The sequence below is a fragment of the Gemmobacter aquatilis genome, assembly GCF_900110025.1.
Taxonomy (GTDB): domain Bacteria; phylum Pseudomonadota; class Alphaproteobacteria; order Rhodobacterales; family Rhodobacteraceae; genus Gemmobacter; species Gemmobacter aquatilis.
In genome coordinates this window covers 1-56,012 of the sequence record NZ_FOCE01000005.1, presented here as the reverse complement: position 1 = coordinate 56,012, position 56,012 = coordinate 1, and the positions used below count along the sequence as shown (strand labels likewise).

53 protein-coding genes are annotated in these 56,012 nt (G+C 65.0%); 32 read left to right on the top strand and 21 right to left on the bottom strand.

The window, feature by feature from the left end; translation table 11 throughout:
* The first annotated feature begins 67 nt into the window (after positions 1–67).
* The 6 genes from BMX43_RS10220 (at position 68) to BMX43_RS10195 (ending at position 7,779) form a co-directional block, all read left to right on the top strand.
* A complete protein-coding gene (locus BMX43_RS10220) occupies positions 68–1,192 on the top strand; it encodes an FIST N-terminal domain-containing protein (protein ID WP_091301002.1) in 1,125 nt (374 codons plus the stop codon).
* 3 nt (positions 1,193–1,195) lie between these two features.
* Entirely contained in the window at positions 1,196–3,415 is a 2,220-nt protein-coding gene (locus tag BMX43_RS10215) for a PAS-domain containing protein (protein ID WP_091301000.1), read from the top strand.
* Positions 3,416–3,494: 79 nt separating this feature from the next.
* Complete coding sequence (locus BMX43_RS10210; protein WP_091300998.1) at positions 3,495–4,025, top strand: SRPBCC family protein; 531 nt, start codon at positions 3,495–3,497, stop codon at positions 4,023–4,025.
* Positions 4,026–4,063: 38 nt separating this feature from the next.
* A complete protein-coding gene (locus tag BMX43_RS10205; protein WP_091300996.1) occupies positions 4,064–4,549 on the top strand; it encodes a (2Fe-2S)-binding protein in 486 nt (161 codons plus the stop codon).
* A 58-nt stretch (positions 4,550–4,607) separates the two neighbouring features.
* Positions 4,608–6,980: a xanthine dehydrogenase family protein molybdopterin-binding subunit gene (locus BMX43_RS10200; protein WP_091300994.1), complete on the top strand. Its 2,373-nt coding sequence runs from the start codon at positions 4,608–4,610 to the stop codon at positions 6,978–6,980.
* Between the two features lie 10 nt (positions 6,981–6,990).
* Positions 6,991–7,779: an FAD binding domain-containing protein gene (locus BMX43_RS10195; protein ID WP_091300992.1), complete on the top strand. Its 789-nt coding sequence runs from the start codon at positions 6,991–6,993 to the stop codon at positions 7,777–7,779.
* A 60-nt stretch (positions 7,780–7,839) separates the two neighbouring features.
* Here the strand turns inward: BMX43_RS10195 and BMX43_RS10190 are convergent, their stop codons facing one another.
* From BMX43_RS10190 to BMX43_RS10180, 3 genes are read right to left on the bottom strand one after another with little or no spacing between them, the layout of a single operon-like run.
* Entirely contained in the window at positions 7,840–8,838 is a 999-nt protein-coding gene (locus tag BMX43_RS10190) for a glucokinase (protein ID WP_091300990.1), read from the bottom strand.
* Positions 8,839–8,884: 46 nt separating this feature from the next.
* Positions 8,885–10,201: a GH1 family beta-glucosidase gene (locus tag BMX43_RS10185; protein WP_091300988.1), complete on the bottom strand. Its 1,317-nt coding sequence runs from the start codon at positions 10,199–10,201 to the stop codon at positions 8,885–8,887.
* Positions 10,202–10,204: 3 nt separating this feature from the next.
* Positions 10,205–11,230, bottom strand: coding sequence for a LacI family DNA-binding transcriptional regulator (locus BMX43_RS10180; protein WP_091300987.1), 1,026 nt, complete (start codon positions 11,228–11,230; stop codon positions 10,205–10,207).
* Between the two features lie 267 nt (positions 11,231–11,497).
* On the opposite strand from BMX43_RS10180, the gene BMX43_RS10175 reads away from it, so the two are divergent.
* The 6 genes from BMX43_RS10175 to BMX43_RS10150 all read left to right on the top strand — a co-directional run bounded on the left by BMX43_RS10175 (position 11,498) and on the right by BMX43_RS10150 (position 18,720).
* Complete coding sequence (locus tag BMX43_RS10175; RefSeq protein ID WP_091300985.1) at positions 11,498–12,850, top strand: ABC transporter substrate-binding protein; 1,353 nt, start codon at positions 11,498–11,500, stop codon at positions 12,848–12,850.
* A gap of 70 nt (positions 12,851–12,920) precedes the next feature.
* Entirely contained in the window at positions 12,921–13,913 is a 993-nt protein-coding gene (locus BMX43_RS10170; RefSeq protein ID WP_091300983.1) for a carbohydrate ABC transporter permease, read from the top strand.
* On the top strand, positions 13,913–15,040 hold the full coding sequence (locus tag BMX43_RS10165) for a carbohydrate ABC transporter permease (protein ID WP_091300981.1): 1,128 nt from the start codon (positions 13,913–13,915) through the stop codon (positions 15,038–15,040). The genes BMX43_RS10170 and BMX43_RS10165 overlap by 1 nt, the downstream gene beginning before the upstream one ends.
* 9 nt (positions 15,041–15,049) lie before the next feature.
* The gene (locus tag BMX43_RS10160) at positions 15,050–16,669 is read left to right on the top strand and encodes an alpha-amylase family glycosyl hydrolase (RefSeq protein ID WP_091300980.1); all 1,620 of its coding nucleotides are present in this window, start codon (positions 15,050–15,052) and stop codon (positions 16,667–16,669) included.
* A 12-nt stretch (positions 16,670–16,681) separates the two neighbouring features.
* Positions 16,682–17,767, top strand: coding sequence for an ABC transporter ATP-binding protein (locus BMX43_RS10155; RefSeq protein ID WP_091300978.1), 1,086 nt, complete (start codon positions 16,682–16,684; stop codon positions 17,765–17,767).
* 134 nt (positions 17,768–17,901) lie between these two features.
* Complete coding sequence (locus tag BMX43_RS10150) at positions 17,902–18,720, top strand: GNAT family N-acetyltransferase (protein ID WP_091300977.1); 819 nt, start codon at positions 17,902–17,904, stop codon at positions 18,718–18,720.
* On the opposite strand, the gene speB is transcribed toward BMX43_RS10150, so the two are convergent.
* A complete protein-coding gene (speB, locus tag BMX43_RS10145) occupies positions 18,700–19,668 on the bottom strand; it encodes an agmatinase (RefSeq protein WP_091300975.1) in 969 nt (322 codons plus the stop codon). The two genes, BMX43_RS10150 and speB, sit on opposite strands and share 21 nt — an antisense overlap.
* A gap of 151 nt (positions 19,669–19,819) precedes the next feature.
* Between speB and BMX43_RS10140 the strand changes: the two genes are divergently transcribed.
* Positions 19,820–20,821 carry a TDT family transporter gene (locus tag BMX43_RS10140; protein ID WP_091300973.1) on the top strand — a complete coding sequence of 334 codons (1,002 nt, stop codon included), beginning with the start codon at positions 19,820–19,822 and terminating at the stop codon, positions 20,819–20,821.
* Positions 20,822–20,899: 78 nt separating this feature from the next.
* Here the strand turns inward: BMX43_RS10140 and BMX43_RS10135 are convergent, their stop codons facing one another.
* Entirely contained in the window at positions 20,900–21,595 is a 696-nt protein-coding gene (locus BMX43_RS10135) for a type 1 glutamine amidotransferase (RefSeq protein WP_091300971.1), read from the bottom strand.
* Between the two features lie 153 nt (positions 21,596–21,748).
* On the opposite strand from BMX43_RS10135, the gene guaB reads away from it, so the two are divergent.
* From guaB to BMX43_RS10115, 4 genes are all read left to right on the top strand, one after another.
* The gene (guaB, locus tag BMX43_RS10130) at positions 21,749–23,197 is read left to right on the top strand and encodes an IMP dehydrogenase (RefSeq protein ID WP_091300969.1); all 1,449 of its coding nucleotides are present in this window, start codon (positions 21,749–21,751) and stop codon (positions 23,195–23,197) included.
* Entirely contained in the window at positions 23,197–23,934 is a 738-nt protein-coding gene (locus BMX43_RS10125) for an SDR family NAD(P)-dependent oxidoreductase (protein WP_091300966.1), read from the top strand. Before guaB ends, BMX43_RS10125 begins: the two co-directional genes overlap by 1 nt.
* A 24-nt stretch (positions 23,935–23,958) precedes the next feature.
* The gene (locus tag BMX43_RS10120; protein WP_091300964.1) at positions 23,959–25,119 is read left to right on the top strand and encodes an RsmB/NOP family class I SAM-dependent RNA methyltransferase; all 1,161 of its coding nucleotides are present in this window, start codon (positions 23,959–23,961) and stop codon (positions 25,117–25,119) included.
* A gap of 141 nt (positions 25,120–25,260) precedes the next feature.
* On the top strand, positions 25,261–27,555 hold the full coding sequence (locus BMX43_RS10115; RefSeq protein ID WP_091301445.1) for a hybrid sensor histidine kinase/response regulator: 2,295 nt from the start codon (positions 25,261–25,263) through the stop codon (positions 27,553–27,555).
* A 48-nt stretch (positions 27,556–27,603) separates the two neighbouring features.
* Here BMX43_RS10115 and BMX43_RS10110 read toward each other — a convergent pair whose 3' ends face one another.
* The gene (locus BMX43_RS10110; RefSeq protein ID WP_091300962.1) at positions 27,604–28,203 is read right to left on the bottom strand and encodes a hypothetical protein; all 600 of its coding nucleotides are present in this window, start codon (positions 28,201–28,203) and stop codon (positions 27,604–27,606) included.
* 202 nt (positions 28,204–28,405) lie between these two features.
* Here BMX43_RS10110 and recA point away from each other — a divergent pair, with 202 nt between their 5' ends.
* The 3 genes from recA to BMX43_RS10095 all read left to right on the top strand — a co-directional run bounded on the left by recA (position 28,406) and on the right by BMX43_RS10095 (position 32,593).
* Positions 28,406–29,476, top strand: a complete 1,071-nt coding sequence (gene recA / locus BMX43_RS10105; protein WP_091300960.1) for a recombinase RecA — start codon at positions 28,406–28,408, stop codon at positions 29,474–29,476.
* A 162-nt stretch (positions 29,477–29,638) separates the two neighbouring features.
* Complete coding sequence (gene alaS, locus BMX43_RS10100; RefSeq protein WP_091300958.1) at positions 29,639–32,299, top strand: alanine--tRNA ligase; 2,661 nt, start codon at positions 29,639–29,641, stop codon at positions 32,297–32,299.
* Between the two features lie 3 nt (positions 32,300–32,302).
* Complete coding sequence (locus BMX43_RS10095) at positions 32,303–32,593, top strand: DUF1330 domain-containing protein (RefSeq protein WP_091300956.1); 291 nt, start codon at positions 32,303–32,305, stop codon at positions 32,591–32,593.
* 49 nt (positions 32,594–32,642) lie between these two features.
* Here the strand turns inward: BMX43_RS10095 and BMX43_RS10090 are convergent, their stop codons facing one another.
* Positions 32,643–33,101 (bottom strand): Lrp/AsnC family transcriptional regulator, encoded by a 459-nt coding sequence (locus BMX43_RS10090; RefSeq protein ID WP_091301443.1) that lies wholly within the window; start codon positions 33,099–33,101, stop codon positions 32,643–32,645.
* A 170-nt stretch (positions 33,102–33,271) separates the two neighbouring features.
* Here BMX43_RS10090 and BMX43_RS10085 point away from each other — a divergent pair, with 170 nt between their 5' ends.
* Positions 33,272–34,066, top strand: a complete 795-nt coding sequence (locus tag BMX43_RS10085; RefSeq protein ID WP_091301441.1) for a class II glutamine amidotransferase — start codon at positions 33,272–33,274, stop codon at positions 34,064–34,066.
* A 117-nt stretch (positions 34,067–34,183) separates the two neighbouring features.
* Here the strand turns inward: BMX43_RS10085 and typA are convergent, their stop codons facing one another.
* From typA to BMX43_RS10070, 3 genes are all read right to left on the bottom strand, one after another.
* Positions 34,184–36,001 carry a translational GTPase TypA gene (gene typA / locus BMX43_RS10080; protein ID WP_091301440.1) on the bottom strand — a complete coding sequence of 606 codons (1,818 nt, stop codon included), beginning with the start codon at positions 35,999–36,001 and terminating at the stop codon, positions 34,184–34,186.
* 109 nt (positions 36,002–36,110) lie between these two features.
* Positions 36,111–36,725 (bottom strand): YitT family protein, encoded by a 615-nt coding sequence (locus BMX43_RS10075; RefSeq protein WP_091300954.1) that lies wholly within the window; start codon positions 36,723–36,725, stop codon positions 36,111–36,113.
* A gap of 75 nt (positions 36,726–36,800) precedes the next feature.
* Positions 36,801–37,403: a YitT family protein gene (locus BMX43_RS10070; RefSeq protein WP_091300951.1), complete on the bottom strand. Its 603-nt coding sequence runs from the start codon at positions 37,401–37,403 to the stop codon at positions 36,801–36,803.
* Between the two features lie 388 nt (positions 37,404–37,791).
* Here BMX43_RS10070 and BMX43_RS19490 point away from each other — a divergent pair, with 388 nt between their 5' ends.
* The gene (locus BMX43_RS19490) at positions 37,792–38,001 is read left to right on the top strand and encodes a hypothetical protein (RefSeq protein ID WP_139201560.1); all 210 of its coding nucleotides are present in this window, start codon (positions 37,792–37,794) and stop codon (positions 37,999–38,001) included.
* Between the two features lie 53 nt (positions 38,002–38,054).
* Here the strand turns inward: BMX43_RS19490 and BMX43_RS10060 are convergent, their stop codons facing one another.
* The 4 genes from BMX43_RS10060 to BMX43_RS10045 all read right to left on the bottom strand — a co-directional run bounded on the left by BMX43_RS10060 (position 38,055) and on the right by BMX43_RS10045 (position 41,429).
* Complete coding sequence (locus BMX43_RS10060) at positions 38,055–39,269, bottom strand: NADP-dependent isocitrate dehydrogenase (RefSeq protein ID WP_091300948.1); 1,215 nt, start codon at positions 39,267–39,269, stop codon at positions 38,055–38,057.
* Between the two features lie 100 nt (positions 39,270–39,369).
* Positions 39,370–40,542, bottom strand: a complete 1,173-nt coding sequence (locus BMX43_RS10055; protein ID WP_091300946.1) for an HD domain-containing protein — start codon at positions 40,540–40,542, stop codon at positions 39,370–39,372.
* Positions 40,535–40,768: a hypothetical protein gene (locus BMX43_RS10050; protein WP_091300945.1), complete on the bottom strand. Its 234-nt coding sequence runs from the start codon at positions 40,766–40,768 to the stop codon at positions 40,535–40,537. The genes BMX43_RS10055 and BMX43_RS10050 overlap by 8 nt, the downstream gene beginning before the upstream one ends.
* 1 nt (position 40,769) lies before the next feature.
* On the bottom strand, positions 40,770–41,429 hold the full coding sequence (locus tag BMX43_RS10045) for an alpha/beta hydrolase (RefSeq protein ID WP_091301438.1): 660 nt from the start codon (positions 41,427–41,429) through the stop codon (positions 40,770–40,772).
* A 141-nt stretch (positions 41,430–41,570) separates the two neighbouring features.
* On the opposite strand from BMX43_RS10045, the gene iscR reads away from it, so the two are divergent.
* From iscR to BMX43_RS10030, 3 genes are read left to right on the top strand one after another with little or no spacing between them, the layout of a single operon-like run.
* Positions 41,571–42,032 carry a Fe-S cluster assembly transcriptional regulator IscR gene (iscR, locus tag BMX43_RS10040; protein WP_091300943.1) on the top strand — a complete coding sequence of 154 codons (462 nt, stop codon included), beginning with the start codon at positions 41,571–41,573 and terminating at the stop codon, positions 42,030–42,032.
* Entirely contained in the window at positions 42,032–43,657 is a 1,626-nt protein-coding gene (cimA, locus tag BMX43_RS10035; protein WP_091300941.1) for a citramalate synthase, read from the top strand. The genes iscR and cimA overlap by 1 nt, the downstream gene beginning before the upstream one ends.
* On the top strand, positions 43,654–44,409 hold the full coding sequence (locus BMX43_RS10030) for a phytoene/squalene synthase family protein (protein WP_091300939.1): 756 nt from the start codon (positions 43,654–43,656) through the stop codon (positions 44,407–44,409). The genes cimA and BMX43_RS10030 overlap by 4 nt, the downstream gene beginning before the upstream one ends.
* A gap of 169 nt (positions 44,410–44,578) precedes the next feature.
* Here BMX43_RS10030 and BMX43_RS10025 read toward each other — a convergent pair whose 3' ends face one another.
* Both BMX43_RS10025 and BMX43_RS10020 read right to left on the bottom strand, forming a co-directional pair.
* Complete coding sequence (locus tag BMX43_RS10025) at positions 44,579–45,241, bottom strand: alpha/beta hydrolase (RefSeq protein WP_091300937.1); 663 nt, start codon at positions 45,239–45,241, stop codon at positions 44,579–44,581.
* Entirely contained in the window at positions 45,238–45,867 is a 630-nt protein-coding gene (locus tag BMX43_RS10020; protein ID WP_091300936.1) for a DNA-3-methyladenine glycosylase family protein, read from the bottom strand. Before BMX43_RS10020 ends, BMX43_RS10025 begins: the two co-directional genes overlap by 4 nt.
* Positions 45,868–45,944: 77 nt before the next feature.
* Between BMX43_RS10020 and BMX43_RS10015 the strand changes: the two genes are divergently transcribed.
* From BMX43_RS10015 to pgi, 6 genes are all read left to right on the top strand, one after another.
* The gene (locus BMX43_RS10015; protein WP_091300933.1) at positions 45,945–47,165 is read left to right on the top strand and encodes an MFS transporter; all 1,221 of its coding nucleotides are present in this window, start codon (positions 45,945–45,947) and stop codon (positions 47,163–47,165) included.
* A gap of 179 nt (positions 47,166–47,344) precedes the next feature.
* Positions 47,345–47,929, top strand: a complete 585-nt coding sequence (locus BMX43_RS10010; RefSeq protein ID WP_091300932.1) for an HNH endonuclease — start codon at positions 47,345–47,347, stop codon at positions 47,927–47,929.
* Between the two features lie 86 nt (positions 47,930–48,015).
* Positions 48,016–48,711 carry an MgtC/SapB family protein gene (locus BMX43_RS10005; protein WP_091300930.1) on the top strand — a complete coding sequence of 232 codons (696 nt, stop codon included), beginning with the start codon at positions 48,016–48,018 and terminating at the stop codon, positions 48,709–48,711.
* A 131-nt stretch (positions 48,712–48,842) separates the two neighbouring features.
* Positions 48,843–50,297 carry a glucose-6-phosphate dehydrogenase gene (gene zwf / locus BMX43_RS10000; protein ID WP_091300928.1) on the top strand — a complete coding sequence of 485 codons (1,455 nt, stop codon included), beginning with the start codon at positions 48,843–48,845 and terminating at the stop codon, positions 50,295–50,297.
* Positions 50,294–50,965, top strand: a complete 672-nt coding sequence (gene pgl / locus BMX43_RS09995; RefSeq protein ID WP_091300926.1) for a 6-phosphogluconolactonase — start codon at positions 50,294–50,296, stop codon at positions 50,963–50,965. The genes zwf and pgl overlap by 4 nt, the downstream gene beginning before the upstream one ends.
* A gap of 19 nt (positions 50,966–50,984) precedes the next feature.
* Entirely contained in the window at positions 50,985–52,586 is a 1,602-nt protein-coding gene (pgi, locus tag BMX43_RS09990; protein WP_091300924.1) for a glucose-6-phosphate isomerase, read from the top strand.
* 92 nt (positions 52,587–52,678) lie between these two features.
* Here pgi and BMX43_RS09985 read toward each other — a convergent pair whose 3' ends face one another.
* Positions 52,679–53,032 (bottom strand): RidA family protein, encoded by a 354-nt coding sequence (locus BMX43_RS09985; RefSeq protein ID WP_091300922.1) that lies wholly within the window; start codon positions 53,030–53,032, stop codon positions 52,679–52,681.
* Between the two features lie 296 nt (positions 53,033–53,328).
* Between BMX43_RS09985 and BMX43_RS09980 the strand changes: the two genes are divergently transcribed.
* Positions 53,329–53,910 carry a CHAP domain-containing protein gene (locus BMX43_RS09980; RefSeq protein ID WP_245749443.1) on the top strand — a complete coding sequence of 194 codons (582 nt, stop codon included), beginning with the start codon at positions 53,329–53,331 and terminating at the stop codon, positions 53,908–53,910.
* 153 nt (positions 53,911–54,063) lie between these two features.
* On the opposite strand, the gene BMX43_RS09975 is transcribed toward BMX43_RS09980, so the two are convergent.
* The 4 genes from BMX43_RS09975 to BMX43_RS09960 form a co-directional block, all read right to left on the bottom strand.
* Entirely contained in the window at positions 54,064–55,134 is a 1,071-nt protein-coding gene (locus BMX43_RS09975; RefSeq protein WP_091300921.1) for a tyrosine-type recombinase/integrase, read from the bottom strand.
* Positions 55,023–55,289 (bottom strand): helix-turn-helix domain-containing protein, encoded by a 267-nt coding sequence (locus BMX43_RS20495; protein WP_175482078.1) that lies wholly within the window; start codon positions 55,287–55,289, stop codon positions 55,023–55,025. Before BMX43_RS20495 ends, BMX43_RS09975 begins: the two co-directional genes overlap by 112 nt.
* 50 nt (positions 55,290–55,339) lie before the next feature.
* Complete coding sequence (locus tag BMX43_RS09965) at positions 55,340–55,675, bottom strand: thermonuclease family protein (protein WP_175482077.1); 336 nt, start codon at positions 55,673–55,675, stop codon at positions 55,340–55,342.
* A gap of 74 nt (positions 55,676–55,749) precedes the next feature.
* Positions 55,750–56,012: ATP-binding protein (locus tag BMX43_RS09960; protein WP_175482076.1), on the bottom strand; the 263-nt coding region annotated here is incomplete at its 5' end.

Sequence of the window (56,012 nt, the reverse complement as noted above, 5' to 3'; positions counted from 1 at the left end):
GGCGGGGTGGCAAGCGGCGCTGCCTCCGGCGGGAGTATTTGCGCCAGGGTGAGGAGGGGCGCGGGCAATGAGTGACGGCCCGGTGATCGTGACGGCCCATGTCGGCGCGCGTGAGGCGCTGCCGGGCGCGCGGCTGGCTGCGGCGCTGGGGCCGGGGCCGTTTGCCTGCATCTTCCTGTTCATCTCGCCCGAGGCCGATCTGCGCTCGCTTCTGGCCGAAAGCGCCTTTTCCGCCCCGGTGATCGGCTGCACCACGGCGGGCGAGTTGTCGGATGAGGGCTATTCCGAAGGCGGAATCGTGGCCTTGGGGTTGCCCGAACGCTATTTTGCAACCGATCTGCTGCTGGTCGAAGATCTGGCCGCGATTGACCGCGAAGACATCATCGGGCGCCTGATCCGCTCGCGTCAGGGGCTGATGGCGGCGCGTCCGGGGTGGGAGCATGAGTTTGCCTTTCTCATGGTCGATGGGTTGTCGATCCGCGAAGACGAGTTGACGGCGGCGCTGGCGGCAGGCCTTGGCCCGGTGCCGTTGTTTGGCGGCTCGGCCGCAGATGGCACGCGGTTCCGGGAAACCTTCGTGATCCATGGGGGCAGGGCGCTGCGCAATGCCGCCGTTCTGGCCATGGTGCGGTCGCGCTGCCGGGCGCGTGTGTTCAACATAGATCACCTGACGCCGACCGATCTGCGCATGGTCGTCACCTCGGCCGATCCGGCCAACCGCATCGTACGCCAGATCAATGGCGAGCCTGCCGCGCAGGAATATGCGCGGCTTCTGGGCAAGGATCCGGGGCAGCTCGATACCTTCACCTTCGCCGCCCATCCGGTGGTGGTGCGCATCGGCGGGCGCCACCATGTGCGCGCCATTCAGCGTGTGGCGCCCAATGGCGATCTGATCTTCTTCTCGGCCATCGACGAGGGGCTGGTGCTGACGCTTGCCGAACCGCAGGACATGGTCACCCATCTGGAACAGGAGCTGGCCCAGCTGTCGCGCAATGCCGCGCCCGAGGCGATCCTCGCCTGTGATTGCATCCTGCGCCGGATGGAGGCGCTGGAAAAGCAGAAGACCGGCGCCGTCTCGGCTATCCTGCGGGCGAATCGCGTGGTGGGTTTTTCCACCTATGGGGAGCAGCTCAATTCCATGCATGTGAACCAGACGATGACAGGCGTTGCCATCTATCCGCCGGGGGTCTGACCGATGCCCGATCTGAACGCGCGCAACCTGCTCAACCCTGCCGATCCGCCGGAACGTCAGCGCGAAAAGCTGCTGGTGATTGCCGAGGCGCTGATGCGGCGGGTGGAACAGGCCACCGATGACGGCGGCGCCGCCTATGCGCAGTTTCAGCGCGCCGCGATGCTGGAAGATCAGGTGTCCGCCCGCACCCGCGATCTGGAACGCGCGCTGGATCTGCTGAACCAGTCCAACGCCCGGCTGGGCGAGGCCAACCGCGAGACCGAGGCCGCGCGACAGAACCTCGCCGATGCCATCGAGACGGTTCAGGAGGGGTTTGCCTTATTTGGCCCCGATGATGTGCTGGTGATGTGCAATTCGCGCTTCGGGATGCACATGCTCGATCTGCGCGACCATCTGAAACCCGGGCTGCCCTTTGATGAATATGTCGAACGGGTCAGCCGGTCGCGCTATCTGGCGCTGCCCGAAGGCGAGACACCGCAGGACTGGGCGGTGAAGCGGCGCAGGCGGCATCAGGACCGGCACGTCATCTTCAACGTCCGCCTGATCTGGGATCGCTGGCTGCAAATCTCGGAACACCGCACGGGCAATGGCGGCACGGTGATCATCCAGACCGACGTGACCGACATCATAAGGCTGGAGCGCGAGGCGCGCGGCCGGATGCTGGACGATCAGGCCCGCATCATCCGCGCCACGCTGGACCATATCAGCCAGGGCGTCTGCATTTTTGATGCCGAACGGCGGCTGGTCGGCTGGAACCAGCGGCTTGGCGCGCTGCTGGCCATTCCGATGCAGCGTTTCCGCATGGGGGTGGGCTTCGGCACGCTGATGGAGCGGCTGGAACATGAGGTGCGCTTCGGCGAGGGCATGACGGCGCAGCGCTTTGCCGATTGGGTGATGGGCGGGCCGGGGCGCCCCGCGCTCAGCTTCGAATTGCAGCATGGCACGCTGATCCTGCAAGCCCATGCGCAGGAAATGCCCGATGGCGGTTTCGTGGTCAGCTTCACCGACATTACCGCCGAACGCGCCGCCCGTGCCGCCCTGTCTGCCGTGAACGAGACGCTGGAAGCCCGGGTGATGGAGCGCACGCTGGAACTGGCCGATGCGCTGGCCGATGCCGAACGCGCCAATGCCAGCCGCGCGCGGTTTGTGGCCGCGGCCAGCCACGACCTGCTGCAACCGCTGTCGGCCGCCAAGCTGTTCATCGGCTCGATCGAGGCCGAGGCGCTGGAGCCTTTCGCGCATGAGGCGGTGACCAAGGCACAGAACGCGCTGGATTCGGTGGAAGGCATCCTTGCCGCGCTGCTCGATATTTCCAAACTGGAAAGCGGGCGGCTGGCGGTGTCGCCGGTGCCGGTGCGGCTGGACCGTATCCTGAACCCGCTGCGCGAGGAATTTGCGGCGCTGGCGGCGGCCAAGGGGCTGCGGCTGACGGTGATGCCCTGTTCCGCCGTGGTGTTTTCCGATCCGGCCTATCTGCGCCGCATCCTGCAGAACCTGATCGGCAATGCCGTGCGCTATACCGCGCAGGGCCGGGTGCTGGTGGGCGCGCGGCGCCATGGCGGCATGATCCGGCTGGAGGTGCGCGATACCGGCCCCGGCATTGCCGAAGAAGATCAGGACGCGATCTTCCGCGAGTTTCACCGGCTGGATGCGCCCGCCTCGGCCTCTGAAGGGATGGGTCTGGGCCTCGCCATCGTCGAACGTGCCTGCGCCGCCTTGGGCCATCCGCTGGGCCTGCAATCCGAGGTCGGGCGCGGCAGCTGCTTCATGCTGCAGCTCAACCGTGCCGAGGGCTTGACCGAGGCCGCAGCCCCCGCCCCGCGCCGCGATCTGCCCGAACCGCAGGGCACCCAGGACCGCATCGCCTTTCTGGTGGAAAACGAACCCGACCTGCGCCGCGCCATGACGCTCTTGCTGGAAAAATGGGGCGTCAGCGTGCTGGATGCCGCCAATGGCGAAGAAGCCGCCGCGCTGATCGAGGAAATCGGCATCCTGCCCGATGTCTTCCTCGTTGATCAGCAATTGGGCGAGGGCATGTCGGGGCTGGAGTTCATCGCCCTGATCCGCGCCCGCCATGGGTTTCTGCCCGCCTGTCTGATCACCGCGCAGCGCACGCCGCAGCTTGCCGCCGCCTGTGTCGAGGCCGGGGTGAAGCAGTTTCTCAAACCGATCGACGCCCGCGCGCTGGAAGCCTGGCTGGCCGCGTTGCCAGCTGCGGCCTGATTTTCTACGACCAAGGTTCCATAGCGGCTTGCGAAGGAACCTTGGTAGCGTTCACATAAAACGATGGGGAGGGATTTCGATGCAACTCACCGATCAGCGCGACATCAAGGCGCCACCCGCAACCGTCTGGGCTGCGATCCTTGACCCTGACATGCTCAAAGCTGCCGTGCCCGGATGCGAAAGCGTGGTCGGCAGCGTCGAGGACGGGTTCGAGGCGGTCGTGGTGCAGAAAGTCGGCCCGGTCAAGGCGCGGTTCACTGGCATGGTGAAACTGTCCGACATCGTGCCGGGCGAAAGCCTGACGATTTCGGGCGAGGGCAAGGGTGGGCCTGCGGGCTTTGCCAAGGGCGGCGCCAAGGTGCGGTTCGAGGCGATCCCCGAAGGCACCCGCCTGAGCTACGAGGTGGAGGCCAATGTCGGCGGCAAGCTGGCGCAACTGGGCAGCCGCATCATCGACGGGTTTGCCAAGAAGATGGCCGACGAGTTTTTCGAGCGGTTCCAGCAGGCTGTGGAGGGCCCGCAGGAACCGGATACCCCACCCGAGCCGGTCGCCGAGGGAGAAGCGGCGCCGGAACAGAAAAAGGGCTGGATCAAACGTCTGCTGGGCTGACCGCGGCCCGGACCCAAGCATAAGCCAGGGAGGAAAGAATGGCGAAAGTCTCGATGACGGTGAACGGCAAGGCCGTTTCCGGGGAAGTGGAGGGGCGGACGCTGCTCTCCACCTTCCTGCGCGAAGGGTTGGGGCTCACCGGCACCCATATCGGCTGCGACACCTCGCAATGTGGCGCCTGCACCGTGCATGTGGATGGTAAGCAGGTGAAAAGCTGCGCCATGTTCGCAGCCGAAGCTGATGGGGCCGAGGTGCGCACCATCGAAGGCATGGCCAATGCCGATGGCTCTCTGTCGGTGATCCAGCAGGCGTTTCAGGATCACCACGGGCTGCAATGCGGTTTCTGCACGCCGGGCATGGTGATGGCTGCGGCCTCGCTGCTGGCCGACAATCCGAAACCTACCGAAGCCGAAGTGCGCCACCATCTGGAAGGCAATATGTGCCGCTGCACGGGCTACCACAACATCGTCAAGGCGGTGCTGGCGGCATCTGGTCAGGACGCAGGCCAGATCGCAGCGGAATAACAAGCGCAAACAGGGTTTTGCGGTGCAAAGTTAAAGCACTGTATCAAGGGAGGATACTATGCCGAAAGACGGTGGCATCGGCGCCAGCACCAAGCGGCGCGAAGATGTGCGGTTCCTGACCGGAAAGGGCCGCTACACGGACGACATCAACATCCGCGGTCAGGCCTATGCCTGGTTCATCCGCTCGGATGTGGCTCATGGCAAGATCAACAGCATTGATTCCAGCGCCGCCGAGGCGATGCCGGGCGTGGTGAAAGTGTTCACCGCCGCCGATTTCGCGGGCGTGGGCGGTATTCCCTGCGGCTGGCAGGTGACGGATCGGTTTGGCAAGGTGATGCAGGAACCCAAGCACCCGGTCCTGGCCGATGGCAAGGTGCGCCATGTCGGGGATCCCATCGCGGTGGTGGTGGCCGAAACGCTGGAACAGGCACGCGACGCCGCCGAGGCGGTGGAGATCGACATCACCGAACTGCCTGCGGTGGTCAACATGAAGGCGGCTTTGCTGCCCGACTCTCCGAAAGTGCATGAGGAGCTGACCTCAAACCTCTGCTATGACTGGGGTTTTGTTGAAGAGAACAAGGCGGCGGTGGACGAGGCGTTTGAAAAGGCCGCCCATGTCACCACGCTGGAACTGGTGAACAACCGTCTCGTCGCCAACCCGATGGAGCCGCGCGTGGCGGTGGGCGATTTTGAATCGCATAGCGGCCAGCACACGCTCTACACCACCTCGCAGAACCCGCATGTGATCCGCCTGCTGATGGGCGCCTTCGTGCTGGGCATCCCGGAACACAAGCTGCGCGTCGTGGCCCCCGATGTGGGTGGCGGCTTTGGGTCGAAGATCTACCACTATGCTGAAGAGGCCTTCGTCACTTTCGCCGCCAAGGCCTTGAATCGCCCGGTGAAGTGGACCTCCAGCCGGTCCGAGGCGTTTCTGTCCGACGCGCAGGGCCGCGACCATGTGACCAAGATCCAGCTGGCGCTGGACGCCGACAACAACTTCACCGCGCTGCGCACCGATACTTATGCGAATATGGGCGCTTATCTGTCCACCTTCGCGCCCTCGATCCCGACATGGCTGCATGGCACGCTGATGGCGGGCAATTACCGCACGCCGTTGATCTATGTGAATGTGAAGGCGGTGTTCACCAACACCATTCCGGTTGATGCCTATCGCGGCGCGGGCCGCCCCGAGGCCACGTTCCAACTGGAACGGCTGGTGGACAAGGCTGCGCGCGAACTCGGCGTCTCGCCGATCGAACTGCGCCGCCAGAACTTCATCAAACCCGATCAGTTCCCCTACCAGACCCCGGTCGCCGTGGTTTATGACACCGGCAATTACCACGCCACGCTGGACCGGGTGCTGGAAATCTCCAACTACGCCGGGTTCGAGGCGCGGGCGGCGGAATCGAAGGCGCGCGGCAAGCTGCGCGGCTTTGGCCTTGCGCATTACATCGAGGCCTGCGGCATCGCGCCCTCCAACCTCGTGGGGCAACTCGGCGCGCGCGCCGGTCTGTACGAATCCGCCTCGGTGCGGGTGAATGCCACCGGCTCGATCACCGTGTTCACCGGCAGCCACAGCCACGGCCAGGGCCACGAGACCAGCTTTGCCCAGGTGGTGGCCGAAATGATCGGCATCGACGCCGGCCAGATCGACATCGTGCATGGCGACACCTCCAATACGCCGATGGGCATGGGCACCTATGGCTCGCGCTCGCTGGCGGTCGGCGGCTCCGCCATCGTTAAGGCCACCAACAAGATCATCAACAAGGCCAAGAAGATCGCCGCCCATCTTCTCGAAGCCTCTGAAGGGGATATCGAGCTGAAGGACGGCAAGTTCACCGTCGCGGGCACCGACAAGTCGGTGGATTGGGTCGGCGTGACGCTGGCGGCCTATGTGCCCCACAACTACCCGCTGGAAAGCATGGAGCCGGGGCTGGAGGAAACCGCCTTCTACGATCCGTCGAACTTCACCTATCCCTCGGGCGGCTATGCCTGCGAGGTGGAGGTCTGCCCCGAAACCGGCAAGGTCACCATCTGCGCCTTCTCGGCGGCTGATGATTTCGGCAATATCGTCAATCCGATGATCGTCGAAGGTCAGGTGCAGGGCGGGCTGGCGCAGGGCATCGGGCAGGCGCTGATGGAAAACTGCGCCTATGACGAAAACGGGCAGCTTCTGTCGGGCTCGTTCATGGATTACGCGATGCCCCGCGCCGATGACTTCCCGATGTTCACCGTCGATCACAGTTGCAACACGCCCTGCACCCATAACCCGCTGGGCGTGAAAGGTTGCGGCGAGGCGGGCGCCATCGGCTCTCCGCCCGCCGTGGTCAATGCGGTGATCGACGCGCTGCACCGCGCCGGCCGCACCGACATCGCCCATATCGACATGCCGCTGACGCCTTCGCGCGTCTGGTCGGCGATGAACGCGTAAGGAGGACAGGATGCACAATTTCGAACTCGTCAAACCCTCCACCATCGCCGAGGCGGTGGCTGCCTTGGGGCAGGAGGGCGCGCAAGCGCTCTCCGGTGGCCAGACCCTGATCCCGACGATGAAGCAGCGCCTGAACATGCCCGACATGCTGGTCAGCCTGACCGGCATCGCCGAGATGAAAGGGGTGTGCAAAGGCGATGGCGGCCTGCATATCGGCGCCGCCACGCAACATGCCGTTGTGGCGAAAGAGGCCGCTGCGGCCTATCCGGCGCTGGCAAAACTGGCGGGCGGCATCGGCGATCCGGCGGTGCGCAATCGCGGCACCATCGGCGGCAGCCTTGCCAATAACGACCCGTCCGCCTGCTACCCCGCCGCCGCTCTGGCTTCGGGGGCGACCATCGTCACCAACCAGCGCAGCATCGCCGCAGATGACTATTTCCAGGGCATGTTCGCCACCGCGCTGGAAGAAGGCGAAATCATCACCGAGATCCGCTTCCCGATCCCGGAAAAGGCCGCCTATCTGAAGTTCGAACAACCCGCCTCGCGCTTTGCCCTGACCGGCGTCTTCGTGGCGAAATACCCCTCGGGCGTGCGCGTCGCGGTCACCGGCGCCTCGAATGACGGGGTGTTCCGCTGGGCCGAGGCGGAAGCGGCGCTCAGCGCCAATTTCGCCCCCTCGGCGCTCGAAAGCCTCAGCCTGTCGGGCGAGGGCATGATCGCCGATCTGCATGGCAGCGGGGATTACCGCGCCCACCTTGCCAAAGTGCTGACCAAACGCGCCGTGCTCGCCGCGTCCTGATTTCATCTTGGCAAAAATATCCCCGCCGGAGGCAAGGCCCGCTACATAGCGGGCCTTTTCTTATCCCTTGCCGCCATTCACCAGATAGACCGCACAGCCGGTCAGCGCCGCATAGTCATCAGCCACCACCGTCACCGCAAATTCGCTTTGCAGCAGCGGAATCCGGCGCGGCTTGCGGAACCCCGCTTCCAGTCCGAAACTTGCGAAATGTGGCGCCATGGCCAGCGACATGCCGCCGATCAGGTAGATCCCGCCATAGGGCAGGTGGATCAGCGCCAGATCACCCAGCGTCTGCGCCAGAATCCGGGTGTAAAGCCGGGCCGCGTGTCCCGCCGTTGCCTCGCCCGCCGCCAGATTGGCCAGCACTTCCGCCGATGCCGCCGTGCTGCCAAGCCCGGCCTCGGCTGCGGCAAAGGCGTGCAGATTGGCAAGGCCACGCCCCGAAAGCGCCTCTTCCACCCCGGCATGGGCCACTTCGCCGCGCAGGTCCAGCAGCGCCTCCAGAAAGCGCACCAGCCGCAGATCCTCGTCCGATTGCGCGGGCAGGTTCACATGGCCACATTCCGAAGGCGGCACCACCCGGCCCCAAGGCGTGTTGTGCACCGGCGCCGCATTGACTCCGGTGCCCAAGCCCACCACCAGCATCGAGCCGCCGTCTTCCATCGGCCCTTCGACCACACGGCGCAGGTTTTCCGGCGCGATATAGCCCAGGGCCTGCCCCTGCGCCTGCAGATCGTTTAGAATCGCCACCTGCGCCGCCCCTGTGGCCCGCGACACCCGATCCGCATCGATCACCCAGGGGCTGTCGTCGCTGTCGCGCAGATTGGTCATCACGATGGCGCCATGGCGCAGCGGCCCCGCCGCCGCGACGCAGGCCCCGGCCAGCGCGCCCACCGCCTCTTCGGCCATGTAGCGCGCCAGAACCTCGTCGATCCCGTTGTAATCGGCATTGCGAAAGCGCCGGATGCTGGCCTCGCGGATCGCCTTGCCATCGGCCAGCGCCACGCGCGTATTGGTGCCGCCGATATCCGCCACCAGCGCGGGAAGGGTGTCACTCATCAGGTCCTCCAGATGCGTAAGCGGTGCCGGGCCAGAGCAACCAGTTTCAGTTCCGCGCCAAGGCGCGTTTCAGCGCGTGATAGGACGCTTTCGGGGTTCTTGCAAAGGTCTTGAAGTCCACATGCACCAGACCGAAGCGTTTCTCGTATCCCTCTGCCCATTCGTAATTGTCGAGCAGCGACCAGTAGAAGAAGCCGCGCAGATTGCAGCCCGCCGCAATTGCCCGCTGCGCCGCCGCGAAATGCTGCGCGACAAAGCGGATGCGGGCTTCGTCGTCAACGCCGGGCACATCGGCATGGGCCATGCCGTTTTCGGTTACATAGATCGGCAGATCGCCCACATGGTCGCGCGCCAGCCGGGTCAGGAACCCCTCCAGCCCCTCGGGATAGACTTCCCAACCCATCTGGGTTTTCGCCAGCGGCCCCGGCACCTCGCGCGTGGCGGGCCAAGGGGCGCCGGGGGCGGCGGCATGGATGTGGCGGGTGTAGTAATTCACCCCCAGCCAGTCGAGCTTCTGCCCGATCAGCCCCATATCCGCCTCCCATCCCGTGGGCATATGCGGCGCAAGCCCGGCCAGCGCCTCGGCGGGGTAGGTGCCGCAGGTGATGCCTTCGATGAACCAGCGGTTGAAGATCGCATCCTGCACCGCCGCCGCCGCCTGATCCGCAGGGGCCTCCGAGGCCGGGGTGGCATGGTCGAAATTCAGCACGATCCCAAGGTTTTTCTGCCCAAGGCCGCGCAACCGCTCCACCGCCGCGCCATGGGCCAGCAGGATATGGTGCATCGCCCGCGCCGCCGCCCGGATGTCGCGCAAGCCCGGCGCATGGGCGCCCAGAAAATGCGATAGCCAGGCCACGCACCACGGCTCGTTCACCGTGGCGGTGCTGACCACCCGGTCGCCGATCCGGCGCGCGATCACCTCGGCGAAATCGGCGAACCGCAGGGCGACATCGCGGTTGCGCCAGCCGCCCAGATCGGCCAGCGTCGCGGGCATGTCCCAGTGATACAGCGTCAGGAACGGCTGCAAGCCACGCGCCAGCATCCCGTCCACCAGCCGGTCATAGAAATCCAGCCCTTCGGGGTTCACCACCGCCCCATCGGGCATCACCCGCGCCCAACTGGTGGAAAAGCGATAGGCATCGAACCCTGCCGCAGCGATCAGATCCAGATCCTCGGCCCAGCGGTGGTAATGGTCGCAGGCCACCGCGCCATCCTCGGCCCGCACCACATTGCCCGGCGTTGCCGCGAACGTATCCCAATGCGACGGCCCGGCGCCGCCAAAGCGGCTGCCTTCGATCTGATAGGCGGCGGTGGCCGTGCCGAAGAGAAACCCTTCGGGGAAAGTGGCACGCGGCGGGATCATGGGTCAGCCTTTGCAGGGGCCGGTGGACTGGCCGATGATCAGCTCTGCTTCCAGAAGCAGCTCTTTCGGCCCGGTTTCGCGCCCGGAGATGAGGGAAAGCAGCATATCCGCCGCCTGCCGCCCGGCCTCGCGCACGGAGGAGCGGGTGGCGGTGAAGATCGGCACATCGTCGCCGTTGCGCAGATAGCTCAATTCGTCGTCATGGATGATCACCGACACGTCGCGCCCCAGCCGCAGGCCCTTTTCCTCGATCGCGCGCCGCGCCCCCAGCGCCATGATCATCGACGACACCAGCAGCGCCGTCGGCGGGTTGGGCGCGCGCAGCATGGCCGCCACGGTGCGATGCCCCGCGGTTTCGGTCATCTCTTCGCTGACCATGATCGCGGGGTCGAGCGCGATGCCGCGCTGTGCCAGCGCCTGTTCATAACCCGCGCGGCGGCGGATGGCGAAATCCATGAATTCTAGCCCGTTCACCAGCCCGATCCGCCGATGCCCCAGATCGAGCAGGAATTCCGTCGCCCGGTGAAAGGCGCGGCGGTTGTTCACATCGACCCAGCTATAGGGCAGGGCGCTGCCGGTGGCGCGGCCATGCACCACGAAAGGCACCTCCATCTCGGTCAGCAGGGCGATGCGCGGGTCGTCCAGCCGAGGCCCATGCACGATCACCCCATCCACCGTGCCGCGCGATTTCAGCTCGCGGTAAGCGCGTTCCTCGTTGTCATCGGGCACCACCGACAGCAGCATGTCATAGCCGTTGCGCGAATAGACCTCGCCCGCACCAGCGATGAAATCGGCGAAAACCGGGTTGACGATCTCGTGCCTTGTGGTCAGCGGGATCACATGCCCCACCGCCATGGCCCGCCCGGTTGCCAGCCGGATCGCCCGGGTGTTGGGCTGATAATTGTAGCGCTTCGCCGCCGCCGCCACCCGCTCGCGCGTGGCCTCGTTGACCTCGGGGTAGCCGTTCAGCGCCCGGCTGACCGTGGTCGGCGAGAGATCCAGTTTGCGCGCAAGCTCCTTGAGGTTCATATTTTTGCCCAAAGCGTTTCAAATCAGCGGTCAGATTAGCGACGACATGTCGCAAGGTCAAAGGTGAAACTGCGGATTTTCCGCAGGCGCACGTTGTTTCTGCACATGCATAACAACAGATTGCCGCCGCAAAGGTGCAGAGTTTCATTGACAGGCAACCTCTGCGCCGCATAGTTGAAACACCCAAAGCGGTTTGAAAATGATTCCCGCTGGGACTGGATGCAGGGCGACGGCCCGCATCTTCGGAGGATTACGGGGAGGATGGGAATGACACGGAAACTTTTCGCCAGCGCGGCCGTGCTGGCTTTGCTGGGCGGTGCCGCCGCGGCGCAGGACCTGAAATTCGCGCCGGGCGAGGATGCGCGGTTTCACTGGGACAGCTATGAGGCGCTGAAATCGGTTGACCTCAAGGGCCAGACGCTGACCGTGCTTGGCCCCTGGCTTGGCCCCGACAAGGATCTGGTCGAAAGCGTGATCGCCTATTTCGAGGCGGCGACGGGCGCGACGGTCAACTATTCCGGCTCCAACAGTTTCGAACAGCAGATCGTGATCGACGCCGAGGCCGGTTCGCCCCCCGATGTCGCGGTCTTCCCGCAGCCCGGCCTTGCCGCCGACCTTGCCGCCAAGGGTTTCCTGCGCCCGCTGGGCGACGATACAGCGAAATGGCTGACCGACAATTACGCCGCAGGCGAAAGCTGGGCCGATCTGGGCACCTATCCGGGCAAGGATGGCGCCAAGGCGCTTTATGCCTTTCCCTACAAGGCCGATGTGAAATCGCTGGTCTGGTTCGTGCCCGAGAATTTCGAGGATGCGGGCTATGAGGTGCCCGAAACCCTGGAAGACCTGAAGGCGCTGACCGAACAGATCGTCGCCGATGGCGGGGTGCCGTGGTGCATTGGTCTGGGTTCGGGCGCCGCCACCGGCTGGCCCGCCACCGATTGGGTCGAAGACCTGATGCTGCGCATCAACACCCCCGCCGATTACGACGCCTGGGTGAAGAACGAACTGAAATTCGACGACCCGAAAGTCGTGGCCGCGATTGATGAATTCGGCTGGTTCGCCCGCAATGACGCTTTCGTGGCAGGCGGTGCCGGCGCAGTCGCCTCCACCGACTTCCGCGACAGCCCGAAGGGCCTGTTCGCCTCACCGCCGCAATGTTTCATGCACCATCAGGCCTCGTTCATCCCCTCGTTCTTCCCGGAAGGCACGGTAATCGGACAGGATGCCGATTTCTTCTATTTCCCGGCCTATGCAAGCAAGGATCTGGGCCAGCCGGTGCTGGGGGCAGGCACGATGTTCGCCGTGATGTCCGACAATCCGGCGGCCAAGGCCTTCATCGACTTCCTGAAAACCCCGATCGCGCATGAGGTCTGGATGGCGCAGACCGGCTTTGTCACCCCGTACAAGGGAGTCAATACCGAGGTTTACGGCGATGTGACGCTGAAAAAGATGGGTGAAATCCTGCTCGGTGCCTCGACCTTCCGGTTTGACGGTTCCGATCTGATGCCGGGTGCCGTGGGCGCGGGTATCTTCTGGACCGGCATGATCGACTACACAGGGGGCAAAGAGGCCGCTGCGGTTGGCGCCGAAATCCAGAAAACCTGGGACACCATCAAGTGATCTGAGCCTTGCAGGCCCGCCCGGCACCGCCGGTCGGGCCCCTGCCGCCAGAACCCGGGGAGGGGTTTCGATGCAGCAACTGTTCATGGCTTCGGCCACCATCATCATCGGCGTCTTCGGCTGCGTCGGGTATTTCTTCGTCTCGAACCTCGTGCTCGACACGCTCCTGCCGCCCCGCGGCCCCGAGGCCGGGCGCAACATTTCCCGCGCGGCGCAGATCCGCCCCTGGCTGTTCCTGCTGCCGGCGATCCTGCTGCTGTCGGTCTATCTCGTCTATCCGCTCGTCGTGTCGGTCGTGCTGTCCTTCAAGGACTCGCAGGGGGCAAGCTGGGTGGGCTTCGACAATTACACCTGGCTGCTGAACGACACGAAATTCCGCGAATCTCTGGGCAACAACCTGCTCTGGCTGCTCGTCGTGCCTGCCGCTGCCACCTTCTTTGGCCTGATTGCCGCCGCGCTGACCGACCGTATCCGCTGGGGCAACTTTGCCAAGGCGATGATCTTCATGCCCATGGCGATTTCTTTCGTCGGCGCGTCGGTGATCTGGAAGTTCATCTATGATTACCGGGGCGAGGGGCAGACCGAGGTCGGCGCGCTCAACGCCATTGTCTCTGCTTTCGGGGGCACACCGCAGGCCTGGCTGACGGTGGAGCCGACCAATTCCTTCCTGCTGATGGTGGTGCTGATCTGGATCCAGACCGGCTTTGCCATGGTGATCCTGTCCGCCGCGCTGCGCGGCATCCCCGAAGAAACCATCGAGGCCGCCATTCTGGACGGCGCCTCGCCCTTGCAGATCTTCGCCCGCATCAAGGTGCCGCAGATCTGGGGCACCATTGCCGTGGTCTGGACCACGATCACCATCACCGTTCTGAAGGTGTTCGACATCGTGCTGACCATGACCAATGGCCAATGGGGCACCCAGGTGTTGGCCAACCTGATGTTCGACTGGATGTTCCGCGGCAACGATACCGGGCGCGCCTCGGCTGTCGCGCTGGTCATCATGCTCATGGTCACGCCGATCATGGTCTGGAATATCCGCAACGCCCGCAAGGAGATGCGCTGATGGACAACATCGCCGGAACCAAATCTTCCCTCGTCTGGGCGGTACACATGGCCACCGCCGCGCTGGTGCTGCTCTGGGTGTTGCCGACGCTGGGCCTGCTGGTGTCATCTTTCCGTGACGCCGATCAGATCGCGGCCTCGGGCTGGTGGCGTGCGGTGTTCAGTTCGGAACAAAACATCGTCTACCGCGCCGCCGATGTGCAGACCCAGGTGCAGCAGGGTGATCTTTGGGTGTTGCAGGGCAATGTGTTCGACGGCGGCAAGGGCGAGGTGCAATCCTTCGGCATCACCTCGCGCGCGCCCTCCGACTTCGCGCCCGGCACCGCCGCGCCGATGAAAGACGGCATGGCCGCGCAGGTCGAGGTGAATGGCGATTACCGCATCACCGCCCCCAAAGCGTTCGAGGGGCGCAGCCCGCGCCTTTTCGTCACCTCGCTGACCCCGCCGCGCTTCACCCTCGCCAATTACAGCAAGGTGCTGTTCGCCGAAGGCATCGGCCGCGCCTTCCTCAACACCATGACGGTGACGATCCCCGCCACGGTGATCCCGATCCTGATCGCCGCCTTCGCCGCCTATGCGCTGGCCTGGATGGAGTTTCCAGGCCGGGCCCTGCTGATCGCCGCCATTGTCGGCCTGCTGGTCGTGCCGCTGCAACTGTCGCTCATCCCTTTGTTGCGGCTGCACAATTCCATCGGAATCGGTAAGGAATATCTGGGTATCTGGTTGGCCCATAGCGGTTTTGGCCTGCCTCTCGCCATCTATCTCTTGCGCAATTACATGGCCGGTCTGCCGCGCGAGATCATCGAAAGCGCGCGGGTGGACGGGGCGACAGACTTCCAGATTTTCCTCAAGATCATCCTGCCGCTCAGCTTCCCTGCGCTCGCCAGCTTCGCCATTTTCCAGTTCCTCTGGACATGGAACGACCTGCTGGTGGCGACCGTGTTCCTGGGCAACACGCAGGATCAACTGGTGATGACCGGCGTGCTGCGCGAGCTGATGGGCTCGAAAGGCGGCGAGTGGGAAATCCTTGCAACCTCGGCCTTCGTCTCCATCGCGGTGCCGCTGGTCGTGTTCTTCGCCATGCAGAAATACCTGGTGCGCGGCCTGCTGGCCGGCTCCGTCAAATAGAGGCGCATAATGACCCTGACGAAAGACGAAAACTGGTGGCGCGGGGCGGTGATCTATCAGATCTACCCGCGCAGCTATCAGGACAGCAATGCCGACGGCATCGGCGATCTGGCGGGCATCGTGCAGCGCCTGCCGCATATCGCCGGCCTTGGCGCCGATGCGATCTGGCTCAGCCCGTTCTTCACCTCGCCGATGAAGGATTTCGGCTATGACGTGGCCGATTACTGCGATGTCGATCCGATGTTCGGCACGCTGGCCGATTTCGAGACGCTGGTGACCACCGCCCATGCCCTTGGCCTGCGGGTGATGATCGACCTCGTGCTGTCGCATACCTCTGACGCGCATCCTTGGTTCAAGGAAAGCCGGGTGGACCGCAGCAACCCCAAGGCCGACTGGTATGTCTGGGCCGACCCTTCGCCCGATGGCACCCCGCCCAACAACTGGCTGTCGATCTTCGGCGGCCCGGCCTGGCACTGGGACTCGCGGCGGCAGCAGTATTACCTGCACAACTTCCTGACCTCGCAACCCGATCTGAACTTCCACGAACCGGCGGTGCAAGAGGCGCTGCTGGATGTCGCGCGGTTCTGGCTGAAACTGGGGGTCGATGGGTTCCGGCTGGATACGATCAACTTCTATTTCGCCGACAAATACCTGCGCGCCAACCCGCCGCTGCCGAAGGAACTGCGCAACGATTCCATCGCGCCTGCGGTCAACCCCTATAACCACCAGCTGCATCTGTTCGACAAGAACCAGCCGGAAAACCTTGAATTCCTGAAGAAATTCCGCGACGTGCTGCGCCCTTACGGGGCTGCCGCCGTGGGCGAGGTGGGCGATGCCCAGCGCGGGCTGGAGATCATGGCCGAATATACCTCGGGCGGCGACAAGGTGCAGATGTGCTATCCGTTCGAGATGCTGCAACCCGCCCGGCTGACCGCGCAGGGTGTGGCGCAGATCTTCACCCGCATGGGCCGTGCCGCCCCTGATGCCTGGCCGTGCTGGAGCTATTCCAACCACGACACCGTGCGCCACATCACCCGCTGGCACCTGTCTGACGCCGGGGCCAAGGCCTATACCGCGCTGCTGATCGCCTTGCGCGGCTCGATCTGCCTGTATCAGGGCGAGGAACTGGGTCTGCCCGAGGCCGAACTGTCGTTCGAGGATCTGCAGGATCCTTACGGCATCGAATTCTGGCCCGAGTTCAAGGGCCGCGATGGCTGCCGCACGCCGATGGTCTGGCAGCGCGACAATCTGCATGGCGGGTTCAGCACCGCCGCCAAAGCCTGGCTGCCGGTCACCGCGCCGCATCTGCCGCTCGCCGTGTCGGAACAGGCCGGGGAAGCCGGGTCGATGCTGGAATTCTACCGCGCCGCGCTGGCCTTCCGCCGTGCCCATCCCGTTTTGCGTGACGGCAGCATGGAAGGATTGCAGGCCGAGGGCGACGTGGTGCAATTCCTGCGCCGGGGCGACGAGGTGCTGTTCTGCGCCGTCAACCTTGGCGAAACCTGCATCACCGTGACCCTGCCGGAGGGGAGCTGGCAGGGCATCGGTGCGGAACTGGGAGGTCAGCCGGTCACCGGGGGGACCGTGACGCTGGACGCCTGGCAGATCTGCCTCGCACGCCGGGCATAGGGGAGGGACAAGATGGCCGAACTGAAACTGAGCAATGTCGCAAAAGCCTATGGCGATGTGAAGGTGCTCAAAGACATCAACCTCGACATCAAGACCGGCGAGTTGATCGTCTTTGTCGGCCCCTCGGGCTGTGGCAAATCCACCCTGCTGCGGATGATCGCGGGGCTGGAGCGGATCACCGGCGGCGATTTCACCATCGACGGCGTGCGCATGAACGATGTGCCGCCCGCCCAGCGCGGCATCGCCATGGTGTTCCAGAGCTATGCGCTCTACCCCCATATGACCGTGCGGCAGAACATGGAATTCGCGCTGAAGATCGCGAAGAAATCCGCCGCCGAGATCAACGCCGCGGTCGAAAAAGCCGCGCGCATCCTGCAGCTGACCCCCTATCTGGAGCGTCTGCCCAAGGCCCTTTCGGGGGGCCAGCGGCAGCGCGTGGCAATCGGGCGGGCGATCGTGCGCGACCCCAAGGTCTATCTGTTCGACGAGCCGCTTTCCAACCTCGATGCGGCCCTGCGCGTCGCCACCCGGATCGAGATTGCCCAGTTGAAAGAGGCGATGCCCGACAGCACGATGATCTATGTCACCCATGATCAGGTGGAGGCGATGACGCTGGCCAGCCGCATCGTGGTGCTGGCAGGGGGCGGGATCAGCCAGGTTGGCACGCCGCTCGACCTTTATCAGCGGCCCGAGAATGAATTCGTGGCGCAATTCATCGGCAGCCCGGCGATGAACCTGATGCCGGGAGAGATCACCGCCACCGGCGCGCAGACCCGCATCCGTCTGGCCAATGGCGGCGAGGCGCTTGCCGATATTCCGACAACTTCGGTCGATCTGGGCCTGAAGGTCAATCTCGGGGTGCGGCCAGAGGATCTGGTGCCCAGCACCGGCATCCCGCTGTTCACCGGCCAGGTGGAGATCACCGAGGCGCTGGGGGAGGTGACGCTGCTCTATTTCGCCCGGCAGGGCGAGGCGGCGCAGGTCGTGGCCAAGCTGCCCGGCATCCATTCCGGCTTGCGCCACAGCACGGTCAGCCTGAGCGCCGATCCGTCGAAGATCCATCTGTTCCACAGCGGCCGCTCGCTGCTCTACCGCTGACAGGACCAGCAGGAACAGCGCCGACAGCGCCACTGCGATCAGCAGCGGCAGCCAGAGCGTGAAACGGGGCGGAGGCGGCAGGTTTTCCATGCCGCCTTCATCGCATGTAAAGATTTCCGGCCTGTTAATGCGGGATGGACATCGACTGGATCACCGACGAATCAGATTGGGCGGCGGCGCTGGACGGGGCAGGGCGCGCGCCCCTGCAGCAAAGCTGGGCCTATGGGCAGGCCATGGCCCGGCTGGGCGCCCGGGTGCGCCGTGCCGTGCTGCATCATGGCGGCCAGATCAGTGCCGCGCAGATGCTGGAGCGGCGGGGCCTGCGCCTGATCAACCGCGCGCCGCTGGTCTCGCGTCCTCTTTTGCGCCGCCTTGCCCGCCAACCGGGCCTGACGCTGGCCACCTCGCCCCTGCGCGGGCCGGGCGTGGTGCCGCTGATGACAGACCGCTTTCACGCCGAATGGGATCTGCGCCCCGAACCTGCGGCGCTGCAGCGCGCCCTGTCACGCGACTGGCGCGCCCGCTTGCGGCAGGCCACGGCGCGGATCACCCAAGGCGATGCCCGCGCCATGGCTGAAATTGCCGCCCGCGATGCCGCACAGGCCCAGGCACGCGGCTATCGCCCGCTGCCCCCCGCCTTCCTGCAGGCCTGGCCGGGGGAGGTGCTGACCCTGCAATACCGCCCCGACGGACCCCTGTCTGCCGGGATCGTGGTGCTGATCCATGGCAATGAGGCCAGCTATCACTGCGCCTTTGCCGATGCGCAGGGCCGCGCCGCGCAGGCGCATCGTGCCATGCTCTGGCAGGCCGCGCTGGCCCTGCGCGCCCGCGGTATCACCCGGCTCGATCTTGGCGCCGTTGACAGCGCCACCCCCGGCCTTGCCCGGTTCAAGCTTGGCACCGGGGCGGCGCTGGTCAGCCTTGGCCCCGCCTCACTCATCCTGCCGGGTTGAGCGGGCATGGAAGATGAAGCCCAGAAAGTTCAGCAGAACCTGTGCCGCAAGGATCGCGGTCGATTGGCTGTGATCGTAATCCGGCGCCACCTCCACCAGATCGACGCCCACGATGTCATGCGCCCGGGCCAGCCCCTGCAGGATCTCCAGCACCTCGTAATACAGAAACCCACCATGCGACGGCGTGCCCGTCCCCGGCGCGATCGAGGGGCAGAAGCCGTCGATGTCGATCGTCACATAGACCCGCGCCCCCGCCGGAATCCGCGCCAGAACCCCCTCTGGCCCCAGCTTGCGCACCTGCCGGACCGAGAGGATGTCGTCGCCCATCACCCGCGCGGCGTCATAACCCTCTTTGGTGGTGGAGCTGACATTGCGGATGCCCAGCGCGGTGATCCCGGTCACATAGCTCTGTTCCGCCGCGCGCCGCATCGGGTTGCCATGGCCATGCCGCACGCCGTGGCGCACATCGACGAAATCCAGATGCGCGTCGATCTGTACGATATGGATCGGGCCCTGGTCGTCAAACGCCCGGATGCAGGGGATGTTGATCGAATGGTCGCCGCCAATCACCACCGGCAGCGCCCCCGCCTTCAGGATCGCCCGCACCCCGGCCTCGATATTGGCGTGGCTGGTTTCGGTATCGGTATGCACGATGTCGGCATCGCCGATATCGACGATGCGCACATCGGCGCCCAGATAGGTGCAATCATCCTCGTGGTCATAAGCGCCCGCATGGCCAAAGCTGAACAGGGTCGAGGCGTCGCGCACCGCCCGCGGCCCGAACCGCGCGCCGGCCCGGAACTGGGTGCCAAAGTCGAACGGCGCGCCCAGGATCGCCACATCCGCCTCCAGCGCATCCCAGTCCGGCTGATAGCTGCGCTTGCCGAAGGTCGAAATGCCCACGAAGGGCAGGTTCAGCCGCCCCTTGTCATAGCTGTTGGCACTCATGCCCAAACTCCCTGCTGTTTCGCCCGGATGCTGGACCGGACGGGCGGCAACGGCAAGGGGCCCCGTTTCGATCTCTGTCCCTGTGTCAATCCATCCCCTTGCACCGGGGCGCAGATCGGCTACGGCTAAAGCGGTGCAGCAGGAGCCTCCCATGTCCGACCCGCAGAAAGCCCGCCAAACCCGCCCCAAGGCCTTCCCGCCGCCACAGTTTCCGCCGCACCGGCCGAAACTGTTTGCGCGGATGCCGCCTGCGGTGTTTCCGGTGCTGATGGGGCTGCTGGGCCTTGGCCTTGCGCTGCGGCGCGGACTGGTGGCGCTGGAGCTGCCGGTGGCCGCGGGCGAGTTGCTGCTGGGCCTCGCCGTCGGCCTCTGGGCCTTCGCGGTGTTCGGCTATGGCGTGAAGATCGCCCGCCGCCCCGGCGTGGTGATCGAGGATCTGAAAACCCTGCCGGGCCGCGCGGGCCTTGCCGCCGCCACGCTCGGCCTGCTGCTTTGCGCCAGCGCCGTGGTGCCCTATGCGCCCAGCCTTGCCCGCGCCATGCTCTACACCGGGCTGGCGCTGCACGCCGGCCTCGCCGCCCTTGTGTTGCGCCAGTTCTTCCGCCTGCCGCGCGAGGCGCGCGAGATCACGCCGGTCTGGCACCTGCAATTCGTGGGCTTCATCATCGGCGCGCTCAGCGCCGCGCCCTTGGGACTGACCGCGCTGGCGCAAGCGCTGCTCTATGGCACACTCCCGCTGGCTGGGGCGATCTGGGCCGTCTCGCTGGCGCAATTCGCCCGCCGCATCCCGCCCGCGCCGCTGCGCCCGCTGCTCGCCATCCACCTCGCCCCGGCGAGCCTGTTTGCCACCGTCGCCGCATCGCTGGACCAGCCGCTCCTCGCCCTGATCTTCGCTGCCCTTGCCGCCGCCCTGTTCCTCACGCTGCTCTTTGCAGTGACATGGCTCACCACCTCCGGCTTCTCGGCGCTCTGGGGCGCCTTCACCTTCCCGATCGCCGCCTTCTGCAGCGCGCTTTACGCCACCGGCTTTGCCGCCACCGCCACCGTGCTGCTGATCTTCGCCCTGGGCCTCATCCCTGCCCTCCTGCTCAAGACCCTCACCGCCTGGTCCAAAGGCGGCCTCGCCGCCAAAACCAACGCCGCCGAGGCCTGATCCTTCATCTTGGAAAAAATATCCCGGGGGAGGCGCCAAAGGCGCCGGGGGCAGCGCCCCCTTCTTCCCGTCCCCCGCTCAGATCTGCGCGACAAACCCCCGCGCGATTTCCAGCCCGATCCGATCCGCCTCCACCCCGAGCCGCTCGGCCAGCCCCGGATGCGCCGCAGCCCAGCCCGGCTGCATCGCCTCGGTCAGATCGGGAAATTCGCGCGTCCAGTCGGCCACCACCCGCCGGTTCGCCTCGAAATGGAACTGCGTGCCCCAGGTTGCCCGGCCCAGCCGAAAGGCCTGATGCGCCACCGCCCCCGAACGTCCCAGATGCACCGCCCCGTCGGGCAGGGTGAAGGTGTCGGAATGCCACTGGAACACCGCAAAGGCCGGGGGCAGGGCGCCCAGCACCGGGTCATCCGCTGCCGCTGCGGTCAACGCCACCTCGCACCAGCCGAATTCGGGGGTCGCGCCCAGAATGTTGCGCCCCCCGAAGCCGCGCGCTAGAATCTGGCTGCCCAGACAGATCCCCAGCACCGCCCGATCCGCCGCGGAAAACGCCCGCATCCGCTGCGCCAGCACCGGCAGATAGGGATACGCCGCGTCATCGCAGGCCGTTTGCTCGCCCCCAAACACCACCAGCGCGTCATAACCGGCAAGCTCCGGCAAGCGCCCGTCGGCAAAGGGCCGGTACAGCCCGATCCGCGCCCCCGCCTCATGCAGGGCCACGCCCACCTGCCCGTGATGGGTGATCGCTGTATTCTCGACAATGGCAACCCGCATCGCCCGCCCTCTTGCATTATGCGGCCATCCTGCACGCCTGCGTCCGCCCCGCAAGCACCCTTGCCCCCGGATTTTGCCCTTGCACTCGCAGCAGACCCGTGAAACAGGGAACCGCCAAACGATACCATCCATAGACCCGCTCAGGAGGCATTCATGGAGATTCGCGAGGCCCTCACCTTCGACGACGTTCTGCTGGTTCCGGCGGCAAGCAATGTGCTGCCGTCCGATGCCGATACCTCCACCTTCGTCACCAAGCAGATCCGCATGAACATCCCGCTGATCTCCTCGGCGATGGATACGGTGACCGAGGGGCGCATGGCCATTGCCATGGCACAGGCGGGCGGCATGGGCGTGATCCACCGCAATCTGGATCTGGAGGCGCAGGCGCGCGAAGTGCGCCGGGTGAAGCGCTTCGAATCCGGCATCGTCTACGCGCCGATCACCCTGACCCCCGATCAGACGCTGGCCGACGCAAAGGCACTGCAGGATCGCTACAACGTCACCGGCTTTCCGGTGGTCGATAACGATGGCCGTGTCGTCGGCATCGTCACCAACCGCGACATGCGCTTTGCCTCCGATGACAAGACGCCGGTCCGCGTGATGATGACCTCCGACAATCTCGCCATCCTGCACGAACCCGCCGACCGCGCCGCCGCGATCAGCCTGATGAAGGCGCGGCGCATCGAAAAGCTGCTGGTCACCGACGGCAAGGGCAAGCTGACCGGCCTGCTCACGCTGAAAGACACGGAAATGAGCGTGCTCAACCCCCATGCCTGCAAGGACGAGATGGGCCGCCTGCGCGTCGCCGCCGCCTCGACCGTGGGCGATGCCGGGTTCGAACGCTCTGCCGCGCTGATCGACGCCGGGGTGGACATGGTGGTGATCGACACCGCACACGGGCACAGCGAAGGCGTGGCCCGCGCGGTGGAACGCATCAAGAAACTGTCGAACACCGTGCAGGTCGTGGCTGGCAACGTCGCCACCGGCGCCGCGACGCGGGCGCTGATCGACGCGGGCGCCGATGCGGTGAAGGTCGGCATCGGCCCCGGCTCGATCTGCACCACCCGCATCGTGGCGGGCGTCGGTGTGCCGCAGCTCACCGCGATCATGGACAGCGCGCGCGCGGCGGGTGACATTCCGGTCATCGCCGATGGCGGCATCAAGTTCTCGGGCGATTTCGCCAAGGCGATTGCCGCCGGGGCCTCCTGCGCCATGGTCGGTTCGGCCATCGCGGGCACCGATGAATCGCCGGGCGAGGTGATCCTGTGGAACGGCCGCAGCTTCAAATCCTATCGCGGCATGGGCAGCCTTGGCGCCATGGCGCGCGGCTCGGCTGACCGCTATTTCCAGAAGGATGCCGCCTCCGACAAGCTGGTCCCCGAAGGGATCGAGGGGCAGGTGCCCTATAAAGGCTCCGTCGCCGCGGTGATCCACCAGATGGTCGGCGGGCTGCGCGCCGCCATGGGTTATACCGGCAACCGCACCGTCGCCGACATGCGCGCCAAATGCGAATTTGTCCGCATCACCGGCGCGGGGTTGAAGGAATCCCATGTCCATGACGTGCAGATCACCCGCGAAAGCCCGAACTACCGGCTGGGCTGATGCGCGCGCTGGTCACCGGGGCCGGGGCGCCGGGGGGCATCGGCCTCGCCTGCGCCCGGGCGCTTGGCGCCGCCGGGCATGAGCTGATCATCGCCGGGGTCTCGGGGCGGATTCATGCCCGGGCGGCGGAACTGATGGCCGAAGGCTATCAGGTCACCGCCCATCAGGGCGATCTGACCGACCCGGTGGAGGTGGCGCGTCTGGCCGCCTCTGGCCCGGTGGACATCCTGGTGAACAATGCAGGCATGGGCACGCTGGCCGAGCCGCAGAAGATCAGGACTTTCGTGAAATCGGACCCAGCATCCTGGCGGCGCGAGTTTGACCTGTCGCTCACCACCGCCGTTCTGGTGACCCGGGCCTTCCTGCCCGCCATGGTGGAGCGCGGCTATGGCCGGGTGGTGATGATGGCCTCGGTCACCGGTCCGCTGGTCTCGGTGGCGGGCAGTTCCGCCTATTCGGCAGCCAAGGCGGCGATGGTGGGGCTGACCCATGCGCTGGCGCTGGAGGTGGCGAAACACGGGGTCACGGTGAATGCCGTGGCACCCGGATGGATCGGCACCGATGCCACGCAAAAGGGCGAGGTTTCGGCGGCGCGCAAATCGCCGATGGGCCGCGCTGGCACCCCGGAGGAAGTCGCGGCCTGTGTCGGCTTCCTCGCCTCGCCCGCCGCGTCCTATGTGAATGGTGTGACGCTGGTGGTGGATGGCGGCAACATGCTGCAGGAAAAGAAGGGCTGACAGGATGCGACACGAGGCGATGCCATGACCCCCGCCGCCCGCCTTTCCGCTGCGATCTCGATCCTCGACCGGATCCTCGCCGGGGCCCCCGCCGAACAGGCGCTGACCAACTGGTCCCGCGCCAGCCGCTTCGCCGGGTCGGGCGACCGCAACGCGATCCGCGATCTGGTGTTCGACGCAATCCGCTGCCGCCGCAGCTTTGCCGCGCTTGGCGGCGGTGAAACCGGGCGCGGGTTGATCCTCGGGGGGCTGCGCGCCGCAGGGCTTGACCCCGCGCTGCTGTTCACCGGCGAAGGCCACGCCCCCGCACCGCTGACCGAGGCCGACACCGGGCAGCCCCCCGAGGGCGCCGCCGCCCTCGATCTGCCCGACTGGCTGCTGCCCGATCTGCAAGCCAGCCTCGGCGCCGATTTCGCCGCAACAGCCGAGGCGCTGCGCCACCGCGCGCCCGTCTTCCTGCGCGTCAACACCGCCCGCATCCCGCCGGATGCCGCCTGCGCCGCCCTGGCCGACGAGGGGATCACCGCCGAACCGCATCCCCTTGCCGCCACCGCCCTTCTGGTCACCGGAAATGCGCGCAAGGTGCAGGCCTCCACCGCCTATACATCGGGTCTGGTGGAACTGCAGGACGCCGCCTCGCAAGCCGTGATTGCGGCGTTGCCCCTGTCCAACGGCATGAAAGTGCTGGATTATTGCGCAGGGGGCGGCGGCAAGTCGCTCGCCATGGCCGCCGCTGCCAAGGTGGCGCTTTACGCGCATGACGCCGATCCCCGCCGGATGCGCGACCTGCCGGATCGCGCCAAACGGGCGGGCGCCCGCGTCACCCTGATCGAAACCGCCGATCTGTCGCGGCAGGCGCCCTTCGACCTCGTGCTGACCGATGTGCCCTGTTCCGGCTCCGGCAGCTGGCGCCGCGCCCCCGAGGCGAAATGGCTGCTCACCCGCGCCCGGCTTGACGCGCTTTGTGCGATTCAGGCCGAAATCCTGCAAAACGCTGCCCGCCTCGTGCGCCCCGGCGGCTGGCTCGGCTACGCCACCTGTTCGCTGCTGCAGGCCGAAAACGGGGCCCAGATCGACCGGTTTTGCGCCGGAACCGCCGGTTGGCGCGAAGTTTCCCGCCGCAGCCTGACCCCGCAGGATGGCGGCGACGGGTTTTTCATAGCGGTATTGCAGCGGATCAGCTAGAAGTTGAGTCAAACCCCGGGAACAAAACGGGGGGCAGTTAAGAACGAGTTAACTTTTTGCGTGCCGTATAGAGCTGTTCGATTCCGCGGAGATCGGTGAATGGCAGGCAAGACAGGGACGCAACTGCCGCTGCAGGACAGGATGGGGTTCGCCACGCCTGTAACGCAGGTGGCGCGCGGCGTCGGGCAATCGGTCTGGGTTCTGCTGGCCGCGGCGATCGGCTGTGCGGTGACCATCAGCCTTGCACCGGATCCGCAGATCCGGCTGGCGGCGGGGGTTGCGGGGGCCACATTCTGCATCTTCGTGCTGCTGCTGCGTGGTGCCGTGCTGCGTGACAGCGCCCGCCAGCACCGGCTGGAACGTGATCTGGCCCAGATCATGGGGCATGATGCGGCGCCCTGTTTCTCGACGGATGGCAGCGGGATCATCGGCTTTCAGAACACCGCCGCGCGCGACAGGTTCGGCATCCGCGATGGCACCACGCTGATCGCCACGCTGAAGGATTTCTTCGCCAGCCCCGCCTCGGTGCTGTATCGGCTGCAAACCCGCGCCATGTCGCTGGGTTTCGCCCGCGAGGATGTGGTCACCCGGCGCGGCCATACTCGGCTCAGCGTGCATCGCATCGCCGACAGCAGTTTTCTGTGGCGGCTGGAAGAATTTCAGGATCGGTCCGGCACCGGGCGCGGCGCCGAAACGCTCAGCCTGCCGATGCTGGTCGCCAGCAAGGCCGGGGTGGTACTGTTCACCAACGAGGCGATGCGCCGTTTGCTGGGCGGGCGCCCCAAGCGGCTGGATCGCATCTTCGCCGATCAGGTGCTGCGCTCGGGCGAAGAAATACAGGTGTCTTCGGTCGATGGCCCCGTGCGCGCCATTCTGGCCGAGGTCGAAGGCGCGGGGGAGCGGCGCGAGATCTATCTGCTGCCCGTGCCCGAGACGGCAGCCAGTGGCAGCGCGCTGGCCGATTTTGAAAACGTGCCGGTGGCCTTGCTGAAATTCGCCTCCGACGGGGCGCTGGTTCTGGCCAACCGCGCCGCCTGCGAGGTGCTGGGTATCACGCCCGAGGAAGACACCGCCTTCCATGACCTGTTCGAAGGGTTGGGGCGCCCGGTTGCCGACTGGCTGTCGGATGTGGTGGCTGGGCGCGTGCCGGCCGGGGGCGAGGTCTTGCGGCTGCGGCACGGCGAGGCCGACGCGTATTTCCAGATCAGCCTGCGCCGCATCGTCGAACAGGGCCGCCCGGCCGTGCTGGCGGTGCTGAACGATGCGACCGCGCTGAAAAAGCTGGAGGCGCAGTTCGTGCAAAGCCAGAAGATGCAGGCGATCGGGCAGCTTGCGGGGGGCATTGCCCATGATTTCAACAATCTGCTCACCGCGATTTCCGGCCATTGCGACCTGCTGCTGCTGCGGCATGACCGCAGCGACCCCGAATTTGCCGATCTGGTGCAGATCCACCAGAATGCCAACCGCGCCGCCAGTCTGGTGGGCCAGTTGCTGGCCTTCTCGCGCAAGCAGACGCTGAAACCCGAAATGCTGGAGCTGCAAGAGGTGCTGTCAGACCTCACGCATCTGCTCAACCGTCTGGTCGGCGAACGGATCACCCTGCGGCTGACCCACGCGCCCGATCTGGGCGCAATCCGCGCCGACAAGCGGCAGCTGGAACAGGTGGTGATGAATCTGGTGGTGAATGCCCGCGATGCCATGCCGATGGGGGGCACCATCCGCATCGAGACCGAGGCTCTGACCCTGCGCGAGGAACTGCGGCGCGACCGGGCGGTGGTGCCACCGGGGGAATATGCAGTGATCCGCGTGCTTGACACCGGGGTCGGTATCCCGGCGGACCGTCTGCAAAAGGTGTTCGAACCGTTCTTCACCACCAAACGGGTGGGCGAGGGCACCGGGCTCGGCCTCTCCACCGCCTATGGCATCGTGAAGCAATCGGGGGGCTTCATCTTCGTGGACAGCGAAATCGGGCTGGGCACGGTGTTCCACCTCTATTTCCCGATCCATCACGCCACCGAGGCAGAGCGGTTGCCGGGCAAGGGGGCCGCGCGCAGGCCGGTGCTGAAACCGGGCGAGGGGGTCGTGCTGCTGGTGGAGGACGAGGCGCCGGTGCGGGCCTTTGCCTCGCGCGCGCTGCGCCTGCGCGGCTATACCGTGCTGGAGGCCGACAGCGCCGAACAGGCGCTGCGCACGCTGGAAGATCCGGCGCTGGATGTCGATATTTTCGTGACCGATGTGGTCATGCCGGGGATGGATGGGCCAAGCTGGGTGCGCCAGGCGCTGGAGGCGCGGCCGAATGTGCGGGTGGTCTTCGTTTCCGGCTATGCCGAGGATTGTCTGTCGGAAAACCAGGCGCGAATCCCGAATTCGGTTTTCCTGCCCAAGCCCTTCTCGCTCAACGACCTGACCGAGACGGTCCAGGGCCAGATGCATTGATCCCGGGCGCGGCCCGCCCCTTTGGCCCCTTGTTCGTCGCGCTGCCCGTCAGCCCGCTTGACACAGCGTATCGTAAAGCTCGAAATCCTTGGCCGCGACCTTGCGCAGCAGCTTTTCCGTCTCTGGCGCCAGATCCAGCGGGGCGAGCGGCGAGACGTTCAACCGGGGCAGGGTGATCGCACAGTCCAGCCGGTCTTCCAGAAACTCGATCACCTCGTCGATCTTCTCGTAACGGAAAATCCGGTCTGCCCCACGCTCGTTCTTTGCGGCAAGAAACTGCGACTGTGCCCCCACGGCGGCATGGGCGGGCGGCTTTTCCGCGCAATAGTCGCGCACGAACTGATCAAAGCTGATGCCGACGGTGCTTTTCTCTTCGCTGCCCATGTCTTCGCGCTGGCGATAGCGATACCAGCTGCCCAGCCAGTCGCGCGGCTCGCGCATCATGGCGATCACGGTGAACGGATGCCCCGCCGCGCTTTCCAGCCAGGGGCCGATGAAGCGGTGATATTTGCGCACCGAGGCGTGTTTCAGCTGCGGCGGCCGCTGGATCGACACATGCGCCAGCGATTCGAGCGCCGACTCGATTGCTGTGGTGCCCGTTTTGGGCGTGGCGAGAAGCGTCAGCCTCTGATGCCAGAAAACCAGCATTTCTGCCTCTATTTTTGCCTGCGGCCCGGTTATGGCCTGCGGCGTAAACTATCCCTTAACCAGATCGCGCAAAAGCTGAATTTGTGAAAAATCGGTTGAATTGTTCCTGTTTTGCCCTCATACATCTGGAACAAGACAAGAACAAATCGGCGCAGGCAGCGCATTGCCCCGCTGGGGCGGCTATGGGATAAGGATCTGAAAGATGGCAACGGCACCCCTTCTCGATCTGAACGGAAAGCGCGAAATGGATAAGCAGAAGGCGCTTGAAAGCGCACTGGCACAAATCGAACGGCAGTTCGGCAAAGGCTCGATCATGAAGCTTGGGGCCAACAACCCCGCGATGGATGTCGAAGCGACCTCGACCGGTTCGCTGGGGCTGGATATTGCGCTGGGGATCGGCGGCCTGCCCAAGGGTCGCATCATTGAAATCTACGGGCCGGAAAGTTCGGGCAAGACCACGCTGACGCTGCATGTGGTGGCCGAAGAACAGAAAAAAGGCGGGGTCTGCGCCTTTGTCGATGCCGAACATGCACTGGACCCGCAATATGCCAAGAAGCTGGGCGTCAATCTGGACGAGCTGCTGATCAGCCAGCCCGACACCGGCGAACAGGCGCTGGAGATTGTCGATACCCTTGTGCGCTCTGGCGCGGTCAGCCTTGTTGTGGTCGATTCGGTCGCGGCACTGACCCCGAAGGCCGAGATCGAGGGGGATATGGGCGATATGCAGATGGGCAGCCAGGCCCGTCTGATGAGCCAGGCGATGCGCAAGCTGACCGCCTCGATCGGGCGTTCCAACTGCATGGTGATCTTCATCAACCAGATCCGCATGAAGATCGGCGTGATGTTCGGCTCGCCCGAAACCACGTCGGGCGGCACCGCGCTGAAATTCTACGCCTCTGTCCGGCTCGACATCCGCCGCACCGGCTCCATCAAGGACCGGGACGAGGTTGTCGGCAACGCCACCCGCGTCAAGGTGGTGAAGAACAAGGTGGCGCCGCCCTTCAAACAGGTGGAATTCGACATCATGTATGGCGAGGGCATTTCGAAAACCGGCGAGCTGATCGACATCGGCGTGAAGGCGGGCGTGGTCGAGAAATCCGGCTCGTGGTATTCCTATGGCGACGAGCGCATCGGTCAAGGGCGCGAGAATGCCAAGAACTTCCTCAAGGCCAATCCCGCCACCGCGATGGAGATCGAAGACAAGATCCGCGCCGCCAACGGGCTTGATTTCCACATGACCGAGGGTGGAACCGAGGATGTGGTGGATCTTTGATCAAATCCGGGCGCCAACCCCCCGGAAACAAAGGGCGCCCTATCACCGGGCGCCCTTTTTCATGGCCTGCGCCGCGCAATGGTGGACAGCCCCGCCGCGCGCCGTTAAACGAAGCGGAATTGCCCATTCGCCCAAGCGGCGCAGCTGCGGAGCCACGACATCATGCCGTCGTTGAACGACATCCGGTCCACCTATCTCGATTTCTTCAAGCGCAACGGCCACACCGTGGTAGACAGCAGCCCGTTGGTGCCGCGCAACGACCCGACCCTGATGTTCACCAATTCCGGCATGGTGCAGTTCAAGAACTGTTTCACCGGGGTCGAAACCCGCGATTACAAGCGCGCCACCACCGCGCAGAAATGCGTCCGCGCCGGTGGCAAGCACAATGACCTCGACAATGTCGGCTATACCGCGCGCCACCACACCTTCTTTGAAATGCTGGGCAACTTCTCCTTCGGCGATTACTTCAAGGCCGAGGCCATCGCCTTTGCCTGGGAATTGCTGACCCGCGATTTCGACATCCCGAAGGACAAGCTGCTGGTCACCGTCTATCACACCGATGACGAGGCGGCGGCGCTGTGGAAGAAGGTCGCCGGGCTGGGCGATGACCGGATCATCCGCATCCCCACCTCCGACAATTTCTGGCAGATGGGGCCGACCGGCCCCTGCGGCCCCTGCACCGAGATCTTCTTCGACCATGGCGATCACATCTGGGGCGGCCCGCCCGGCTCCGCCGATGAGGATGGCGACCGCTATATCGAGATCTGGAACAACGTCTTCATGCAGAACGAACAGTTCGAAGACGGCTCGATGATCGACCTCGACATGCAGTCGATCGACACCGGCATGGGGCTGGAACGCATCGGCGCGCTGCTGCAGGGCAAGCACGACAATTACGACACCGACCTGATGCGCAGCCTGATCGAGGCCTCGGCGCATCTCACCTCCAACGACCCCGACGGGCCGGGCAAGGTGCATCACCGCGTCGTGGCCGATCACCTGCGCTCCACCTCGTTCCTGATCGCCGATGGGGTGATGCCGTCGAATGACGGGCGCGGCTATGTGCTGCGCCGCATCATGCGCCGGGCGATGCGCCACCTGAACATGCTCGGCACGCAGGACGTGACGATGTACAAGCTGGTTCCCGCGCTGGTGCGCCAGATGGGCACGGCCTACCCGGAACTGGCACAGGCGCAGAGCCTGATCGAAGAAACCCTGCGGCTGGAAGAAACCCGGTTCCGCACCACGCTGGACCGCGGGCTGAAACTGCTGGACGAGGAACTGTCTGGCCTGCCCGAAGGTGCCGATCTGCCCGGCCCCGCCGCGTTCAAGCTCTACGACACCTACGGCTTCCCGCTGGACCTGACGCAAGACGCGCTGCGCGAAAAGGGCCGCGCCGTCGATGTCGCAGGCTTTGACGCCGCGATGGAGGAGCAACGCGCCAAGGCCCGCGCCTCCTGGTCCGGCACGGGCGAGGCGAAAGATGCCAAGATCTGGTTCGAGCTGGCCGAAAAGCACGGCGCGACCGAATTCCTCGGCTATGACGGCGAAATCGCCGAAGGTCAGATCCTTGCCATCGTGAAAGACGGCGCCGCCATCGGCTCGTCAGACGAGGCGAAGGGCGAAACCATCAATATCGTGGTGAACCAGACGCCGTTCTATGCCGAAAGCGGTGGTCAGATCGGCGATCAGGGCTGGATCCGCACCGATACCGGGCTGGCCCGGGTGATCGACACGCGCAAGGCGGCCAATGTGTTCTATCACGTCGCCGAAATCACCGAAGGCACCGTGATCAAGGGCCAGCCCGCCAAGCTGGAACTGGATCACGCCCGCCGCCAAGCGGTGCGCGCCAACCACTCCGCCACCCACCTGCTGAACGAGGCGCTGCGCCGCACGCTGGGCGATCACGTCGCGCAGCGCGGCTCGCTCAACGCCGCTGACCGGCTGCGCTTCGATTTCGCCCATTCCAAGGCAATGACCGCTGAAGAGCTGAAAGCGGTGGAGGACGAGGTCAACGCCTTCATCCGCCAGAATGGCGCGGTGGAAACCCGGCTGATGTCGCCCGACGATGCCCGTGGCCTTGGCGCGCAGGCGCTGTTCGGCGAGAAATACGGCGAGGAAGTCCGCGTCGTCTCGATGGGCGCGCTGAACGGCTCCGGCAAGGGCACCGCGGGCAGCACCTATTCGATCGAACTCTGCGGCGGCACCCATGTCGCCCGTTTGGGCGAGATCGGCGCCTTCGTGCTGCTGTCCGACAGCGCCTCCGCCTCCGGCGTGCGCCGGATCGAGGCGCTGACCGGCGAGGGCGCGCTGGCCCATATGGCCGAACAGTCGAAACTGCTGGCCGATATCGCTGCCGTTCTGAAGGCCCCGGCCACCGAACTGGCGGATCGCGCGAAAGCCCTGCTGGACGAACGCAAGGCGCTGCAGAACGAGGTCGCGCAACTGCGCCGCGAACTGGCGATGGGCGGCAAGTCCGGCGGGCCGGACGCCAAGGAGATCAACGGTATCAAGTTCATCGCGCAGGTGATGACCGGCGTGTCCGGCAAGGATCTGCCCGGCCTGATCGACGAGATGAAATCCCGCCTTGGCTCGGGCGCGGTGCTGCTGATCGCCGATACCGGCGCCAAGCCCGCCGTGGCCGCAGGCGTGACCGCCGATCTGACCGACCGTCTGTCGGCGGTGACGCTGGTCAAAGTTGCCGCCGAGGCGCTTGGCGGCAAGGGCGGCGGTGGCCGCCCGGATATGGCACAAGCGGGCGGCGCCGATATCGCGCTGGCCGATCAGGCAATCGCGGCCGCCGAAGCCGCTATCGGAGCGTAACCCATGCCCACCGCCCTCTGGATCGCCCATGTCACCGTCACCGACGCGGAGGCTTACGGCAAATATGCCGTGGCCGCCGGTCCGGCCATCGCCGCGCATGGGGGCAAGTTCCTCGCCCGTGGCGGTCGCCATGTGCAGCTGGAAGGCACTGACCGCCCGCGCAACGTGGTCGCCCGCTTCCCCTCGCTGGAAGCGGCGGTCGCCTGCTACAACAGCGCCGAATATCAGGCGGCGCTGGCCCATGCGAAGGGCGCCAGCATCCGCGATCTTTGCGTGGTCGAAGAGGCCGAGTGACCGGCCAGCACCGCATCTGACGCAGAAGGGGCCGGCTTCGGCCCCTTTTTCACAGCGGCAGGGCGGTGGTGTCCTTCAGCTCCTCCATCACGAAACTGGCCGACACATCGTGCAGATCAACCCGCGCCACCAGCGCGCGATACAGCCGGTCATAGGCTTTCACATCCGCCACCCGCGCCCGCACCAGATAATCCAGATCGCCGGTCATCCGGTAGGCGCCCAGAATCTCCGGCATCTCGCGCGTGGCTTCGGCAAACCGCTCCAGCCAGTCCGGCGTGTGGCGATCCGTGCGGATCAGCATGAACACCGTCAACCCCAACCCGATCCGCTCGGCATCCAGCAGCGCCACCCGCGCGCGGATCACGCCGCTGTCCTCCAGCACCCGCACCCGGCGCCAGACGGCATTGCGGGACAGCCCGACCTCCTCGCCCAGTTCTTCCAGCGAGAGGCTGGCGTCGCGTTGCAGGATGGTCAGGATGCGGCGGTCGATATGGTCCAGTTTCTCCATGAATAGAAGGATTGCGGGAAAACCTCCCAAAAGCAAGCCGGAATGGCCGAAAAATCCGGCTTCATATTCCTGATACATCGCGTATGATGCAGGTGCAGAAAAACAAACAAGGCGGGGCAGGTCTTGATGCACGGGCAAAAACGGGCGGCAGATGCCGCAAGGGGGCGCTGATGTGCCGCTGGGCCGCCTATATCGGCGCACCGATCTTTCTCGAGGATATCGTCAGCCGCCCCGGCCATTCGCTGATCCATCAAAGCCATTGCGCCACCGAATGCCGCACCGCGATCAACGCCGATGGTTTCGGGATCGCCTGGTATGGCGACCGGCCGGAACCCGGCCTCTACCGCGACGTGATGCCGGCGTGGAGCGACCCGAACCTCCGCTCCCTTGTCGCGACCGTGCGCTCCGGCCTGTTCCTCGCCCATGTCCGCGCCTCCACCGGTACGGCGACCAGCCGCAACAACTGCCATCCCTTCACCCACGGGCGGTGGAGCTTCATGCATAACGGACAGGTCGGCGGCTATGACGCGATGCGCCGCGATGCCGACATGCTGATCCCCGACGCGCTCTATCCGCAGCGCAAGGGCGCGACCGACAGCGAGGCGCTGTTCCTCGTGGCGCTGGCCGAAGGGTTGGAGAATGATCCGCGCGGCGCCATGGAACGTGCTGCGGCGCAGTTCATCCGCCTGTCGCGCGCCAAGGGCGCCGCCCCGCATCTGCGCCTGACCGTCGCCATGTCGGATGGCCAGCGGCTTTATGCCATGCGCTATGCGACAGACCATCAGGCGCCCAGCCTCTATCACCGCTGGTCCGACACCCGGGGCGGCCGCGCCGTGGTCTCGGAACCGCTGGAAAGCGATCAGGGCGACTGGCTGGAGATTCCGTCGGCCAGTTTCTGCACCTTCGAAGGTGCGGATGTGGTGGTGGAACCGTTCCTGCCCTGCCGTCTGGCGGCTGCGGCCTGATCTGTCTCCACCGCCAAAAACGAAAAACGCCGCAGCCCAAAGCTACGGCGTTTCCCATTTCATCTTGGCAGAAATATCCCGGGGGGTGCGGGGGGCTGGCCCCCCGCTTCGTTCGGGTCACTCCGACCGGCTGGCGCGCTTGCGCTCATGCGGGTCAAGGTGGCGCTTGCGCATCCGGATGGATTTCGGCGTCACTTCGACCAGTTCATCGTCTTCGATATAGGCGATGGATTCTTCCAGGCTCATCCGCACCGGCGTCGTCAGGCGCACCGCTTCATCCGTGCCCGAGGCGCGGACGTTGGTCAGCTGCTTGCCGCGGATCGGGTTGATTTCCAGATCGTTGTCGCGGTTGTGCTCGCCCAGGATCATGCCCTGATACACCGCTTCCTGCGCGCCGATGAAGAAACGCCCGCGATCTTCCAGCTTCCACAGCGCGTAAGACACCGACACGCCGTTTTCCATCGAGATCATCACGCCCTGACGCCGCCCCTGGATCGGGCCCTTATGCGGCACCCAGCCATGGAAGATACGGTTCAGCACGCCGGTGCCGCGCGTATCGGTCATGAACTGGCCGTGATAGCCGATCAGCCCGCGCGACGGCACATGCGCCACGATGCGGGTCTTGCCCACACCCGCCGGTTTCATCTCGACCAGATCGCCCTTGCGCTCGCCGGTCAGCTTCTCGATCACCGCGCCGGAATATTCGTCATCGACATCGATGATGACTTCTTCCACCGGCTCCATCCGCACGCCGTCTTCTTCCCGGAAGATCACGCGCGGGCGCGAGATCGACAGCTCGAACCCTTCGCGGCGCATGTTCTCGATCAGCACGCCCATCTGCAGTTCGCCCCGGCCCGAAACGATGAACGCCTCGCCGCCCGGCGTGTCTTCGACCTTGATCGCCACGTTCACTTCGGATTCGCGCATCAGCCGTTCGCGGATGACGCGGGATTGAACCTTGTTGCCATCCTTGCCCGCCAGCGGCGAGTCATTGATGCCGAAGGTGACAGAGATGGTCGGCGGGTCGATCGGCTGGGCGGGCAGGGCGGTTTCCACCGACAGATCGCACAGCGTATCGGCCACGGTGGCCTTGGTCATGCCGGCCAGCGTCACGATGTCTCCGGCCTGCGCTTCTTCGATCGGGGTCTGGCTCAGCCCGCGGAAGGCGAGGATCTTGGTCACGCGGAACTGTTCGATCCGCTCGCCGTCACGGGTCAGCGCCTTCAGCGAAGCGCCCACCTTGATGGTGCCCGCCTCAACCCGGCCGGTCAGGATGCGGCCGATGAACGGGTCGGCCGACAGGGTGGTCGCCAGCATCTGGAACGGCTCTTCGGCGCGCGCCACCTGTTTCGGGGCGGGGACGTGCTTCACCACCAGATCGAACAGCGCGGTCAGATCCTTGCGCGGCCCGTCCAGCGAGTCATCGGCCCAGCCAGCACGGCCCGAGGCGTAAAGATGCGGGAAATCGAGCTGTTCATCCGAGGCGCCGAGGTTGGCGAACAGGTCGAACACCTCGTTCAGCGCGCGGTCGGGTTCGGCGTCCGGCTTGTCCACCTTGTTCAGCACCACGATCGGGCGCAGCCCCAGCGCCAGCGCTTTCGAGGTCACGAACTTGGTCTGCGGCATCGGGCCTTCGGCGGCGTCCACCAGCAGGACAACGCCGTCCACCATGCTCAGGATGCGTTCCACCTCGCCGCCGAAATCGGCGTGGCCGGGGGTATCGACGATATTGATGCGCATCCCGTCATGTTCGACGCTCGTGCATTTCGCCAGAATGGTGATGCCGCGCTCGCGTTCGATGTCATTGCTGTCCATCGCGCGTTCGGAAACGGCCTGATTTTCGCGGAACGAGCCGGACTGTTTCAGCAGTTCGTCCACAAGGGTCGTTTTGCCATGGTCAACGTGCGCGATGATCGCGATGTTGCGAAGCTCCATCGGGAGGGTCTCTTTCGGTTTTTCTGCAGTTGCGCGGGCCATAACCGACAGCGCCGGGAAAGGCCAGTGAAACCTGTGTTTCAAGGCGAGATAGCGCCGTGGCGCTGCGTCAACTCACCACATACCAGTCGCGGCGATGGTTCACGGCGACGATGAAGTTCAGAATGGCGGCCCCAAGCAGCGACCACATCACCCGGTCGGGCGCCAGGAAGATCAGCGCCACCGCGAACAGCGTCAGGTCATAACCCAGCTGAATCCAGCCCGCGCGGATGCCGAACCGGTCTTGCAGGATCAGCGCCACGATCGACACGCCGCCCAGGCTCGATGTGTGGCGGAACAGGCCCAGCAGGCCGACGCCCGCGCTGACCCCGAACAGCACCGCCGCCGCCGCCGGATGGATGCCCGCCACCGGCACGAAGGGCGCCATCACATCGGCCAGCAGCGAAACCGCGGTGACAGTGGCAAAGCTTTTCACCGTGAACGCGGTGCCCTTGCGCAGATAGGCGAAGATGTAGAAGGGCAGGTTGACGGTAAAGAACACCGGGCCAAAGCCCCAGCCGCTGGTATAGGCGATCAGCAGCGCCAGCCCCGCCGTGCCCCCGGTGATCAGCCCCGCCGCGCGCAGCAGGTGAATCCCCAGCGCCGCCTGAATCGAGGCGGCCAGCAAGCCCTGCGCATCTTCGAACAGCGAATAGCGGGGTTCAGATTTAAGGTCAGTATCCATGACCTATATCTGCCCGAAATCGCCGCCCCCGTCCAATGCTGGCGCTGCAATGCAGCAATGCGCCCGGCGACTGGCTCAGGTGGCGATATAGCGGTCGCGGCGATGGTTCATGGTGATGACAAGATTCAGCACCAGCGCCCCCAGCGCCGACCAGGCCACCGTCACCGCGTCGCGCAGCGTCAGCGCAATGGCGAAGACGCAGATGTCGAACAGGATCTGCGTCCAACCCGCCTTGAACCCGGTCTTGTCCTGCAGATACAGCGCCACGATCCCCACGCCGCCCAGGCTCGCCCCATGGCGGAACAGCGCCAGCAGCGCCGAGCCGGAGACGAAGCCGAACAGCACCGCCCCCACCGCCGGATGCAGCGTGGCAAAGCTCACATACTGCGGCAATATCGCGCTGACCACCGATAAAAGCCCCACCGCGACAAAGGTCTTCGCCACGAAAACCGGCCCCATCCGCTTGTAGCCCAGCCAGTAGAACGGCAGGTTGATCGCAAAGAACACCGGCCCGAAGCCCCAGCCCGTGGCATAGGAAATCAGCACCGCCAGCCCCGCCGTCTGCCCGGTGACAAAGCCCAGATGCGTCAGGATCACGATCCCAAAACTCGCCATCAGGCTGCCATAGGCAATCCCTTGCGCGTCGTCGATCAGGCTGTGGCGGGTGTTTCCGGTCATGGCGCGGTGATGGCATGACTGTGCGGCGGGGGGCAAGGGGGGCTGTGGCGCAGATCCCACGCCCCCGCCGCTTTTCAGGCTCTGCCGCAAAACTGCTTTGGGTTGCGGGGTGAGTCGTGTTTCATATGACCATTCGCAACGCCAGATCACAGGGAGGCGCCGTATGACTTTTGCATTTACCGGCGCTTTCACGGGTGGCAGCTTGACCGGAACGGCCCGATATGTCGCGCGCCGTGCCACCATCTCACATGGACTGTATCAGTTCGGTTGAGCGTTCGGGCGTCTGACGCCCCTTCCTTCCTTGCGATGACTCGGCCCGCCTGACTGGCGCGCTTTTCCACATTTCCCAATCGGAGCCCGCCTGCGCGTCCCGCAGCCGGGAAATCATATGACACACAGCCCTGTTTTGTCGGCACCCGTCCCGGTGCCCGATCTGCACGACCTCATTGCCCAGCACGGCCCCTGGCGTGTGCTGCGCGCCACCCTTGCGGCGATCCTGCGGCCCAGACGGCAGCGCCTGCCGGATGACCTGTCGCTGCTTGGCCCTCATATCCTGCGCGATCTCGGCCTTGGCCCCGGTGGTCACGGGCCGTTCTGAACGCAAAAGGGGCGCCCGTGCGGGGCGCCCCTTCCGATCCGTCGCAGATGGGATCAGCCCACCAGCGCCTTGTTCAGATATTCGTCCACCTTTTCCAGGTAGCCCATGGTGGTCAGCCACTTCTGATCGGGGCCGACCAGCAGCGCCAGATCCTTGGTCATCCAGCCGTCTTCCACCGCATCCACCGTCACTTTTTCCAGCGTCTGGGCAAAGCGCATCAGTTGCGCATTGTCGTCGAGCTTGGCGCGATGCTTCAGACCGCCGGTCCAGGCAAAGATCGACGCAACCGAGTTGGTCGAGGTTTCCTTGCCGGCCTGATGCTGGCGATAGTGGCGCGTCACCGTGCCATGCGCCGCTTCGGCTTCAACGGTTTTCCCATCGGGCGTCATCAGCACCGAGGTCATCAGACCCAGCGAGCCAAAGCCCTGCGCCACGGTATCCGACTGCACGTCGCCGTCATAGTTCTTGCAGGCCCAGACATAGCCGCCCGACCATTTCATCGCGCTCGCCACCATGTCGTCGATCAGGCGGTGTTCGTAATGGATGCCCGCCGCCTTGAACTTGTCTTCGAATTCTTCGGCATAGACCTTCGCGAACAGATCCTTGAACCGCCCGTCATAGGCTTTCAGGATGGTGTTCTTGGTCGACAGGTACACCGGCCAGCCCTTCAGCAGACCATAGTTCATCGACGAGCGCGCAAAGTCGATGATGCTGTCATCAAGGTTGTACATGCCCATGAACACGCCCGAGGACGGCGCCGAATAGACATCACGCTCGATCACGGTGCCATCATCGCCGACGAATTTCATCGTCAGCTTGCCCGCGCCGGGGAAGCGGAAGTCGGTGGCGCGATACTGGTCGCCAAAGGCATGGCGGCCCACCACGATCGGCTGGGTCCAGCCCGGCACAAGGCGCGGCACGTTCTTGCAGATGATCGGCTCGCGGAAGATCACGCCGCCCAGAATGTTGCGGATCGTGCCGTTCGGCGATTTCCACATCTGTTTGAGGTTGAATTCCTCGACGCGGGCTTCATCCGGGGTGATGGTGGCGCATTTCACGCCCACGCCGTATTTCTTGATCGCCTCGGCAGAGTCGATGGTGATCTGGTCGTTGGTGCGGTCACGCTCCTCGATGCCCAGATCGTAATATTTCAGGTCGATGTCGAGATAGGGCAGGATCAGCTTCTGTTTGATGAAGTCCCAGATGATCCGGGTCATCTCGTCGCCGTCAAGCTCGACGACGGGGTTTTCCACCTTGATCTTGGTCATGTCCGTCCCTTTGTGATTGGAAGATTCGACTGTTCGCTGCATAGCGGAAAAAGACAGGCTTGGGAAGCCCGGTATGCAGATGTATACCGAAATTTGCGCCTCACGGCGCGACCTCGAAAAACACCCGCGTCTGCGCCCGCACCCAGTGCCAGATCCCCGGCGCGCCCCGGGCCACCTTGGCCCCCACGCGGCTTTCCAGCTGCTCCGCCGTCACCTGATAGGTGATCCATGTGCCACCGCCCGACATCAGGTTGGCCATCACCGGCTGCACCCGGTCCAGGCTCTTGGCAAACACGGCATCCGGCGTCTCCGCCGCCTCGAACTCGTGCCACAGCGCCCGCAGGGCAGCGCCTTGCGTTCCGGGCAGCAAGCCGAACAGCCGTTCGGCGGCGGCGGCCTCGGCGGCCTGCGTGTCGGCGCTGGCATGGGCCTGCCCGTTGGCCGAATGGATCGGCACATCGCCCACGTCGATTTCCACCAGATCATGGATCAGCAACATGCGGATCACCCGCGCAAGGTTCACCCCGACCCCGGCCTGATCGCCCAGCACCAGCGCATACAGCGCCAGATGCCAACTGTGTTCGCCCGAATTTTCGGGGCGCGAACCATCGACCAGCGTCGTCGCCCGGTAGACCGATTTCAGCCGGTCCGCCTCGGCCAGAAAACCCAGCCGCGCCAGCAGATCGGCGGGCGTGGCCTCGGGCACACCCGCCCCAACCAGCAGGCTGGAGGCCAGCGCATGCACCTCGGGCCATTCGGCGCGGAACCGCGCCGCGCGCCCGGTCGCCAGATTGTCGCGCACCACATCCAGATGATCGGGCAGGGGGTCGGGCGCGTGCAGCACCTGAAAGATCGGCTGCGTATGGTCCAGCCGCTTGGCAAAACGGGCATCCGCCGTTTCCGCCGCCTCGAACTCGCGCCACAGCGCCAGCAGGGCCATGCCCTGATCCTCCGGCAACAGCCCGAAGATCCGCAGCGCCGCCGCATCCTCGGCCTGCGCCACCGCCACCGGATCATGTTCCAGATGGATCGGATGGTCGCCCACGTCGATTTCCACCAGATCATGCAGCAGCAGCATGGCGATGACGCGATCCACGTCCACACCCGGCGGCACGTCATCCGCCATCACCAGCGCATACAGCGCCAGATGCCAGCTGTGTTCCGCCACATTCTCGGGCCGGGCCAGCGACATCAGCACGCTCGCCCGCTCCACCGCCTTCAGCCGGTCCGCCTCGTTCAGAAAGGCGAATTGCCGGGCCAGACGGTCACTCACCGGCGATCCCCTTGCGATGGGCGGCCAGTTTCTTTTCCAGAAACTCCCGCCCGCGCCGTTCCGCCAGCCGCACCCGCATCGCCGTCAGAAAGCCGTCTTCCATCGACGGCGACAGCGAGCCCAGCATCTTGGCCACCTCCAGATAGAAGCGGTCATTGCCCATCTCGTCCATCGCCTGCAAGACATCCCGGGCCAAGGCGTCGGAAAGATCGTCGGTGACGCTCATCTCAGCGCGACACCTCGCCCAGACGGCGCTTCACATAGCCCGACACCGTGTCGATCATCGGCTTCATATGCGCCTCGTCATCCTTGAAGAAGTGATCGGCACCTTCGATCACCTGATGGGTGATGGTGATACCCTTCTGCTCGTGCAGCTTGTTCACCAGGCTCACGGTATCCTTTGGCGGCGCCACCCGGTCGGCCGAGCCGTTGATGATCAGGCCCGAAGACGGGCAGGGGGCGAGGAAGCTGAAATCATACATGTTCGCAGGCGGAGAGACCGAAACGAAGCCGGTGATTTCCGGGCGCCGCATCAGCAACTGCATCCCGATCCAGGCGCCAAAACTGAAACCCGCCACCCAGCAATGCTTGGAATTCTGGTTCATGCTCTGCAGGTAATCCAGCGCCGAGGCCGCGTCCGACAGCTCGCCAATACCCTGATCGTATTCGCCCTGGCTGCGCCCCACGCCGCGGAAATTGAACCGCAGCACGGTGAAGCCCAGATTGTAGAAGGCGTAATGCAGGTTGTAGACAACCTTGTTGTTCATCGTGCCGCCAAATTGCGGATGCGGATGCAGCACGATGGCGATGGGGGCGTCACGGTCCTTTTGCGGGTGATAACGGCCTTCAAGACGGCCTTCGGGGCCGGCAAAGATCACTTCGGGCATTTCGTCGCCTTTTTCTGTCGCACCGCCCATGGAGATTGCGCAATCCGGGCGGTTGAATTAAGTCCCGACGGGCCGAAGCCCGGGGCTTGACGTGAGTTAAGCGCCCGGATCGGGCGCGTCAATGGATTTGGGGGGCGGGCGATGAAACTCTCGACAAAGGGTCGCTATGCAATGGTGGCACTGGCGGATCTCGCGCTGTCCAGGCCCGAGGATCTCGTCTCCCTCGCCGAAATTTCCAAACGGCAGGATATTTCACTGCCCTATCTGGAACAGCTTTTCGTCAAATTGCGCCGCGCCGGTCTGGTCGAGGCGGTGCGCGGCCCCGGGGGTGGCTACCGTCTGGCCAAGCCGCCCGCCGAAATCCGCGTGTCCGAAATCATGGAGGCGGTGGAGGAAACCGTGAACGCCATGCACACCGGCGCAGGCGCCACCGGCGCCGTGTCGGGCAGCCGCGCCCAGTCGCTCACCAACCGGCTGTGGGAGGGGTTGTCGGCCCATGTCTATGTCTTCCTGCACCAGACCCGCCTGTCCGACGTGATCCGCAACGAAATGCGCCCATGCCCCGCCGTGCCCGCCCTGTTCCGCGTTGTGGATGAAGACTGATGACCCGCGAGCGTCTTTACCTGTTCGACACCACCCTGCGCGACGGCCAGCAAACGCAGGGCGTGCACTTCTCGATGCCCGAAAAGATCCAGATCACCCATGCGCTCGATGCTTTGGGCGTGGATTACATCGAAGGCGGCTGGCCGGGCGCCAACCCGACCGACAGCGATTTCTTCGAAGCCCGCCCGCAGACCCGCGCCACCTTCACCGCCTTTGGCATGACCAAACGCAGCGGGCGCAGCGCCGCGAATGACGAGGTTCTGGCCGGTGTGCTGAACGCAGGCACCCCCGCCGTCTGCCTTGTCGGCAAAAGCCATGATTTCCACGTCACCACCGCGCTTGGCATCACCCTGCCGGAAAACCTGGAAAACATCGCGGCCTCCATCGCCCATCTGGTCGCCATGGGGCGCGAGGCGCTGTTTGACGCCGAACATTTCTTCGATGGCTACAAGGCCAACCCGACCTATGCGCTGCAATGCCTGCACGCCGCCCGGACCGCAGGCGCCCGCTGGATCGTGCTCTGCGACACCAATGGCGGCACGCTACCGGCCGAGGTGGGCCGCATCACCGCCGATGTAATCGCCTCGGGCATCCCCGGCGATCGGCTGGGCATCCATTGCCACGATGATACCGGCAATGCGGTGGCCAATTCGCTGGCCGCCGTGCTGGCCGGGGCGCGCCAGATTCAGGGCACGCTGAACGGGCTGGGCGAACGCTGCGGCAATGCCAACCTGACGACCCTGATCCCGACGCTGCTGCTGAAACAGCCCTTCGCCAGCCAGTTCGACACCGGCATCACCCCCGCCGCGCTGGCGTCGCTGCTGAAAACCTCGCGGATGCTGGATGACATCCTCAACCGCGTGCCGCTGCGTTCCGCGCCTTACGTCGGCGCCTCGGCCTTCGCGCACAAGGCCGGACTGCACGCCTCGGCCATCCTGAAAGACCCCACCACCTACGAACATATCGACCCCGCGCTGGTCGGCAATGCCCGCCTGATCCCGATGAGCAATCAGGCCGGCCAGTCCAACCTGCGCGCCCGCCTCGCCGCCGCCGGGATCGAGGTTGCGCCCAATGATCCGCGCCTCTCGGGCATCCTCGACACGATCAAGCTGCGCGAAGACGAAGGCTATGCCTATGACGGCGCGCAGGCCTCGTTCGAACTGCTGGCCCGCCGCGCGCTGGACCTGTGCCCCGCGTTTTTCGAGGTGAAGCGCTACCGCGTTACCGTCGAACGCCGCAAGAACAAGTATAACGACATGGTCACTCTGTCCGAGGCCGTCGTCGTGGTGAAGATCGGCGGCGAAAAGGTCATGTCGGTGTCCGACAGCATGGATGAAGACGGCGCCGATCGCGGCCCGGTCAACGCGCTGGCCAAGGCGCTTGGCAAGGATCTCGGCCCCTATCAATCCTGCATCGACGACATGAAACTGGTCGATTTCAAGGTCCGCATCACGCAAGGCGGCACCGAGGCGGTGACCCGCGTCATCATCGACAGCGAAGACGGGCAGGGGCGGCGCTGGTCCACCGTCGGCGTCAGCCCCAACATCGTCGATGCCAGTTTCGAGGCGCTGCTCGATGCGATCCAGTGGAAGCTGATCCGCGATCATGTGACGCCCGCACAATGAGCGACGCCTGCGCCGCACTGGTCGAACGCGCCGACCCGGACCGCTTTACCGCCACCATGGCCGCCCCGCCCGATGCGCGCGGCCCGCTCTGGGTGCTTTACGCCTTCAACGTCGAGGTGGCCCGCGCCCCCTGGGCCAGCAAGGAACCGATGATCGCCGAAATGCGCCTGCAATGGTGGCGCGACGCGGTAGAGGCCGAGGCCGCAGGCCCCGCCACCCCGCATGAGGTGATGTCGCCGCTGGGCAAGCTGATCCGCACCCGCGCCCTGCCGCTGGCCGTGCTGGATACAATGATCGCCGCCCGCCGCTGGGACATCTACCGCGACGCGCATGAGGATGCGGCAGCCCTGGCCGCCTATCTGGATGATACCGGCGGCAGCCTGATGTGGCTGGCCTGCAAGGCGCTGGGGGCCGAGCCTGCGCAGGAAGCGGCGGCGCGTTCGGCGGGCTGGGCGCTGGCGCTGGCCAATTACCTGCGCGCGGTGCCGCAACTGGAAGATCTCGGGCGCATCCCTTTGGTGGACGGTCGGGCCGAGGCCGTGGCGGCTTTGGCGCGCGACGGGCTGGCGCGGCTCGATCTGGCGCGCCGCGCCCGTCTGCCCCGCGCCGCCCTGCTGTCCGCCCATCTGACCCGCCCGCTGCTGACGCTGGCCGCGCGCGAACCGGGGCGCGTGGCAGAAGGCGCGCTGATCCTGCCGGAATTCACCCGGCGGCGGCGCTTGCTGTCGCAGGCGCTGACCGGGCGGTTCTGAGCGGTCTGGGCCGCAGAGGGGGCGCTGCCCCCGTCGCCTGCGGCGACTCCCCCGGAGTATTTTTGCCAGGATGAAGCGTAAGAGCGGGATTTCTGGACGGGCGGATTTTGCCCGACAGCGGGTGAACCGGGGGTGTACGGGGGGCGCCGCGATGTCACCCCCCCTGTTTTCAGGCCGGAAGCTTGTCTTTCAGGAAGGACAGCGCCACCTGCAGCCCGTCTGGCGCGATGCCATGGCCGGTGCCCTTCATCACATGCCCATAGGTTTCGAACCCCGCCGCGACCAAGGCGTTTCCGGCGCGGCCCATGTCTTCGAACGGCACCATCTCGTCGGCATCGCCATGGATCAGCAGCACCGGCGGCTTGACCCGCGCCTCGGCCTCCAGCAGCTCCGGCACCAGCAGCCGGCCCGAGAAGGCAACCACGCCCGCAATGGCGCGATCACGGCGCGGGGCGATATGCAGGCTCATCATCGACCCTTGCGAAAATCCAACCAGAGCAAGGGCTTCCGGCTCGATGTTCTCTTCCTTCATCTTGGCGTCAAGAAAGGCGTTCAGCGCGAGGATGGAGCGCGCCATGCTCGCTTTCGCCGCCTCTTCCGACGATCCGTCAAGCCAGGGGATCGGAAACCACTGAAAGCCGAAAGGGTTGTTGACGCAGGGTTCCGGCGCGTTGGGGCTATAGAACACCGTATCGGGCAGATGTTGCGCCAGCGGATCGGCCAGACCCAACAGGTCGTTGCCATCGGCGCCATAGCCATGGACAAACACCACCATTGAGCGCGCCTTGCCCGATTTCGGCGCCTTGCGCCGCGATTCCAACTGTTGCGTCATCTGATCCCCTCGCGTTCCTTTGCCACCCGGTAGTAGGCCCAGAGCAGCCGCGCCGCAACCGCCCGCCACGGGCTCCACGCCTCGGCCATGGCCCGCATCTCGCGTTCCTTCGGGCGATTTTCCAGCCCAAACAACAGCTTGGCGCCCTCTTGCAGCGCCAGATCATTGGCGGCAAACACATCGGCACGGCCAAGGCTGAACATGGCATAGATCTCGGCCGTCCAGCGCCCTATGCCTTGCAGTTCAATAAGTTGCGCGATGATCTTCTCATCCGGCATCCGGCGCAGAGATGCGAAATCCACCTGCGCTTCGGCCAGCGCCCTTGCATAGCGCAGCTTCGGGCGCGACAGCCCGCAACCGCGCAGGTCTTCATCCGTCGCGGCGCGGATCGCCTCGGGGGTGACCATGCCCGCCGCCTCCATCCGCCCCCAGATCGCGCGGGCCGAGGCGACGGAAACCTGTTGGCTGACAATGGCGCCCAGTAGTTCGGCGAACCCCTCCGGTTTGCGGCGCAGCGGCAATTCTCCTGTCAGGACATAGGCTTGCGCGAATCTGTTGTCATGGCGCGAAAGCCAGTCCATGCCCTCGGCCAGATCCTGTGGCCCCTCGATGATGCGCCCGACCATGGATTTCCCCGTTTTGCCGCAGCCTAATCCGCAGGATCGCCCTTGCACAAGCGGTGGCGGCGGGCTTACCTCGCGCCATGAGCGAGACATTCACCCTCCCCGACGACCGGATTGCCCGCCGCAACGTGTGGGTGCTGATTGCCGCACAGGCGATTCTTGGCGCGCAGATGCCGGTGATCTTCACCATCGCCGGGCTGGCCGGGCAATCGCTCGCCTCCAACCCCTGCTGGGCCACGTTGCCGATTTCGCTGGCGGTGATCGGCTCGATGCTTGCGGCGCAGCCCTTGTCGGCGATCATGCAGAAATGGGGGCGGCGGGTCGGGTTCGTGATCGGCGCGCTGTCGGGGGCACTTGGCGCGGCACTTGCAGCTTATGCGCTAAGCATCGGATCTTTCGCGCTTTTCGCGATCAGCGGCCTGTTTACCGGCGGATATATGTCGGCGCAGGGCTTCTACCGCTTTGCTGCCGCCGACATGGCGTCAGAGACCTATCGGCCCAAGGCAATTTCCGGCGTGATGGCGGGCGGGCTGCTGTCGGCAGTGTTCGGCCCGCAACTGGTGAAGGTCACCTCGCAGGCGCTGGTCGTGCCGTTTCTGGGCAGCTATCTGGCGGTGATCGCCCTCAACCTGTTGGGAATGTTCCTGTTTGCCGCGCTGAAAAGCCCGCGTCCTGCACCGCGTCAGGCGGGCGCGCCGTTGGGCCGCAGCCGGATGGAGCTGTTGCGCACGCCCGCCATCGCCGTGGCGATGATCTGCGCCACAGTCAGCTATGCGCTGATGAACCTCGTGATGACCTCTTCGCCGCTGGCGGTGGTGGGCTGCGGGTTCGAGACGGCGGATGCTGCGAATGTGGTGACGGGCCATGTGCTGGCGATGTATGCCCCCTCGTTCTTCACCGGCCATATCATCGCCCGGCTGGGCGCGGAAAAGGTGGTGGCGCTTGGCCTGACCATTCTGGCGGCGGCGGGGGCGGTGGCCATGGCGGGCGTCGCGCTGGAGAATTTCTTCATCGCCTTGATCTTGCTGGGAATTGGCTGGAATTTCGGCTTCATCGGCGCCACCGCCATGCTGTCGGCCAACCATACGGTGCAGGAACGCGGGCGGATGCAGGGGCTGAACGATTTCGTGGTGTTCGCCGGGGTTTCGACCGCCTCTTTCGCCTCGGGCGGGTTGATGAACTGTTCGGGCGGCTCGGTTCAGGCCGGGTGGTCGGCGGTGAACATGGCGATGTTGCCGTTCCTTGTGCTGGCGGGTGGGGCGCTGATCTGGTTCGCGCTGCGGCCCAAGGAAACCCGGTAAGCCTGAAATTTAGGCAAATACTGTCACGATGCCGTCACGCAAGCTTGCGACAAAGTTGCGCGAGAGTATGGGGCTTGTCACATCGCAACCGCGATATATAGTTTTTTCTGTCGGGGCGGCTCTCCCCGCCTTGGCAGCCGGTGGCGGTTTGCGAAGCAAAGGCGGAGTCTTTGGGCACTATGGACGGTAATTTCAGAACGACTTTCGTGCGGGAACCCGCAAACCTGAGGCACTATCCGGCGTTGGTGCTCAACGCCGATTATCGGCCCTTGTCTTATTACCCGCTCAGCCTCTGGCCCTGGCAGGAGGCGATCAAGGCGGTCTGTCTGGACCGGGTGCAGATCGTCGCCGAATACGAACAGACGGTGCGAAGCCAGAGGGCGGAGTTCCGCATACCTTCGGTGGTCGTTCTCAAAGATTTCGTCAAACCCCAGAAGCGCGTGGCATTCACGCGCTTCAATCTTTTTCTGAGGGACGAATTCTGCTGCCAATACTGTGGCAGCAAGGGCGATCTGACCTTCGACCATGTGCTGCCACGGTCACGCGGTGGGATCACCAGTTGGGAAAACGTGGTGGCGGCCTGTTCGCCCTGCAACCTGCGCAAGGCGGACAAGACGCTGCGGCAGACGGGGATGCGGCTGGCCAAACCCGCCCGCGCCCCGACTGCCGAGGAGATGCAGGCCCATGGCCGCCGCTTCCCGCCCAACCACCTGCATGACAGTTGGCTGGACTATCTGTATTGGGATGCTGAACTGGACGCCTGATTTCGGTTTTGTCGCAAAACTGTCGTAAAACCGTTACAAATTCCGCACCGGGCAGCTAAGCTGGCCTCCTTTGACTGGAGAGCCGGATGATCCCTTCGCTTGACCTTGCCGCGATCAACATGGCCGTGGCGCTTGGCTGCGGCGCGCTGATCGGGTCGGAACGGCAGGTGCGCCAAAGGATGGCCGGGCTGCGCACCAATGCGCTTGTCGCGCTGGGGGCGGCGAGTTTTGTTCTGTTTTCAACGCTTTTCCCCAATGAAGTCAGCCCGACCCGTGTTGCGGCGCAGGTGGTCAGCGGCATCGGCTTTCTGGGGGCCGGGATCATTTTCCGCGACGGGTTCAATGTGCACGGGCTGAACACGGCGGCGACGTTGTGGTGTTCGGCGGCGGTGGGGCTGATGGCGGGGGCGGGGTTCTGGCCCCATGCGCTGATGCTGACCGGCTTTGTCGTGTTCATCAATCTGGGGCTGCGGCCGCTGGTGAAGTGGCTGAAACGCAAGACCAATGCCGGGGTGCCGATTCTGCGCCATTACCAGATCTGTATCACCGGCACGGCCGCGCAGGAGGCCGAGATCCGCGCGTTGCTGCTGCGCACGCTGGCGGTGGGTGGGCTGCATCTGGTGCAGATCGAGCTGGGCACGGCTGAGGGCGACGGGATCACTGTGACGGCCACCATAAATGCAGAAGGGCTGGTCGATTCCCTGCTGGATCAGGCGGCGGCGCGGCTGGCGGCGGAACCGGGGCTGCGCCGGGTCAGCTGGCAGGTGCTGGACGAGAACTGATCCCGGCAAAGCGTTTCCAAACCGGCCGATCAGGTGCTAGACTTTCGGTCGGCCAGCGGGTATGAACACTCTCGTTAGCGCTAACATCCGAGGCGGAGAGGCGCGGGCAGCAGTTGCAGCGGAGAGAGACCATGGTGTCGCGAGTCATTCCGGTTGAGGTCTTCGATCTCGTGATCTTTGGCGCGACGGGCGATCTGGCCCGGCGCAAGATCCTGCCGGGTCTGTATCGCCGCTATCTGGCAGGGCAGATCCCGCCAGACAGCCGCATCATCGGCGCCGCCCGTTCGGCGATGACCGAGGCGGAGTTCCGGCAGATGGTGCGCGAGGCGATTGACGAATTCGTCAGCCTCGACAAGCGCGACGCACGGATCATCAGCGAATTCATCGACCATCTGTCCTATGTCGCCGTCGATGCGAAGGGCGAGGAGGGCTGGGCGGCGCTGAAGGCGCTGGTGCGGCCGGACAGGGTGCAGGCCTTCTACTTCTCGGTGGCGCCGGCTTTGTTCGGCGATCTGGCCGAACGGCTGCACGCTTGGGGGATCGCCCATCCGCAAAGCCGGATCGTGGTGGAAAAGCCGTTTGGCCGCGATCTGCAAACGGCGCGCGCGCTCAATGCCACGCTGGCCGAGCATTTCTGCGAACAGCAGATCTACCGGATCGACCATTATCTGGGCAAGGAAACCGTGCAGAACCTGATGGCGGTGCGTTTCGCCAATATCCTGTTCGAACCGCTGTGGAACGCCCAATATATCGACCATGTGCAGATCACCGTGGCGGAAACCGTGGGGGTCGAAGGGCGGGGCGCCTATTACGACAAATCCGGCGCGATGCGGGATATGGTGCAGAACCACCTGATGCAGCTGATCTGCCTGATCGCGATGGAGCCGCCCTATCACTTTGACCCGAACGCCGTGCGGGATGAAAAGCTGAAGGTGATCCGCGCGCTGCAACCCGTGGCGCCAGAAGACATCGTGCGCGGCCAGTATCTGGGGCTGAAAGGCGCGCCGGGCTATATCGAGGACAGCGAGAACCCGGAGTCGAAAACCGAAAGCTATATCGCGCTGAAAGTGCAGGTGGCGAACTGGCGCTGGCAGGGCACGCCCTTCTATCTGCGCACCGGCAAGAAGCTGCGCGCGCGTGAATCGGAGATTGCGATCACCTTCAAGGAGCCGCCGCATTCGATCTTTGACGATGCGCCGGGCTGGCGGGAAAACGTGCTGGTGATCCGGTTGCAACCGAACGAGGGCATGAACCTGAAGGTGATGATCAAGGAACCGGGGCCGGGCGGGATGCGCCTTGTGCAGGTGCCGCTGGACATGAGCTTTGCCGATGCGCTGGGTGAAGAAGGGGCCGATATTCCCGACGCTTACGAACGGCTTATCATGGATGTGATCCGCGGCAACCAGACTCTGTTCATGCGGGGCGACGAGGTGGAGGCGGCCTGGGCCTGGACAGACCCGATCATCCAGGGCTGGGAGGCACGGGGCGACCGGCCGCGCGGCTATGATCCGGGCACCTCGGGGCCTGAAGATGCGCTGATGCTGATGCATCGCGACGGGCGCCGCTGGCGGGAGATCCGCGAGTGAATGTCCTCGAATATCCCGACCGCGAATTGCTGATGCTGTCGCTGGCCGACCGGCTGGCGGGAGAGTTGGCCGATTTCCTGCGGCGCGAGGGGCGGGCCTCGTTCTGTGTGCCGGGCGGCACCACGCCGGGGCCGATCTTCGACACGCTGTCGGGGGTGGATCTGGATTGGGCCAATGTCGCGGTGTTTCTGAACGACGAACGCTGGGTGCCGGAAAGCAACCCGCGGTCCAACACGCGGCTGCTGCGCGAGCGGTTGCTGCGCGGCAACGCCCGGTTGGCGCACTTGGTGCCGCTTTATGCCGAGGCCGAAACGCCTGAACCCATGCTGGAGACACTGGCCGAAGGGCTGCGCCCGCATCTGCCGATCTCGGTGCTGTTGCTGGGCATGGGGGCGGATATGCACACCGCCAGCCTGTTCCCCGGCGCCGACCGTCTGGCCGAGGCGCTGAGCCCCGACGCACCGATCCTGGTGCCGATGCGGGCCGATGCGGCGGGCGAGCCGCGCATCACCCTGTCGGCCCCGGTGCTGGCGGGGGCGATGAACATCCATATCCTGATCACCGGCGCGGACAAACGTGCCGCCCTTGAGCGTGCCGCGCACCTGAGCCCACTTGAAGCGCCGGTCGCCGCAGTGTTGAAGAACGCAACCGTCCATTGGGCGGGCTAAACTACAGGGACGCGAACCGATGACCGCACTGTTTCAGCCGCTGATCGACCACCATAGCGCCACCAAAGACACCCGCATTGCCGATCTTTTTGCCGCAGGCCGCGATGCGGCGGCGTTTTCCGTCGAACATGCGGGTTTGCTGTTCGATTTCTCGAAAACCGCGATTGATGACACGGCGCTACGCCTGCTGCTGGATCTGGCCGAAAAGCAGGGCGTTGCCGCCAAGCGCGAAGCCATGTTCTCCGGTGCGCAGATCAACGATACCGAGGGCCGCGCCGTGCTGCACACCGCGCTGCGCAACCTGTCTGCTTCGGTGATCGTCGAAGGCCGTGACGTGATGCCGGAGGTGCGGGCCACTCATGCCCGCCTGCAGGCCTTTGCGCGGGATGTGCGGTCGGGGCGCTTCACCGGGCAGGGCGGCAAGATCACCGATGTGGTGAATATCGGCATCGGCGGCTCCGATCTTGGCCCGGCCATGGCGGCGCTGGCGCTTGCGCCCTTTGCCGACGGGCCGCGCTGCCATTTCGTCTCGAATGTCGATGGTGCGCATATCGCCGATGTGCTGGCCGGGCTGAACCCGGAAACCACGCTGGTCATCGTTGCCTCGAAAACCTTCACCACCATCGAGACGATGACCAATGCCGATACCGCCAAGCGCTGGATGGCGGCGCGGGTGGCCAACCCTGCGGCACAATTCGCCGCCGTGTCCACTGCGGCGGATCGCACGGCGGCCTACGGGATTGATGCCGAACGGGTGTTCGGTTTCGAGGATTGGGTCGGCGGGCGCTATTCGATGTGGGGTCCGATCGGCCTTGTGCTGATGCTTGCCATTGGCCCCGAGGCGTTTGACGACTTCCTCGCCGGGGGCGCCGACATGGATGCGCATTTCCGCACCGCGCCCTTTGCGCAGAACCTGCCGGTGCTTCTGGCGCTGGTCGGGTTGTGGCACAATCAGGTCTGCGGCCATGCCACCCGCGCCGTGTTGCCCTATGAACAGCGCCTCAGCCGTCTGCCCGCCTATCTGCAACAGCTGGAGATGGAATCGAACGGCAAGCGCGTCAGCATGGATGGCGCCGATCTGCCCTATCACTCTGGCCCGGTGGTCTGGGGCGAACCCGGCACCAATGGCCAGCACGCCTTCTATCAGTTGATCCATCAGGGCACCCGCATCGTGCCCTGCGAATTCCTTGTGGGGCGCGAGGGGTTTGAACCCGCTCTGGCACATCAGCACCTGCTGCTGGTCGCCAACTGCCTTGCCCAATCCGAGGCGCTGATGCGCGGCCGTTCGCTGGACGAAGCCCGCGCCATCATGGCGAAAAAGGGCCTGACCGGGGCTGAACTGGAACGGCAGGCCCGCCACCGTGTCTTCCCGGGCAACCGTCCCTCCACCACGCTGGCCTATCCGAAGCTCACGCCCTTCGTGCTGGGGCAGATCATCGCGCTTTATGAACACCGCGTCTTTGTCGAGGGGGTGATCCTCGGCCTGAACAGCTATGATCAATGGGGGGTGGAACTGGGCAAGGAACTGGCGCTGGCGCTGCAACCGATCCTCGAAGGCACACAAAGCGCCGAAACCAAAGACGGCTCCACCCAGCAACTGGTGGCCTGGCTGCGCGCCTGATCCTTCATCTTGGCACAAATATCCCGCAGGGGGGCCGGGGGGCGCGCAGCCCCCCGGTCTTTTTTCGAATTTTCGCAGAAAATTCGGGCGCCTTACTTCAGCGCCGCCGTCACGATGACCTCGACCTTGTATTCCGGTGCGGCCAGCTTGGCTTCGCCGGTGGCGCGCGCAGGGGTATGGCCTTGCGGCACCCAGGTATCCCAGACCGCATTCATCTCGGCGAAATCCGCAATGTCGGCCAACCAGATCTGGGTGGACAGGATGCGGGTCTTATCGGTGCCCGCTGCGGCGAGGATGCGGTCCACCTCGGCCAGACAGGTTCGCGTCTGATCGGCGACCGAATCGCCGGGATTGCCGACCTGACCGGCCAGCCAGATGATGCCGTTGTAGCACACACCCTCGCTCATGCGGGCGCCGGTGCCGATGCGCTTGATATCGTCGTTCATGCGAAGCTCCTGAAAACTGACAGGGATGTGCTAGCGCCTGACCCGGCGAAAGGAAAGCCGTTCCCTGTGGGGGACAGGCCGAATCTCTGCGGGTTATCGCCGTATCCCGCTGGATCAAGAGGAGATTTTTGCCAGCCGTTCCCGCTGCGCGGTTTGCTGCCGCTGGATTGGTGGGGGGTGGCGGGTTTCGGCCTAACGAAATCCGGAGGGCTTGCCCAGACGGAACCGCCCGTGGCACCCAGACTGAAGAAATCGTTTAACCCTGAACGACCCAGACCTGACGGATAAGGACGGACATGATCTGCAAGACCGCATCTGCAGCCCTGCTTGCCTTCGCCCTTCTCGCACAGGCGCCCGTCGCGGAAGCCAAGAACAGCGATGCGCGGGGGGATGCACAGATCGCCCGCATGACGAAGCCTGTTGTGGCCGATGAAAAAGAGGCGCAGGTCGAAACCGAGGCGCTGCGCTCCGAGTTGAAACAGGCGGTGGCAGAAGTCGCCAGCGCGCCGCGCAAGGGGCGCCTCTGGTGTGTGCCTTTCGCCCGTGCGGTGTCGGGGATCGAGCTGAAGGGGAATGCGGTTACCTGGTGGAAGCAGGCGGCAGATCGCTACAAGCGTGGATCAGAACCGCAGGTCGGCGCTGTGATGAACTTTCGCGCCACCCGCAAGATGCCGATGGGCCATGTTGCCGTCGTGTCTCAGGTGGTGGACGAACGCCGCATCCTGATCGACCAGGCGAATTGGGAGCGCAACCGCATCACGCAGGATACACTGGTGATCGACATTTCCGCCCAGAACGACTGGTCGAAAGTGCGTGTGGAAAACTCGGCCGGCTCCATGGGCGCACCCTATCCGGTGTTCGGTTTCATCTACCGCTGACTTCGAGCGGGCGCGAAACGGATCAAGGCGCAGGCAGAAATGCTTTGCGCCTTTTCTTTTGCGATGTCTTGCAATGTCTGGGGAAAATTGGAGCGGGTGAAGGGAATCGAACCCTCGTCATCAGCTTGGGAAGGCAAAGCCGCCCGTTAATAATCAATGGCTTGCGCGGCGTTTCGGGGATTTCTTCGGGACTTGACCATTCAACGAGTATCCGTCCAACGCTGTCCGGAGGTCATCATCCAGCACATGAGCATAGCGCATCGTCGTCTCGATCTGGGTGTGCCCTAGCAGGCGCGAGACCAGCTTGAGATTGCCGGTCTGGCGCAACAATCGGGTGGCGAATGTGTGGCGCAGGTCGTGAAAGCGGAAGTCCTCGATGCCGGCATCTGAGACGGCGGCGCGGAATACCTCCATGATGCCGCCGCCCTGGCTGATCTTGTGGCGCGGCTGGCCCTTGGCCTTCTGGTTGATGTAGGTCAGCACATGGCGGGCGTGGGGCAGCGTGTCGGCGCGCGGCAGGGCTGACAGGAAAGCCCGCATCTCGCCACTGATCGGAAAGTGCCGGGTCTTGCCGCCCTTCTGCACAAAGCGAATGCGCGCGGCGTCCAGATCGACGGCAGACCATTGCAGGCTGCACAGCTCCGACAGGCGCAGGCCGGTCATCAACGCCGCCTTGACCAGCGGGTGAAGATCGTCGCGCAGGTGCTTTAAAAGGCGCGTCTGCTCGTCCTGTGTCAGCTCACGAATGCGCTCTTCCGCCTCGGCCACCTCGACAGACCGCAGGTCCAGATCCGGCAGGCTGGCCTTGTGGATGCGCTGCATGTGGCGCAGGGCCCGGCCAAGCAGCTGAAGCTCGCGGTTGACGGTGGCATTCGCCACGGTGGCCCGCCGCATCGAGACGTAGCGCTGCACCTCGGCCATGGTCAGATCGGGCAGGCGCTTCTTCGGATCTAGGATCGACAGCAGGGCCTTGCCTTGTGACAGCGTGGTGCGACCGGATGGCTGGTGCGCCGCGATGTCAGCGTAATAGGTGCCGATGGCCTCCGCCAGCGTGAAGATGCCGGGTGGAGCGTCTGTCAGGCTTTGCTTGGCCTTGACCCGCGCCTCGGCCTCTACGCCCTTGGCTTCCGCGAAGTCCTCGGTCCCGCAAGAGCCATGAACTCGACGACCCCTGATCTGGAAGTCGTAGTGCCAGAAGCGCGAGCCTTTGGGGCGGAATGGCATTGCTGGGTGCGTCCTGCGATGAATGAGGTCAGGTCTTCGGGCTTATAGCGGATCGTGCCGCTGGTCAGCATTACATAGGGCAGGCCCTTGTCACGCAAGCGCCGCAATGTCTTGGTCGAGACGCGCAGCAGGGCGGCTGCCTCGTCCGGTGTCATCAAGATAGAGCCAGCCGGTTCAGGCCCGGTGAATGTCTGCCTGCGGCCCATCACTCCCCCTCGCAGCGCGCATAGGCGCCACCACTGTAGCGCGGCCAATCGACGGCGTGCCCGGCTCTCACCATCTCGCAGGCCAGATCGCGCCCATCCGGCAGGTAGCAGGTGGCGACGGTGCGGCCATACCGATCGGCATTGCGCGGGTCGCAGGCGACAGGCTGGCCGTCGATCAGCGCCCGCAGGTAGGCGCGTGAGGCCAGGCCCCGCGGATCGTGCAGCTCGGGCGCGTCGATGCCCCAGAGGCGGATGCGCAGGGCGCCGTCGCGGATGGTGTCGCCGTCTGTGACGGTGATCGCGGCGGTCAGGCAGAGGGCGAGGGTGCAGGTCACATGTTGATTTCCACCCAGAAGTGACCCGGGGTTTTCATCGAGAATTGACCCGCCTGAAGGTTATGTTCTGCGGGTTATGCTGGGGTCAAGGCATGCGTGGCCTCCCTTTTCGTTTTGGCTACTGCTGAGCTTGCCTTGAAGCGGAAGCTGTCGTTTCCGGTCTCAAGGATGTGGCAGCGGTGGGTAAGACGATCAAGCAGGGCGGTGGTCATCTTGGCGTCGCCGAATACGGTTGCCCATTCGCTGAAGCTGAGGTTTGTAGTGATGATGACGCTTGTGCGTTCGTAGAGCTTGCTCAAGAGGTGGAACAGCAACGCCCCGCCCGAGGCGCTGAACG

Bases quoted from the DNA above. Each gene is read 5' to 3' on its own strand.
- BMX43_RS19490 (WP_139201560.1), top strand. From the start codon at position 37,792: ATGACACACAGCCCTGTTTTGTCGGCACCCGTCCCGGTGCCCGATCTG.
- BMX43_RS10005 (WP_091300930.1), top strand. From the start codon at position 48,016: ATGATCCCTTCGCTTGACCTTGCCGCGATCAACATGGCCGTGGCGCTT.
- BMX43_RS10150 (WP_091300977.1), top strand. From the start codon at position 17,902: ATGGACATCGACTGGATCACCGACGAATCAGATTGGGCGGCGGCGCTG.
- BMX43_RS10070 (WP_091300951.1), bottom strand. From the start codon at position 37,403: ATGACCGGAAACACCCGCCACAGCCTGATCGACGACGCGCAAGGGATT.
- BMX43_RS10095 (WP_091300956.1), top strand. From the start codon at position 32,303: ATGCCCACCGCCCTCTGGATCGCCCATGTCACCGTCACCGACGCGGAG.
- BMX43_RS10120 (WP_091300964.1), top strand. From the start codon at position 23,959: ATGACCCCCGCCGCCCGCCTTTCCGCTGCGATCTCGATCCTCGACCGG.
- BMX43_RS10030 (WP_091300939.1), top strand. From the start codon at position 43,654: ATGAGCGACGCCTGCGCCGCACTGGTCGAACGCGCCGACCCGGACCGC.
- BMX43_RS09980 (WP_245749443.1), top strand. From the start codon at position 53,329: ATGATCTGCAAGACCGCATCTGCAGCCCTGCTTGCCTTCGCCCTTCTC.
- alaS (WP_091300958.1), top strand. From the start codon at position 29,639: ATGCCGTCGTTGAACGACATCCGGTCCACCTATCTCGATTTCTTCAAG.
- BMX43_RS10180 (WP_091300987.1), bottom strand. From the start codon at position 11,230: ATGAACCTCAAGGAGCTTGCGCGCAAACTGGATCTCTCGCCGACCACG.
- BMX43_RS10110 (WP_091300962.1), bottom strand. From the start codon at position 28,203: ATGCTGGTTTTCTGGCATCAGAGGCTGACGCTTCTCGCCACGCCCAAA.
- BMX43_RS10020 (WP_091300936.1), bottom strand. From the start codon at position 45,867: ATGGTCGGGCGCATCATCGAGGGGCCACAGGATCTGGCCGAGGGCATG.
- BMX43_RS10085 (WP_091301441.1), top strand. From the start codon at position 33,272: ATGTGCCGCTGGGCCGCCTATATCGGCGCACCGATCTTTCTCGAGGAT.
- BMX43_RS10075 (WP_091300954.1), bottom strand. From the start codon at position 36,725: ATGGATACTGACCTTAAATCTGAACCCCGCTATTCGCTGTTCGAAGAT.
- BMX43_RS10090 (WP_091301443.1), bottom strand. From the start codon at position 33,101: ATGGAGAAACTGGACCATATCGACCGCCGCATCCTGACCATCCTGCAA.
- BMX43_RS10170 (WP_091300983.1), top strand. From the start codon at position 12,921: ATGCAGCAACTGTTCATGGCTTCGGCCACCATCATCATCGGCGTCTTC.
- BMX43_RS10010 (WP_091300932.1), top strand. From the start codon at position 47,345: ATGGACGGTAATTTCAGAACGACTTTCGTGCGGGAACCCGCAAACCTG.
- BMX43_RS10140 (WP_091300973.1), top strand. From the start codon at position 19,820: ATGTCCGACCCGCAGAAAGCCCGCCAAACCCGCCCCAAGGCCTTCCCG.
- guaB (WP_091300969.1), top strand. From the start codon at position 21,749: ATGGAGATTCGCGAGGCCCTCACCTTCGACGACGTTCTGCTGGTTCCG.
- BMX43_RS10215 (WP_091301000.1), top strand. From the start codon at position 1,196: ATGCCCGATCTGAACGCGCGCAACCTGCTCAACCCTGCCGATCCGCCG.
- BMX43_RS10025 (WP_091300937.1), bottom strand. From the start codon at position 45,241: ATGACGCAACAGTTGGAATCGCGGCGCAAGGCGCCGAAATCGGGCAAG.
- iscR (WP_091300943.1), top strand. From the start codon at position 41,571: ATGAAACTCTCGACAAAGGGTCGCTATGCAATGGTGGCACTGGCGGAT.
- BMX43_RS20495 (WP_175482078.1), bottom strand. From the start codon at position 55,289: ATGACACCGGACGAGGCAGCCGCCCTGCTGCGCGTCTCGACCAAGACA.
- BMX43_RS10190 (WP_091300990.1), bottom strand. From the start codon at position 8,838: ATGAGTGACACCCTTCCCGCGCTGGTGGCGGATATCGGCGGCACCAAT.
- BMX43_RS10165 (WP_091300981.1), top strand. From the start codon at position 13,913: ATGGACAACATCGCCGGAACCAAATCTTCCCTCGTCTGGGCGGTACAC.
- BMX43_RS10200 (WP_091300994.1), top strand. From the start codon at position 4,608: ATGCCGAAAGACGGTGGCATCGGCGCCAGCACCAAGCGGCGCGAAGAT.
- BMX43_RS10060 (WP_091300948.1), bottom strand. From the start codon at position 39,269: ATGACCAAGATCAAGGTGGAAAACCCCGTCGTCGAGCTTGACGGCGAC.
- BMX43_RS10205 (WP_091300996.1), top strand. From the start codon at position 4,064: ATGGCGAAAGTCTCGATGACGGTGAACGGCAAGGCCGTTTCCGGGGAA.
- BMX43_RS10135 (WP_091300971.1), bottom strand. From the start codon at position 21,595: ATGCGGGTTGCCATTGTCGAGAATACAGCGATCACCCATCACGGGCAG.
- BMX43_RS10175 (WP_091300985.1), top strand. From the start codon at position 11,498: ATGACACGGAAACTTTTCGCCAGCGCGGCCGTGCTGGCTTTGCTGGGC.
- BMX43_RS09975 (WP_091300921.1), bottom strand. From the start codon at position 55,134: ATGCCATTCCGCCCCAAAGGCTCGCGCTTCTGGCACTACGACTTCCAG.
- BMX43_RS10045 (WP_091301438.1), bottom strand. From the start codon at position 41,429: ATGCCCGAAGTGATCTTTGCCGGCCCCGAAGGCCGTCTTGAAGGCCGT.
- BMX43_RS10015 (WP_091300933.1), top strand. From the start codon at position 45,945: ATGAGCGAGACATTCACCCTCCCCGACGACCGGATTGCCCGCCGCAAC.
- BMX43_RS10195 (WP_091300992.1), top strand. From the start codon at position 6,991: ATGCACAATTTCGAACTCGTCAAACCCTCCACCATCGCCGAGGCGGTG.
- BMX43_RS09985 (WP_091300922.1), bottom strand. From the start codon at position 53,032: ATGAACGACGATATCAAGCGCATCGGCACCGGCGCCCGCATGAGCGAG.
- BMX43_RS10185 (WP_091300988.1), bottom strand. From the start codon at position 10,201: ATGATCCCGCCGCGTGCCACTTTCCCCGAAGGGTTTCTCTTCGGCACG.
- speB (WP_091300975.1), bottom strand. From the start codon at position 19,668: ATGAGTGCCAACAGCTATGACAAGGGGCGGCTGAACCTGCCCTTCGTG.
- recA (WP_091300960.1), top strand. From the start codon at position 28,406: ATGGCAACGGCACCCCTTCTCGATCTGAACGGAAAGCGCGAAATGGAT.
- cimA (WP_091300941.1), top strand. From the start codon at position 42,032: ATGACCCGCGAGCGTCTTTACCTGTTCGACACCACCCTGCGCGACGGC.
- BMX43_RS10115 (WP_091301445.1), top strand. From the start codon at position 25,261: ATGGGGTTCGCCACGCCTGTAACGCAGGTGGCGCGCGGCGTCGGGCAA.
- BMX43_RS10210 (WP_091300998.1), top strand. From the start codon at position 3,495: ATGCAACTCACCGATCAGCGCGACATCAAGGCGCCACCCGCAACCGTC.
- pgi (WP_091300924.1), top strand. From the start codon at position 50,985: ATGACCGCACTGTTTCAGCCGCTGATCGACCACCATAGCGCCACCAAA.
- typA (WP_091301440.1), bottom strand. From the start codon at position 36,001: ATGGAGCTTCGCAACATCGCGATCATCGCGCACGTTGACCATGGCAAA.
- zwf (WP_091300928.1), top strand. From the start codon at position 48,843: ATGGTGTCGCGAGTCATTCCGGTTGAGGTCTTCGATCTCGTGATCTTT.
- BMX43_RS10125 (WP_091300966.1), top strand. From the start codon at position 23,197: ATGCGCGCGCTGGTCACCGGGGCCGGGGCGCCGGGGGGCATCGGCCTC.
- BMX43_RS10220 (WP_091301002.1), top strand. From the start codon at position 68: ATGAGTGACGGCCCGGTGATCGTGACGGCCCATGTCGGCGCGCGTGAG.
- BMX43_RS10160 (WP_091300980.1), top strand. From the start codon at position 15,050: ATGACCCTGACGAAAGACGAAAACTGGTGGCGCGGGGCGGTGATCTAT.
- BMX43_RS10050 (WP_091300945.1), bottom strand. From the start codon at position 40,768: ATGAGCGTCACCGACGATCTTTCCGACGCCTTGGCCCGGGATGTCTTG.
- BMX43_RS10155 (WP_091300978.1), top strand. From the start codon at position 16,682: ATGGCCGAACTGAAACTGAGCAATGTCGCAAAAGCCTATGGCGATGTG.